The organism is Nannocystis sp. (assembly GCF_016714285.1).
Lineage (GTDB): Bacteria > Myxococcota_A > Polyangia > Nannocystales > Nannocystaceae > Nannocystis.
Map to the genome: position 1 here is coordinate 56850 of NZ_JADJNN010000003.1, position 57671 is coordinate 114520.

A 57671-nucleotide genomic window follows, 5' to 3' on the forward strand; every position below is an offset into this window, starting at 1 on the left:
GAATGCCGGGCATGACCGGCCTCGACGTCTGTCGGCAGATCCGCGCCCATCGACGCGGCCTGCACACGCCGGTGGTCTTCATCACCGCGGTCAACGACCGCGAGCTGCGGCGCCGTGGCATGGAGGCCGGCGCCGATGACTTCCTGAGCAAGCCCTTCGACGAGGTCGAGCTGCTGGCCCGCATTCGCAACTGCGTGCGGGTCAAGCGTTACTACGACAACCTCGCGCAGCAGAAGGAGCAGCTCGAGCTCGCGGTGAACGAGCGGACGGCGGCGCTCAACGACGCGATCGCCAGGCTGACGCAGAGTCAGCTCGACCTGCGCAACTCGCAGGAGGAGACGATCTATCGCCTCTCGCGCGCGGCCGAATTTCGCGACGACGAGACCGGCCAGCACCTGCAGCGAATGAGCCGCTACTGCCAGATCATCGCCCGCCACATCGGCCTCGACGAGGTCACCTGCGAGCTGCTGCGGATCGCCAGCCCGATGCACGACGTCGGCAAGCTCGGCATCCCCGACCGCATCCTGCTCAAGCCTGGCCGGCTCACCCCGGACGAGTTCACGATCATGAAGGGCCACGCCGAGATCGGCTATCGCATCCTCGTCGGCTCCGACGCCACGCCGCTCAAGATGGCCGCGACGATCGCCCACACCCACCACGAGAAGTGGGACGGCAACGGCTACCCGCGCGGCCTCAAGGGCGAAGAGATCCCGCTGTTTGGCCGCATCGCCGCGATCGCCGACGTGTTCGACGCCCTGACCAGCGCACGCCCGTACAAGCCGGCGTGGCTGCTGGACGACGCCCTGCAGCTGATGCGTACCAGCCGCGGCACGCACTTCGACCCGACGTTGATCGACGTCTTCTTCGCGGCCCTGCCCGAGGTGCTGGCGATCCGCGAGCGCTTCGTCGACGCGCCAGCGCCTCACCCCGTGGGCGAGCAGCATCCATAGCGGCGTCCGCGATCGTCGGCGTCGGGGCGGCCGGCGCCGACATCTTGCAGCGCTTCGTATCAGTAGCCGCGTCGGCGATCGTCGGCGTCGGGGCGGCCGCGGCCGCCCTCGCGCTCGGCCTCGGCCTGCGCCTCGACGGTGGCTCGCGCGGTCGGCTCGCTCTGCAGGCGCGCGAAGGGGATCGCCTCGTCGCTGAGCTCGCAGACCCCGTAGCTGCCGGCCTGCATCCGTTGCAGCGCCGCCTCGATCTCCGCCAGCCGGACCCGCTCGTGGTCTGCCAGAGTCCAGTGGGCCAGCTGCGCCGCCTCGCTCGCCGCGGCGTCCTGGCGGTCGCCCACGTCCGGGGTCTCCTCGGCCGCCGCCACCAGGTCGACCGTCTCTTGATGGCGCAGACGCAGCAGTGCCTCGCGTTCGTGCTCGAGCTGGTCGCGCAGGGTCGCAAGCTGTTCTGGGCTCAGATGTCGCATGTACATACTCCTAGCGCGCGCGACGATCGCGCGCACTTGTGGTAGATCACGGGACTGTGACCGACTTCGACTTCGACTACATCGTCGTGGGCTCTGGCTTCGGCGGCAGCGTCTCTGGCCTGCGGCTGACCGAGAAGGGCTACCGCGTGCTGATGCTCGAGAAGGGCATGGAGCTTGGCCCCGCGGACTTCCCGAAGTCCAACTGGAACCTCAAGCGCTGGCTATGGATGCCGAAGCTCGGGTGGCGCGGCCTGTTTCAGATGAGCTTCTTTCGCCACGTCACGGTGCTGTCGGGCGTGGGTGTGGGCGGTGGTTCGCTGGTCTACGCCAACACCCTGCCGATCCCCAAGCGCCCGTTCTTTCAGCAGGCCAGCTGGACCCACCTCGCCCGCTGGGAGGAGGAGCTCGGCCCGCACTATCTCACGGTGCGGCGCATGCTCGGCGCCGTCCCGAACCCCAGCTTCACCCCGGTCGACCGCATCATGAAGGCCGTCGCTGGCGACATGGGCAAGGAGTTCGAGAAGACCCACGTCGCCGTGTACTTCGGCGAGCCCGACAAGACCGTCCCCGACCCCTATTTCGCCGGTGAGGGCCCCGAGCGGACCGGCTGTAATTTCTGCGGCGGTTGTATGCTCGGCTGCCGCTTCGGCGCCAAGAACACCCTCGACAAGAACTATCTCCACTTCGCGCGCAAGCAGGGCATGCAGCTGCTCGCGGACACCGAGGTCACCGCCGTGCGCCCGCTGCCTGGCGGCGGCTATCGCGTCGAGGCGAAGGTCGGCCGCTCGCTGTTCGGGCGCAAGCAGCGGGTGTTCACCGCGCGCAACGTGGTGTTCTCCGGCGGCGTGCTCGGCACCGTCGAGCTGCTCCTGCGCATGCAAGCGGATCCAGAGGGCCTGCCGAAGCTCTCGCCGCGGCTGGGTGACACGGTGCGGACCAACAGCGAGTCGTTGATCGGCGTCATCGGCCAGAAGCGCGACGAGGACCTGTCCCGTGGCATCGCCATCGGCTCGATCATCCAGACCGACGAGCAGTCGCACGTCGAGCCGGTGCGCTACCCCGCCGGCTCCAACTTCTTCCGCTCGATGATGGCCCCGCACGTCAGCGGCGAGAGCAGCTTCGTGCGCGTCGCCCGGATGATCGGCTCGGCCCTGCGGCACCCGATCAAGCTGGCTCGCGCCCTGACCGTCTCGGACATGTCGAAGTACAGCATCATCTTGCTGTACATGCGCAGCGCCGAGGGCACCCTGCGCTTTCGCCTCGGCGTCGGCGACAGCCTGGGCAGCTCCGTCAGCACCGGCAAGGCGCCGAGCGCCACGATCCCCGAGGCCACCGATATCGCCGAGCGCGTGGCCGCCAAGATCGACGGCCTGCCGATGTCCATGGTCCAGGAGACCATATTCAACATCCCGACCACCGCGCATATCCTCGGTGGCTGCTGCATGGGCGACTCGCCCGCGACCGGCGTGATCGACCACCGCCACCGGGTGTTCGGCTACGAGGGTCTCTACGTGATCGACGGCTCCGCCGTCTCGGCCAACCCCGGCGTCAACCCCTCGCTGACGATCGCCGCGCTGGCCGAGCGCGCCATGACCTTCATCGCGCCGAACGTCAGCGTGGTCCCGTGACGGGGTCGTCGCCGGTGGCCCGCGTGGTGGCCCGTGGTGGCCCGTGGTGGCCCGTGGTGGCCCGTGGTGGCCCGTGGTGGCGGCGGCCCTGTGGCGGACCCCGATAGCGTGCCCCGTGGCGGACCGATGGCGCATGGCGGACCCTGTCGCGGACCCCGTGATGGCCGCGCTGGCGAGTTCTGCGGGCATCCGCTGAGATATCTTCCAGCCCCGCGATGCTTGCGGGGCTGGCACGGGCGTGCGATATGCTCCGCTCGGTCATGCCCCCCGCCCGACCCCGTCACCGCGATCGGAGATTCGCCTGATGTTGCGCCGGATCCCCCGGGAGCGGCCCTCCTGGCGCTCGGTGCTGGAGCTCGGCGAGCGCGAGGCGTGGTTCCCGCTGTTCTTCGACCGCGGCCTCCGCGAGGACCGCGAGGCGATGGACGAGCTGATGGCCAAGGGCGAGGTCGTGTTCGTCCACGACACCATCGACGCCCAGGTCGGTGACCTGATCAAGACCCGCCACCCGCGCCAGCCGGCCTTCACCGAGGCCGATCTGGCCGACAAGATCCACCAGAAGCTCGGGGGCACCGCGCTCCACGACTACGGCCGCTGGGCCTTCTTCCCGTGGTCGCGGCGTCTGGTCCACCTGCTGCCGCCGGCGGAGTTCTTCGAGCTGCGCTCCGATCGCAACCGCAACAAGATCACCCGCGCCGAGCAGGCGCGCCTGGCCAAGATTCGTATCGGTCTGGTCGGGCTCAGCGTCGGTAACGCGGTCGCCGTGACCCTCGCGCTCGAGGGCCTGTTCGGCGAGCTGCGCCTCGCGGACTTCGACCACCTCGACCTTTCGAACATGAATCGCATCCGTTGCGCGGTCCACGATATCGGCATCAATAAGGCCGTTATCTGCGCACGCCAGATCTTCGAGCAAAATCCGTATGCGAACGTCGCCGTCTACAGCGACGGCCTGACCCGCGAGAACGTCACCTCGTTCATCGACGAGGGCGGTCGCCTCGACATCCTGATCGACGAATGCGACAGCCTGTTCGCGAAGATCAAGATCCGCGAGGAGGCGCGCGCGCGCCGGATCCCCGTGTTGATGGAGACCAGCGACCGCGGCCTCCTCGACATCGAGCGCTTCGACCTCGAGCCCGACCGGCCGCTCCTCCACGGCCTGGTCGGCGACCTGACCTCCGAGCAGGCCGACACCCTGCCGCCCCCGGCCCGCATCGGCCTCATCCTCCGCGTGGTCGGCCAGGACACCATGTCGCCCCGCGCCGCCGCCTCGATGCTCGAGCTCGGCCGCACCGTCCGCGCCTTCTCTCAGCTCGGCTCCGACGTCACCCTCGGCGGCGCCACCACATCGATCGCCGTCCGCCGCCTCGCCCTCGGCCTGCCCCTCGCCTCGGGCCGCGTGTTCATCGACGTGAGCAAGGCCCTGGAGACCGTCCGCTCGCCCGAGCTCCCGCGGGCCCAGGGCAACCCGCGCGCCGAGAAGGAGGCCGCCTTCATTCGTGAGGTGGTTCAATATGCGACCATGGCCCCGTCGCCGCGAAACGCCCAGCCCTGGCGCTTCCATCACAGCGACGGCGCCCTCCACGTCGAGCTCGACAGCAGCCGCGTCGCTGACCTCGAGGTGGGCAAGCCGTGGGCCCTGGTGGCGATCGGTGCGGCGCTCGAGACCCTGCAGATCGCGGCGCTGGCGGCCGGGCGCAAGGCGCAGATCGACCTGTTCCCTGATCCGCAGGCGGAGCACCTGGTCGCCCGCCTGCGCTTCACGGAGCTCCCGGGCGACGCCGCCGCAGACCCGCTCTTCGAGCAGATCACGCGGCGTGCCACCAACTACCGGCCCGGGACCCGCGGCAACCTCAGCCCGGTCCACGCGCAGGTGCTCATCGAGGCGGCCAAGAATCACGGCGCTCGGCTGCAAATCTGCACCGACCGCGCCGCGATCGAGGAGCTGGCCCTGCTGATGGGAGAGGCCGAACGGCGCAGCTGCCTGTCGCCCAAGTTGCACGAATCGTACTTCCGCGAGATCCGCTGGACCGCCGCCGAGGCGCGCGAGACTCGCGACGGCCTCGACCTCGATTGCCTCGAGCTCTCGCCGATGGACCGCGCTGTCCTGCAGATCGTCCGCTCCCCGGACGTCGCCCAGGTGCTCCGCGCGGTCGATGGCGGCGAGGCGATCGCCATGCGCACCACCCAGGCCGTCAGCTCGTCCGCCGCGGTCGCGTACCTGACGATGGCTGGCCCAGCCCCCCACAGCTACGTGCGCGGCGGTCAGGCCCTGCAGCAGATATGGCTCACGGCCACGGCCTTGAACCTCGCCGTGCAGCCCTGTAACGGCCTCATCGAGCTGTTTACCCGGCTCGAGCGGTGCAACGGTGCCGGCCTCGACGCCGCGGATATCAGCGCCGTGATGGAGCAGCGCGAGCGCTTCTCCCGTTGCTTCAAGACCTCGCTCAACGACGCCGAGGTCATGGTGATCCGCCTCTTCCAGGCAGATCCCCCGACCCAGCGCAGCCTCCGACGCCCCGTCGAGCAAGTCCTCACGGTCGTGGCCCCGACTTGAGGTCCGCATTCGGGCGCATCTGCAAGAAGGCCCCAGGGCCGCTCCAGGCGAGTTTGTCCAGCCTCGTCATGATCGCGGTCTGTGAAATTTGTAATTTGCACTGCATTATTGGCAGTACAAATACCGTGTCGAACCCGCCTACCTCTGCGTGCGCGTAAGGAACCCACACAGGTGATCCGTTAGCGTGTCCGCCGTCGCAGTCATCGCTGACAGTAACAAGCTTCGTGCTTGACATTTCCGCGCATGGCTCGCATTGTTGGGTTCCGTGCGCCCGGAAAGCGAGCCGTCCCCGGGCTGCATGCACTATCCGTCCACCGTCCTGCCAGCGGCTGCATTCGCGGCGCCTTCACTACCATCAGCAGGGTTCGTGCCGATGTACGAGATTCGCCGCATCAATCCCCGAACGGAGCCGCGGCTGGTCGACGAGTTTCAGACCAAGCAACGACGCTGTTACGAGCGGTACGAGGTCCAGAACGCGGTGAACCAGGTCGCGATTCCTCGCAAGGCGATCCTGGACGGAACGGTTCATTTCATCGTCGCCGTCGCGCCCTCGGGTGAGCTCGTCGGCGGCACGCGCATCCATGTCCGGCGCCCTGACAGCCCGCTGCCAATGGAGCGGGCGCTGCTGCACGATGACCGCCTGCGCGCCGCGCTCGACCGCTTGCAGCCGCAGGGCGTGGCCGAGTACGCCGGCCTGTGGGCGCTGCCCAGCGTGCGTGGCGTCGGCCTGAGCGGGGTGCTCTCGTGCCTCGCGGTGGCCATCACGCCCTCGCTGGGCGTCAAGCACGGCTGCGGGTTCACGCACCACCATCTGCTGTTTTGGACCCCGCTCGGCTTTCGCCTCGACGAGAAGCTCGGCTTCTTCGCCTACCCGGACGAGCGCTATCAGTCCTATGTGCTCTGGGTCGACCCCAAGGATCTGCGCGGCGCAGACCCGGCCTACATCAAGGTCGTCCACGACATGCGCACAGCGCAGGGGCGCCGCATCCTGTGGTCGCCGCAGAACGAGAGCATCACGCAACAGATCCACATCGAGGATGCCGTGGCGCTCAGCGCGGTGGCCCTGCCTGGGCAGCCCTGATTCGGGCCCGCGACCGCCCTCGCGTCACGGGCCTCAGCTCGTGATGCCGAGCTGCGTCTTGAGGCGCTTGATCTCGATGTTGAAATAGTCGTGCTGTGTCTCGGGGATGTCGAGATATTTGAGCGCAGCCGGGATCTGAATGGTGCTAAAGGCTTTGATAGTAGGATTGAACCAGCTGATCGCTGTGACGATGCCGCGGACGATGCGATTGATCGTGACCACCGCGACTTTGCCCTGGAACTTTAGCGAATCCAGGAGGTCGTTCATCTGGCCGCGCTGCATGGTGTTCGGGCCGCCGCCATCGGAGATGATCAAGATCGAGTCGACCTTGCCGCAGGCGCTGCGGATGCCGCCCAGGTAGTCCGCCCACTCCTTCTCATCTGGGTTGTCCTTCGTGTGTACGACGAGGAACAACTTCTGCCGAACGACAGTGAAGGACATTGTGGCTGGCATGGTCGCGGTCCTGGCCTGATTGGGTCCCGGTGAAGGGCCCGAGTGTAACGCAAGACTGGTGGCGACGACACACCCCCTGTCCACGCCCTGGTGGGCCCGCCAGGCCCAGCCACAGGCCCGAGAAGGCGGTCAGGCCGGCGCTCGAGACCGCGCGTAAGCCCGGCACCTGGGCCAGGCACCCCCGACCCAGGTCGGTCCGGGGGTCAACTCGCTGGCGGCGACCATGCGGCGACCCATGGGCGACCCGATGCTGCGGCCCGATGCTGCGGGACCATGCTGCGACCCACCGATGCTGCGGCCCGATGCTGCGGCCTGATCCTGTGACCTGATGCGGCCCGATGCTGCGGCCCGATGCTGCGACCCGGTACGCCGGGTGGGCGCGATTAGTACTGGCAAAGCCGAAGCCCGAGAGTGCGTATTTTCGAGCCATCGTCAGCGTTGAAGTGGCGGGCCGGTTTGGTTATAAGGGCGTCGTAGCACCACGTCGGCGTGTATCGGTGGGCGTAGAGGGCGCATATGCGCGAGGGGCCGGCCCGTCCGGCGTGAGGACGCATGATGGCGGATATTCGAGACGACGCGTCACAGACCCCATCAGGCGACGATTTGGCCGCTCGCCCGGAGCGACAGATCCTCGACGAGCTGGCACATCTGTGCGTCGAGCGGCATCACGGGAGCGAAATGTGGCGCCCCCGGATGTTCCGGGCGGGGTCCGCGGAGGAGGCGGAGGGCCTGGTGGAGCTCCTGCGGAGCAGCGCAGAGATCGCCGTCTTCGACACCCTCGGGGCCCAGTTGAAGGAGCTGGCGGAGACCCGCAGCCCTGGGCGCGCGCTGACGCCGAAGGAGTTGGCGCGCGTGATCGAGCAGATGCTCGGAGGCGTGTCGCCGCTATGTTATGGAGTATGGGTATATTACCCGTGGTCACGGCGGTTGGTCCACATCCTCGACCGCGCCGAATTCATCGAGCTGCGGACAAATCGTAACCAGCACAAGATCACAGCTGAAGAGCAGCGTATCCTCGGCACCAAGAAGGTTGGCATCGTCGGGCAATCGGTCGGGCAGTCGGTGGCGCTGACGATGGCGATGGAGCGCAGCCTCGGGGAGATCCGGCTGGCGGACTTCGATACGCTGGGGCTGTCGAACCTCAACCGCCTGCGCGCCGGCCTGCACAACCTCGGGGTGCCCAAGGTCTACATCACGGCGCGGGAGATCGCGGAGATCGACCCGTATATCGTGGTCAAGTGTTACCCGGACGGCGTCGCCCAGGACACCATCGATGACTTCCTGCTCTCGGGCGGACCGCTCGATCTCTTGGTCGACGAATGTGACAGCCTCGACATCAAGGTGTGGTTGCGGTACCACGCTCGCTATCATCGTATCCCCGTGCTGATGGAGACCAGCGATCGCGGCCTCATCGACATTGAGCGCTTCGACGTCGAGCCGGAGCGCCCGCTGTTTCACGGCCTCGTCGGCGATCTGCACCCTGTGCAGCTGAGCGGGCTGTCTACCGGCGACAAGATCCCGTATATCCTGCAGATCATCGGTGAGCCGACGATGTCGGACCGGGCCCGGGCGTCGATGTTGGAGGTCGGCTACTCGATCAAGACCTGGCCGCAGCTCGCCTCCGCGGTCGCGCTCGGCGGCGGCGCGGCGGCGGACGTGGCGCGCCGCATGAACCTCGGGGCGATCCGTCATTCGGGTCGCTATTGGGCCGACATCGAGACGATCGTGCCCAGCACCTGCGAGCCGGTGGTGCCGCGCGCCGATCGGCCGCGGCCACCCTCGCTGGAGGCGGCCGATATGCTCGAGATGGCCAGCGCAGGGCCGGCGCCGACGGTCGCGCCCCTGAAGCTAGATCTCGCGCAGCGCGACCGCCTGCTCGCCGCGGCGATCGCCGCCCCCTCCGGCGGTAACTCCCAGCCCTGGCGGTGGTTGGCGAGCGCGGATCGGCTGCACCTGTTCCGCGATCCGGCGCGGGCGTCGTCGCTGGCTGACTTCCGCGGTCACGGGGCCCTGGTCGCGCTCGGCGGGGCGCTCGAGAACCTCGTGCTGGCGGCCCACGCCGAGGGGCTCGAGGCGGCGCTCCAGCTGTTTCCGCTCGGTGAGGCTCAGGAGCTGGTGGCCAGCGTCGCGTGCCATGACCGGGTCGTGGCGGGCGTCGAGCCGCACTGGCGTGACGATCTGGCGCCGATGATCGCGGTACGGCACACCAACCGCCGGTCGGCCCGCGAACGGCTGGCGCCGCCGGTGCTCGCCGAGCTGGTCGCGGCGATCCGCAGCATTGATGGTGCCGATGTGCACATTCTCGAGGGCGAGGCTGCGTTGACGGCGGTCGGCGAGCTGGTGGGCGCGGCCGATCGCCTGCGCTTCCTCGACGAGAGCTGCAACCGCGAGCTGCTCGGGGAGATCTGTTGGACGGCCGAGGAGGCCGAGCGCCGACGGGACGGGCTCGACATGAACGTGCTCGAGCTGAGCCGCGGTGACCAGGCCGCGTTGCAGATGCTCCGCTCGTGGCCGTCCCTGCGGCTGCTTCGTGCGTGGGGCGGCGGGCGTGGCTTCGTCAAGGCCGGGCTCACGGCGATCACCACCAGCGCCGCCGTCGGACTCATCACGATGCCGCGGGCCGACCCTGCGAGCTATGTCTGCGGCGGGCGGGCGATGGAGCGGATGTGGCTGAGCGCCCAGAGCCACGGGCTCGCCGTGCATCCGATGACCACGCTGCCGTACCTGTTCGCGCGGGTGCTGCGTGGTGGCGGCGAGGGCCTCGATCCCGCCACTGCCGAGGAGGCGCGCCGCCTGCGGGCGCCGTATCTCCGGCTGTTCCCGGTCGCGGACGATGCCGCGGAGGTGCTGCTGTTCCGCGTGTCGCAGGCCGAGCCGACGCCGGCGCGCTCGCTGCGGCGGCGGCTCGCGGACGTGCTTGTAGTCGCCTGACCGGGGGGACAGGTTGCGAACGTTATGACATGACCGAAGGGGCAGGTAGGTGCGTGCTGGTGGTCGCCTGACCGAGAGGACATGTGACCTGACCGAAGGGCCAGGTCACGGCCAGGTCACGGTGAGCAGAGGGTGCAGGCGTCGGCGGCGGCGCGGCAGTCGTCCCCGGCGCGCTGGCAGACCTCGGCGTAGCGCGGCTCGTCGACGTGGCGGGTAGCGAGGTCGCAGATCTTGGCCTCGAGGTCGCAGGTCGCGTGGGCGAGGTCGCAGAGGTCGGCGCAGCGGCCGCGGTCGCCGTCGGCCTCGTCGCGGGCGGGGGCCTTGGCGGCCTCGCCGGCGCTGCCCTGGGCGCGTCCGAGGCCGGCGCTGTCGGAGCGCGGCGGGCTCGGGCGTGGGGCTTCGCGCGACTTCTTGGCCAGGACTCGCTCGCTGGTCTTGTCCTTGGCCTGGCGCGTCGTGGCGCCGGCGCTCGGGGCGTCGCCGGGGCGCTGGGCCGGGGCGGGTGGCGGCGGGGCGAAGCGGTTGTCGTCGGCGTCGCGCTTCTCGGCGGCTGGCTCGGCCCGGGCGATGCGCACGCCCATCGCCTGCAGGCGGGCCTCGTTCTGGGCGAGCTGGGCCTCGTAGGCGGCGAGGCTCTGCTCGAGCTGCTCGAGCTCCTCCACGGGCGATCCAGCGGGCGAGGTGACGGGCGGCGGCGGGGCGTAGCGGTCGACCGGCGCGAGCTCCTGGGTGACGCTCGGGGTCGCCGGGCCGGCGAGCTCGGGCGGGTTGGCGGCGCACGCCGAGGCCAGCAGCAGCGCGAGGGCGAGGGGCTTATGTCGCGGAGCAGGCATGGCAGGCCTCGGTGGCGAGCTGGCAGTCGGCGTTCGAACGATCACAGGCGGCCTGGTAGCGGGCGTCGCCTGGGTGCCGCGGGAGCAGGCCGCAGATCTGATCCTCGAGCTCGCAGATCGCGGTGGTGATGTCACAGACCTGCACGCAACGATCGCCGCTCGCGTCGGGCTTCCGCTCGGTCGGTGTGCGGGTCGGGCTGACCGGGGCGCTGGCGGTCGCGGGCTCGGCTGCTTCGGCGGGGCCGGTCGCGTCGGCGCCCGCGCTCAGGTCGCCGGCCGTCTTCGCGGCGCTGCCTCGCGGCGGGGTGGCGACGCCGATCGCCTGCAGCTGATCCTCACGCTGCCCGAGCTGCTGCTCGAGCGCGGCGAGGTCGTCGCTCGCGTCGTTGTATTCGCCGGGGGCCATGCTGCTGTCGTGCGCGGCTCGCTTGGCGCAGGCGGACGCGAGCAGCAGCGACATGGCCCAAAGGACAGGTGCCGTGCGGGCGGTCATGGGGCGGCTCCGGCGAGGGCCTGCTGCAGCAGGCCGCGGTTCATGGTCAGGGCCTCCTCGTAGGCGCCGAGGGCGGCGTCGTCGTCGCCGCGCAGCTCGGAGATCTCGCCGCGGAGGGCGACCATGCGGGCGGTGAAGGCGTTGATGGCCAGCGACTTGTAGTCGTCGCCGAGGCCTTCCTTCGCGATCTCGGCGAGCTGGTCGGGCGTGCGTGGGTCGACCTTCGGGTGGTCGAGGCGCAGGCGCAGGAGGCGGCCGTAGACGTCGTGGCGCAGCTGTTCGGCCGACTCGCCGGCGGTCTCGCGGGTCGGCCACTCGAGCTTGCGCAGGGCCTCGAGGGCGGCGATCGCCCCGGCGATGTCCTTCTGCTTGAGCAGCAGGTCGACGTGCTGGTGCTCGACCTCGAGGGTCTGGGCGAGGGCGACCAGCACCTCGGGCCGCGAGGGCGCGAGGCGGCCGGCCTGGGCCAGGCCCACGAGCATGAGCACCGCGCCGAGCAGGGTGCCGGCGAGCATGGACAGCCCGGAGGTGGTGCGACGAGTCATCATGGTTTTTCTCCGGCGCTGGCGTGGGCCAGCAGCTGCGAGCGGAGGACGCCGCGGCCGCGGTCGACGTCGTCGCCGAGCTCGCGGCGGGCGTCGCCCTCGAGCTGGGCGAACTGCTGCTCGAGCGCGCGGGCGGGGGAGGGCGGCGGGGAGGCGGCGGCGAGGATCGTCTCGCCGGCGGCGGGGCGCGAGGCGACCAGGTTGGTGTCGTCTGGTTGTTCGCGGAGGACGACGATCAGGAGCGCCGCGGTCGCGGCCGCCGGGACCACGCCCCACAGCCATCGTCGCCGCCACCACGGCAGCGGCGAGATCGCGGGTGCCAGCTCGGCGCTCCACAGCTGCTCGAGCTTCAGCGGCGCGAGGGCCTCGGGCGCCCGCGCGTGGCGCAGGAGGTGGAGCACGGCCAGCTCGGCGTCGACCGAGCCGGCCTCGCCGTCCTCGGCCTGACCGGCCCGCAGCGCGTCCTCCCACGCTGGATCGAGGACAGAGCCAGATCCGGGGCGGGTGGTGACGGGTGTTTGCTCGGCGTTACGCGGCGACATGGGGACCCCCTGACGGGTGGGTTGCGGTCTGAACGCGGGTCACTCGGGTCTGCTTACAAGGTCGAAGCATGGGGCCTAAAGTTCGGTTGCGACCACGAGCCCCAGCTTGTCGCAGGCGGCCCGGAAGCTCTTGCAGGCGCGGAACAGGAGCACGTCGAGGGTGCCGACCTTGACCTCGAGGGCCGCGGCGCACTCCTCGCGGCTGCGGTCCTCGAGCAGGCGCAGGCGCAGCACCTGGGCGTAGCGGGGGTTTAGCTCGACGAGGATGGCCTCGATGCGGACGCGCAGGGCGCCGCGCTGGAGCTCCTCCTCGGCGGGGTTCTTGGGCTCGTTGCCGCCGGCGTTGCCGAGGTGCTCCTCGAAGGCGCCGCGCAGGCGCTGACGCCGACCCGAGGCGCGCAGGAGGTCGCGGGCCTTGTTCTTGGCCAGGGTCTTGAGCCAGGGGTAGAGGCCGCCGTCTTGCCAGGTGAAGGTGGGGAGGTGGCGGTAGGCGGCGAGGAAGGTCTCGCGGAGGCAGTCGTGGGCGTCGTCGCGGTCGCCGAGCATGGGCACGAGCACGTAGGAGAACAGGGTGGGGGCGTAGGCGCGGTAGATCTGCTCGAAGGCGCGGCGGTCGCCGGTCGCGGCGCGTGCCACGACGGCCTGCTCCTCGGGCATCGGTTCGCGGCGACCCACGGGCCCGGAGGGTATCGCGCTTTGGCCCGGGCGGGCGCGCAGTCTCGGGCCGCCGGGACGGTGCGTGAGACGGCGATCGGGGCGGGGCTCGCGGGTCGGCGATCGGGGTCGGGGCTCGCAGGTCGGGGGCGGGGTTTGTGGGTGGGTGGTCGGGGCCGACTCCGGAGGCGGGGCTCGTGGGCGGGGCTCGCAGGTCGGGGCGGGGGCTCGCGGGGCGGCGATCGGGGCGGTATAAGCCGGCCGCGTGCCCCGGCTCGATCTGCTCATCGCGCACAACCTCGGCCTGTCGCGGGGGGTGGTGACGCGGCTGTGTCGGGGTCGGCGGGTGTGCACGCCCGAGGGCGTGGCGTTGACGGATCCAGGGCTGCAGATCGCCCCGGCCGAGCTGCCGCGGACGGTGGTGGTCGACGAGCAGCTGGTCACGCTGCGGGTCAGCTTCCACCTCATGCAGCACAAGCCGCTCGGGGTCGTGACGGCGCTGCGCGACGACCGGCACCCGACCGCCTACGAGCTGCTGAAGGACGCGCCGCTGCACCGCGATCTGCGGGCGGTGGGGCGGCTCGACCGCGAGACCTCGGGGCTGTTGTTGTGGACCACGGAGGGGCCGCTGCTGCACCGCATGACGCACCCGCGCTACGCGGTGCCGCGGGTGTACCAGGCGGCGCTGGCGAGGGCGTGGCAGGCTCCGCCGCCGGGCTTCACCCTCGACGACGGGCACGTGCCGGAGATCGCCGAGCTGCGCGCGCTGGACGAGGCGGAGCGGCACCCGGGGCTCGAGGTGCCGGACGGTACGGAGCGGCTGGCGGCGATCACGATCGTCGGCGGCAAGTTCCACGAGGTGCGGCGGATCTTCGCGGCGCTCGGCAGTGAGGTGCTCGGGCTGTGTCGCGTCGCCTTTGGGCCGCTCGTGCTGCCGAACGATCTCGCGGCGGGTGAGTATGAGGCGCTCGACCTGCACGCGATGTTCTCCGGGATGCACCCGCGGCCGCTCGCGGTCGGCGAGGCGGACGTCGAGGGGGCGTGATGCTGGGCCTGCGGGTGGCGCACAGCGTGGCCTGCAGCGAGGTCGAGGGGCCGTTTCGCCGGCATGTATTGTGGGTGCAGGGCTGCACGCTGGCGTGTCCGGGGTGTTGCAACCCGGAGCTGTTCCCGGCGGCGGGCGGGCGGTGGCGGGCGGTGAGCGAGCTGCGGGCCGAGCTGGGCGAGGCGCGGGCGCTGCACGGGGTCGAGGGGCTCACCGTGCTCGGCGGCGAGCCGAGCGAGCAGCTGGCGGGGGCGACGGCGCTGTGCGAGGCGGCGCGGGAGCTCGGGCTCGGGGTGATCTTGTTCAGCGGGCGCACGCGCGGGGAGCTGGCGGCGCTGGCCGGCGGGGCGGCGCTGCTGGCCGCGGTCGACACGCTGATCGACGGGCGCTTCGAGGCGAGTCAGCGTGAGCCGGCGGGCGGGCGTCGCTTCATCGGCTCGCGCAACCAGGGGCTGCTCCACCTGAGCCCGCGCTACGCCGACCCGGCGCTGTGGCGCGGGTCCGCGGGCGTCGAGCTGCAGGTGGCGCCCGACGGGCGGGTCTCGCTGCACGGGGCGCCGGTGCTGGCGGGGCGGCTCGCGCGGGCGCTGGGCTGAGGGCTCACGGGCGGGGCGGTAGGCGCGGGGGCTGGGCTAAACAGGGCCTTCACTGTGGTCGTGGGGCGCTTCACCGCCGCGCGGGTTGGCCGATTTTCGATTGAAACGGGCGCCATCGTGCTTTAGTCTGAACGCAGATTCACTTTGCTGAACGGTGCTGCGGCGCCGCTGGAGCTCTCGGTCATGGTCCTCGAAGCGCGTTACGACAATCATTTCTCCCGGCCCGAGGACATCGACGAGTTCATCGGGGTGCTCGAGCGCTTCGAGAAGGGCGAGCTGTCGTCGGAGGAGTTTCGCCAGTTCAGGCTGACGCGCGGGGTGTACGGGCAGCGGCAGACGGACGTGAACATGCTGCGGACCAAGTTCCCCGGCGGGATCTTGAACGGGCCGCAGCTGCGGGCCTGCGCGGCGATCGCCCGCGAATTTACGCGGTTCGGCAAGGGGCACGTGACGACCCGGCAGAACGTGCAGTTCCACTTCGTCGAGCTCGGCAACATGCCGCACGCGCTCGCCAAGCTGGACGTCGCGGGGTCGACGGCGGTCGAGGCTTGCGGCAACACGGTGCGCAACATCACCGGCTGCCCCTACGCCGGGGTGAGCCCGACCGAGCCCTTCGACATCACGCCCTACACCCACGCGATCACCCGCATGTGCCTGCGGGCGGGCTGGGCCAACGACCTCCCGCGCAAGTTCAAGATGGCGCTCGAGGGCTGCACCCACGCGGACCACGCGCAGACGGCCATCAACGACGTGGGTCTGCGTGCACGCGTTCAGAACGGCGTTCGTGGGTTCGAGATGTTCGTCGCGGGCGGCCTCAGCACCAGCCCGCGGCCGGGGTACCGCCTGCATTCCTTCATTCCTGCGGACGAGGTTCTCGCTCGGGTGGAGGCGACGGTGCGGCTGTTCGGGCGGCTCGGCAACCGCAAGAATCGGGCGCGGGCGCGGCTCAAGTACGTGATGAAGACGCTGGGCGAGGAGGGCTTCGTCGCCGCGTACAACGAGGAGGTCGCGGCGATCACGGCCGAGGGTCGGCTGGTGCAGCCGCTCGATCTGCCGGCGGACGAGACGGCGCCGGCGAGCGACCCGCGGGCGCTGCAGGGGCCGCGTGCGGCCGAGGATGACGCGGAGTACCGGACCTGGCTGCGCACGGTCGACCCGCAGAAGCAGGCGGGCTACTCGGCGGTGACGATCAAGCTGTACCGCGGCGATCTGACGGCGCTGCAGTTCGAGCAGCTGGCCGAGCTGGTCGAGGTGTTCGGCGACGGCACGCTGCGGACGATGAACAACCAGAACATCCTGGTCCGCTGGGTGCGTAGCTCGGCGCTGCCGTACCTGTTCGCGCGGCTGCGGGAGATCGGCCTGGCCGACACCGGGTCGAACACGATCGCCGACGTGGTCAGCTGCCCGGGCGCGGAGAGCTGCAACCTCGCGGTCACCTCGAGCATGCAGCTCGCGGCTCACTTGACGCGCTACCTGAAGAACCCCGGCAAGTCGGCCGACAGCGTCGAGCTGGCGCGCGACGCCGACATCAAGATCTCCGGTTGCCCCAACTCGTGCGGGCAGCACCACGTGGCGGCGATCGGCTTCCACGGGACCGTGCGCCACGCGGGCGACGGGCGGCAGATCCCCGAGTACCAGCTGCACCTCGGCGGCGGGTTTAATGAGGAGGGCGTCGAGTTCGGGCGGCACATCGTCAAGATCCCCGCGCAGCGCAGCGGCGAGGCGCTGCTGGCCTTGCTCGACCTCTACCGCGACGAGCGCGAGCCGGGCGAGGCGGCGCGGGCGTTCTTCAAGCGGGTGACCAAGGAGCGCGTGGCCGCGGCGCTGGGCGAGCACGTCATCGGCATGAGCTTCGACAACCTGCGCGAGCAGGACCTGGTCGACCTCGGGCAGGAGAAGGTGTTCGACGTGGCGATCGGTCGGGGCGAGTGCGCGGCGTGAAGTGAGGGGCTCCGCGTCGCACGCGGTGGCTCGCTGAGCGGGCCTACTTGGCCTTGGCTGCCAGGTAGACCTTGCCCTTGGCGAGGGCGTAGGTGACCTTCATCGTGCGCAGCAGCGGGTAGTTGATGTAGCCGCCGAGCTCGAAGCTCGAGCCCTCGACGATCTGGCCGAGGCCGGCGTCGGGCGGGGTGTTGGCGAGGACGAGGCCGCCGAGGCCGCCGTTGACGGGGGTGTCGCCGACCTTGACCTTCTCGATGAAGACCATCTTGAGGCCGTTGGTGGGGTCGTCGAGCTGCTCGAGCTCGCGGGGGAGGTGGCCGCTCTTGAGGAACTCCTTGCGGGCGATGGCGAGGGCGGAGCCGTAGCTGCCGCCGAGCCAGGCGTAGAACTTGAACTCGGAGCCGTCGATCGACAGGGTGGTCACGGGGACCAGCAGGATGTGCATGTCGATGAGGAGCAGCGGGGCCTCGGAGGCGCCGGCGGGGGCGGCCGTGGGGGCGGCGGCGGTCAGCTCGAGGGAGGCGTTGGGGAAGTCGAAGGTGATGGCGCCGATCTTGTTCATGACCTGGCGGCCGAGGACGACGCCGGGGACCTCGCCGACGGTGTAGGGCGTGAGGTCGTCGACGATCGCCGGGACGTTGGTGAGCTTGAGGTCGCCGAACTTGATCTCGGGGATGAGGACGACGTTGGTCTCGGCGCCGCCGATCGGGGTGATCTTGCCGAGCGGCTTGAGCTTGAGCTGGTCGGCCAGGGCCTTGTGGATGCGGGCCTCCTCGCGCAGCTCGAAGAAGACGATGCGGGTGAACTCGCCGCCGACGGTGCCACCGGCGTGCTTGATGCCCTGGTTGGGGTCGACCTGGAGGTCCGAGCTGCCCTTGACGCCCTCGACCTTGATCAGCTCGCCCTTGCCCTCGAGCGGGCGCATGAAGGCGGCGTGGGCGAGCAGCAGCGGGCGCAGCGGGTTGTCGCCCTCGACCTGCTTGAACAAGGTGTCGAGCGTCTTGACCGCGTTGTCGGCGTCGGCCATGGCGTAGTAGCTCCACAGCTTGGTGACGAGCGGGTCGAACTGGTTGGGGTCCGCGGCGAGGATGGTGTCCTGCAGGGCGATGGCCGACTTGTGGTCGCCGGCGGCCTGGTAGTTGCGGCCGAGGCCGACGGCGGCGCCGAAGTTCTTGGCGTCGAGCTCGAGCGCCTCCTTGAAGGCCTTGGTCGAGCCGTCGTAGTCGCCGGCGCGCCAGTTGGCGGCGCCGAGCACGGCGAAGGCGTCGGCGTTGTTGGGCTCGGCCTCGAGGGCCCGCTTGGCGCGCTCGCGGGCGGACACCCAGCGGCCCTTGGACAGGTCCTCGTTGGCCAGGCCGACGAGGGTGCGGGCCTTGGCGTCCTGCTGGGCGGCGGCGCGCTTCTTGTCGGACTCCTCGACGGTGAGGCCCTTGCCGCCGCCGGGGGCGGTGCTGCCGGCCTTCTTGCAGGCGGGCACGGCGAGGGTGAGTACGACCAAAGCGAGGACGCGGGTACTGAGCGACATGAGTTCTCCGGACGGGGGCGGACAGGCGGTCCGCGGGCGGAGCATACCCGACCCTGGCGCCGGCCAGCAATCCACCGGACCCCTCAGGATTCGGAACTCTGGAGGCTGCTGGGGGGGCTGTTGGGGGGCGCGGCGCGGGCCAGCAGCCACGCGCCGGGGAGGGCGAGGAGGCCGGCGCCGACGAGGCCGAGGAGGAAGGAGACGGCGACGAAGCAAGAGCCTGGCCCGGCGAGATCGGCCGCGGGGATGAAGAGCCCGAGGGCGAGGACGCTGCCGACCTGGTAGCTGCCGACCTGGGCCGGTCCGCCGGGGAGCTGGATCGAGAGGCCGACGATGCCGACGATCGCGGCGGCCTCGGCGGGGCCGAGGGCGAGGCCGCAGGCGTGGAGGACGAGCCACAGCTGCAGGACGGTCAGCGACCAGTAGACGGCGGACCACGCGAGCAGCGGCAGGCCGGTGCGCGGGGCGGCGAGGCCGCGGAGGGTGGCGGCGAAGTGGAGGACGAAGCGCGCGAGCCGGGCCGGGAGCGCGGGGCTCCAGCGCTGCAGCAGGCGCGGCGGGAGGGCGGCGAGGGTGGCGAGGCCGGCGAGCAGGGCGAGGAACACGAGGCCCATGCCGCGGCCGATGTGGGTGATGTCGTCGGCGCTGGTGCTGGTGGCCTGGGCGACGCCGACGAGCAGGAGGCCGACGACGAAGAGGCCGTCGACGGCGCGCTCGCTGGCGACGGCGGCGATCGACTCCGCGAGGCCGACGCCGGGGACCGCGGCGCGGGTGAGCAGCAGCGGTCGCGACAATTCACCGAGGCGCAGCGGCAGCAGCAAGATCACCAGGGAGGACACGAGGCCGCTGCCGTACAGGAGGTCGCGCGGGAGGCGGGCCTGCGGGTCGCCGGTGGCTGCGCGCACGCGGGGGTCGAGGGCGTAGCGCAGGCGCAGGCTGCGGGTGAGGCTGTAGGGCAGGTGCAGCGCGACGGCGGCGGCGAGCAGCTCGGGGCGCGGGAGGTGGAAGCTCGTCGGCCACAGGGCGACGCGGCGCGAGGCCAGCCACAGCAGGAGGGCCGCGCCGAGCAGCGAGGTCGACCACAGCAGGAGCGTGCGTCGGCGGCTCGGCGGCGGGGCGGTCACGGCGGCGGCACCTTAGCTGGCGAGCGCCAGCGCGGGCAATGCTGAGGTCAGCGATCGTGTGCAGGCCGCCGTGCGGTCGCGGGGAGGTTGGTTCGAGCGGGGTCGGTGGACGAGCGAAGGCCGCCGTGCGGTCGCGGGGAGGTTGGTTCGAGCGGGGTCGGTGGACGAGCGAAGGCCGCCGCGCCGGGTGGGCGTGGCGGCCTGTGTTGGTGCGGGGCTCAGGCGGCGGCGGCGGGCTCGGGCGTGGCGGGGCGGAGGACCACCTGGGGCTCGCCGTCGGCGTCTGGTTGGACATCCGCGACGACCTTGCTGCCGGGGCGCAGCTTGCCGGAGAGGATGTCGGTGGCGAGCGGGTCGAGCAGGGTCTGCTGGACCAGGCGCTTGAGCGGGCGGGCGCCGAAGGCGGGGTCGTAGCCGCGTTCGGCGAGCAGGAGGCGGGCGGCGGGGGTGAGCTCGAGGTCCATGTCGCGGTTGGCGAGGCGCTTGGCGACCCGTCCGAGCTGGATCTCGAGGATCTGCAGCATGTCCTCCCGACGCAGCTGGTGGAAGTTCAGGATCCCGTCGAGGCGGTTCAGGAACTCGGGGCGGAAGTGGCGGCGCAGGACCTGGTCGCGGGCGGTCTCCAGCGCCTTGCCCGTGAGGTTCTGGGCCAGCAGCTCGCTGCCGATGTTGCTGGTCATCAGGATGATCGTGTTCTTGAAGTCGACGACGTGGCCCTGGCTGTCGGTGAGGCGGCCGTCGTCGAGGACCTGCAGCAGGAGGTTGAAGACCTCGGGGTGGGCCTTCTCGATCTCGTCGAGGAGGACCACGCTGTAGGGGCGGCGGCGGACGGCCTCGGTGAGCTGGCCGCCCTCTTCGTGGCCGACGTAGCCGGGGGGCGAGCCGATGAGGCGCGAGACGGAGAACTTCTCCATGTACTCGCTCATATCGACGCGGACCACGTGGCGCTCGTCGTCGAAGAGGTACTCGGCGAGGGCCTTGGCGAGCTCCGTCTTGCCGACGCCGGTGGGGCCGAGGAACAGGAAGCTGCCGATCGGGCGGTGGGGGTCGCCGAGCCCGGCGCGCGACTGCCGGACCGCGGCGCAGACGCGGGCGACGGCCTCGCTCTGGCCGACCACGCGGGCGCCGATCTTGGCCTCCATCTGCAGCAGGCGGGCCTGGTCGCTCTCCAGCATCTTGCTGACCGGGATGCCGGTCCAGCGGGCGACCACGCCGGCGATGTCCTCGTCGGTGACGGCCTCGCGGAGGAACGAATCCTGGCTCTGCTGGGCCTTCGTGAGCGCCTCGCGGGCCTGGCTGCGCTGCTGCTCGAGGGCGCGGAGGGTGCCGTAGGTGAGCTCGGCGGCGCGCTCGTAGTTGGCGGCCTGTTGGGCGCGGGTGGCCTCGGCCTTGATGTTCTCGATCTGCTCGCTGAGCTGCTTGATCTCGCTGATGCGGTCGCGCTCGGACTGCCAGCGCGAGCGCAGGGCGGTGACCTCCTCGCGCAGGGCGGCCAGCTCGGCGCCGACCTGCTCGAGGCGGGCCTTCGTGGCGGGTGTGCGGTCCTCGCGGAGCAGCGCCTGGCGTTCGATCTCGAGGCGGGTGACGAGGCGCTCGCGCTCGTCGATCGGGAGGGGCACGCTCTCGATCTCCATCTTCAGGCGGGCGGCGGCCTCGTCGACGAGGTCGATCGCCTTGTCGGGGAGGAAGCGGTTCTGGATGTAGCGGTGGCTGAGGCGGGCGGCGGCGACGATCGCGGCGTCCATGATGCGGATGCCGTGGTGGGCCTCGAACTTGTCGCGGATGCCGCGGAGGATCGCGATGGTGTCGTCGACGCTGGGCTCGTCGATGAGGACCGGCTGGAAGCGGCGCTCGAGCGCCTTGTCCTTCTCGATGTGCTTGCGGTACTCGTCGAGGGTGGTCGCGCCGATGCAGCGCAGCTCGCCGCGGGCGAGGGCCGGCTTGAGCATGTTGGCGGCGTCCTGGGCGCCCTCGGCCTTGCCGGCGCCGACCAGGGTGTGGAGCTCGTCGATGAACAGGATGATCTTGCCGTCGGCGGCGGCGATCTCCTTGAGCACGGCCTTGAGGCGCTCCTCGAACTCGCCGCGGTACTTGGCGCCGGCGACGAGGGCGGCGAGGTCGAGCTGCATGAGCTTGCGGTCCTTGAGGCTCTCGGGGACGTCGCCGGCGGCGATGCGGAGGGCGATGCCCTCGGCGATGGCGGTCTTGCCGACGCCGGGGTCGCCGATGAGCACGGGGTTGTTCTTGGTCCGGCGCGAGAGCACCTGGATGGCGCGGCGGATCTCGACGTCGCGGCCGATGACCGGGTCGAGCTTGCCCTGATGGGCGGCCTGGGTGAGGTCGCGACAGTACTTGCTGAGGACCTCGTACTTGTCCTCGGGGGAGTCGTCCTGGACGGTCTGGGTGCCGCGGATCTCGGAGAGGGCGGACAGCAGCAGCTCGCGGCTGCCGCCGAGCTTGGTGAGCACCTCGGCGGCGCGGATCTTCTGCTTGATCGCCTTCGGGTTGAAGCAGGCGAGGATCAGGTGTTCGCTGCTGACGAAGCGGTCGTGCAGGGTCTCGGCCTCGTCGGCGGCGAGGTCGAGCAGCTCATTGAGCTCGCGCGAGGGGCGGGGTTCGCTGCCTTGCGTGCGCGGCTGGCGGGCCAGCTCGGCCTTGACGGCGCGTTCGACCGCCGACGCGTGGACGCCCGTGCGCTCGAGCAGCGGGGTGACGAGGCCGCCTTCTTGCTGCAAGGCCGCCATGAGCAGGTGCAGGCTGGTGAGCTCGGGGTGGCCGAGCTCACGCGTCATCGCCTGGGCGTGGGCGATGGCGTGGCGGGTCTTGACGGTCGCGGTCTCGGGGTTGAAGACGGCCATGGGGTGTGGCTCCTTTGGTTCGCCCGGAAAGCTGGGCACGATCTTCGTCGTGGCAAGCGCTGGGCCAGGTATGAGTGGTGGGCGTGAGGCGGCAAACTTCGTGTGGCTTGCGGCGGCTCGCGGGAGCGGGCAGTGTCTCGGTGTGTATCGACTCACGCGTCGCCTCGCACCGCTCGCTCTGGTTTGTGCATGCGCCGGGCCGGCGCCGGCCCCTGCGGTGGACGCGGCGGTAGCTGTCCCGAAGGACAGCCCGGAGCAACCTGTCCCAACAGTCAGGCCGGGGGGCAGGCCGGGGGTGCAGGTCGACGGCGAGGTGGTGTCGGCGGTGGAGTGGTTCGCGGGCAGCCTCGACGAGGCTCTGGCGGCGGCGAAGCTCGGGGGCAAGCGGGTGTTCGTCGACGTGGGGGCGTACTGGTGCCCGCCGTGTCGCAAGCTGGACGAGGAGGTGTTCACGCGGCCGGAGGTGGGCGCTGCGCTGGCCGCTGGTTACGTGGCGCTGCACATTGACGCGGAGAAGGGCGAGGGTCCGGAGGTTGCGGCGCGCTACCGGGTGCAGGCGTATCCGACGCTGCTGGTGCTCGAAGGCGAGGGGTTGGAGCGGGGTCGGCTGGTCGATGGGATGGAGCCGGCGGAGCTGCTCAAGGGGTTGGAGGAGATCGCCCGGGGGGGGAGCGTGTTGGCCGGGCTCGAGGCGGCGGTGAAGGCGGCCCCGGACGATCTGGAGGCGCGCTATCGGCTGGGGAATGCGTATGCGCTGGCGGCCCGCAGGACCGACGCGGAGGCCGAGCTGGCGAAGGTGATCGCGGGCGACCCGGACAACACGCGCGGGCTGGCGGCGCAGGCCATGGCCGACCGCGCCGCGTTTCTGGTCGCCAAGCAGGACGGCGACCCGGAGCGGGCGATCGCTCTCTTTCGCGAGCTGCAGCAGAAGTACCCGAAGGCCAAGGAGAGCCTGCGGGCCTACCGGCAGATCGGTCGGGAGCTGCACAAGCTCGGGCGTGACGACGAGGCGATCGCCAGCCTCGAGGCGATGGTCGCGGCCGAGCCGGGGAACATCGACCTCAAGTCGGCGTACGGGTGGTTCTCTTTCCGCGAGCGCTGCCGGCCGGCGGACGGTCTGCGGGCGGTGGACGCGGGTGTGTTGCAGGACCCGAAGAGCGCCGATCTTCACTACCTTCGGGCCGAGCTGCGGCACCAGCTCGGCGACCTCGCGGGTGCGCTGGCCAGCATCCGCGAGGCGGCGGCGCTCGAGCCGGACTCGGCGTTTTATAAGCGGCAGGTCCGGCGCTTCGCGGGGCTCGCAGCCGCGGAGTCCGGCGGGCTCGCGGGGGGCGCGTGATCGCTGCGCTGGCGACTCACCTGTCCGTAGGGACAGCTGCGCTCGGGCTCGCGCTGGCGGGTCCGCCGCGGGCGATGGAGGAGTCCGAGGTGCCCGGGGGTTACCACGAGGCGATGGATCTGCGAGGCGACGACGAGCCGGTCGATGGCGACAAGAAGGTCACGCTGGGGTCGGTCCTGTTCGCCTTGGGGCTGATCCAGACCGGGGGCGGGGTCAGCAGCTACATCACGGCGACGCCACGCTTCTGCAGCGGCGTATACGGCAGCGGCGTGTCGGAGCAGACCTGCGCGGGGCTGCGGATCTACGGCATCGTCGGGATCGCGTTCGGTGGCTTGATGGCGGCGACGGGGGCGACCTTCCTTGGTTGGGGGTTGATCGAGCGGCAGCGGCACCGCAAGTGGATGCGGGAGCGCGGGTTCGCGGTCGGGCCGTTGCTGGGTCCGGGTCAGCGTGGTCTGTCGCTCGGGTTTCGCTTCTGACCGGTTGGCCTGACTGCGACCCGGTTGTGGTCTGGGCGTGACGGGCGCGCACGGGGTTGCGCGCGGTCCATCTCGTCTGCCTCATAGGACAGGTGAGCGTCGTCCTGCCGCGCGGGGAGGCCGGCGGAGCGGGTCAGAGCCGGTCAGCTGTCCGCAACGGGTCTCCGGGGGTGTGGCGGTCCGCGGCGCAGATCTGCCCGCAGGAAGCTGCTGACACCTTCGCGGGGTGGCGGCTATAGTGGGGTGCGCCTGGCTCACTGGGCCGGCATCCACAACTCATCCTCGAAGGAACTACCAGCTTATGAAGCGCAGCGCGCGTTTACTGTCCGTGATGTCCATCCTCGCTGCCGGCCTCGCTGTCGGCTTCACCGGGGCATGTGGCGACAACGGCAAGGGGAGTGGCGAGGAGTCGGAGTCGAACTCCAACTCGAACTCCAACTCGAACTCCAACACGATCACGATCACGGCGACGGCGACGGTGACGGCGACGGAGAGTGCGAGCGCGACGGAGGGCTCGGGCAGCGCGAGCGCGACGGAGGCGACGACGGCGGTGCTCCCGACTGGCGGCGAGACGGAGCCGACGGGGGGTAACACGACCTTCGACCCGAACGACTGCGGCGAGTCGGTGGTGAACATCCCGATCGTGACGCCGAGCGTCATGCTGGTGCTCGACAAGTCGGGCTCGATGGTGGCGACGCCGGGCGGGTTCTGGGACCACGACGCCGACGACGCCGACGACGACGGCATCCAGGACGCCGACATGGTGTCGCCGGCGACCCCGAAGATCACGCGCTGGGAGAGCTTGTGGTCGGTGGTCGACCTGATCGCCAACGGCTTCAACGGCTCGATGAACATGGGCGTGGTGCTGTTCCCGTCGAAGGCGGCGAAGGCCGACTACAGCGCGGTGGCCTGCGTCGTGAACGCGAAGCCGGAGGTGGCGGTGGGGGCGATGAACGCGGCGAACATCATCGCGGCGATCCCGGCGGCGAAGGCCGACAAGACGGTGATCCAGGGCGGCACGCCGGCGACGAAGGGCGTGAACACGGCGATCACGGAGCTGGAGGCGGCACCGGCGGACCAGCCCAAGTTCATGATCCTCGTGACCGACGGCGCGGCGAACTGCCCCGACGGCGCGCCCGACAACGCGGCGCTGTTCGAGGTGTACGACGACAAGCTGGCGACCACGCTGGCCGACGCGGCGGCCAAGGGGATCAAGACCTACGTGGTCGGGATCGACATCTCGCAGGAGGTGAGCGGGACGACCAAGGACGGCAACCCGGACAGCACCAACACCTACGACAAGCTGAACGAGGTGGCGATCGCCGGCGGTGTGCCGCGCGCGGGCGCCGAGAAGTTCTTCAACACGACCAACCAGGACGAGCTGCAGGCCGCGCTGGACATGATCTCGATGCAGATCCTCAGCTGCACCCTCGATCTCGATCCGTCGCCGGTGTACCTCGACTACGTCGAGGTCACGGTGAAGGAGAAGTACGGCAAGATGCAGGTCATGGACTGCGCGACCGAGGATGGCTGGCACTACCTCGAGAAGGTGAACCCGGACGATCCGGTGCGCATCGAGCTGTGCGGTCAGGCCTGCGCTGACTTCCAGATGACCGGCATGATCGACATTCAGTACCGCTGCCCGAACTCGGGTTAGTCGCGGGGCCCTGCGCGACGCGGGGCCGAGATTTTACGACTGCGCGGGGTCGCCGGAACGGCGGCCTCGCGAATTTTTTGGGCCCGCGGCGGTGGCGGTGGCCAGCGGTGGGGCGCGTCGGTTATGGTCGGCGCTGTGAGTGGCTCTGAAAGTGGCTCCGACAGTGGCCTGGACGATGGGCTCGACGCGGGGCTCGGGGAGCTCATTGGGCGCCTGCCGAAGGTCGAGTTGCACCTGCACCTCGAGGGCAGCATCCCGCCGGAGCTGGCGCTGCGGCTAGCGCGGCGCCACGGGCGGGGGCTGCCGGGGATGGCCGACGGGGCTGCGGGGCTGCGGGAGCACTACCGCTTCGCGAGCTTCACGGAGTTCGTGCGCATGTACCTGGCGATCTCGGCGTGCCTCGTGGATGCGGAGGACTTCTGTGAGATCGCCGTGGCGCTGGGGCGCGAGCTCGCGGCGCAGCGGGTGGTCTATGCCGAGGTGACCTTCACGCCGATGACGCATGTCGCTCGCGGGGTCGATGCGGCGGTGATGTTGGCCGGGCTGGCGGAGGGTCGGGCGCGGGCGCGGGAGCAGTACGGTGTGGAGCTCGCGTGGGTCTTCGACATCGTGCGCAGCCTCGGTGACCAGGCCGCGCCGACGCTCGAGCTGGCGCTGCGAGGGCGCGAGCAGGGGGTGATCGGGCTCGGCTTCTCGGGGCCCGAGGCGGCGGGTTGGCCGATCGCGCCGTTCGGGCCGGTGTTCGCCCGGGGGCGCGCGGAGGGGCTGCGCTCGCTGCCTCACGCGGGCGAGATGGCGGGGCCGCGGAGCATCTGGGACGCGCTGACGGTGCTCGGGGCGGACCGCATCGGTCACGGGGTGCGGGCGGTCGATGAGCCGGCGTTGCTCGAGCATCTCGCGCTGCATCAGGTGCCGCTCGAGGTGTGCCCGACCAGCAACCTGGGGATCGGTCTGTACCCGGACCTCGCGGCGCATCCGCTGCCGCGGTTGCTCGCGGCCGGGCTGGCGGTGTCGCTGGCGAGCGATGACCCGCCGATGTTCGCGACCTCGCTGGTGCAGGAGTACCGCCGCTGCGCCGCGGCGTACGGGTGGGACGCGGCGCAGCTGCGCGCGCTGGCGGCCGCGGGGGTGCGCCACAGCTTCATGAGCGAGCCGCGAAAGGTGGAGTTGCTGGCCGAGCAGGACCGGGTGGCGGCGGAGCTGGGCTGGGTTTGACAGGGGTTATTGCGTGCACGCGCACGCGGGTGGTCGCGCGGAGGGATTGCTCGCGTGCACGAGCACGCGGGTCGCGGCGACGCAACCACGACAACGCGGGGACGGTGGGCTGTGGGGCGGGCTGATAAGCTCTCGCGCGTGACTCACACTGCTCGTCGTCGTCGCTGGTCGCTCCCCTTCGCTCTCACTGCCGGGCTGTGGGCTTGCAACCCGCAGACGAGCACGGGCCCGACGAGCGCGGGGGGTGGAGCGCCGGACGAGGTTGCGAAGCTGCCGCCGGCGGAGCCGCTGCCGGCGCTGCGCACGGGGACGCGGGCGGTGGTCGCGGGCAAGCAGCTGGCGGGCAAGGTGGCGGCGACGGGTGTCGACGCGACGCACGAGTATCTCGAGCTGGTGTTGCCGCTGTCGAGTGAGGAGTCGAGCCTCGACTTCGACCGCACGCACGTGGAGCTGACGGGCGGCGTGGCGGGGGACATCGCGGTGGTGGCGACGGGGATGGGCGGAGTGGAGTCGCGGGTGCTGGTGCGGCGCAAGCTCGGTGGCGGGGACGAGGTCGCGGGGGCGCTGTTCGGCGAGCGCTGGAGCGACGGCAAGCGGGAGTGGGTGCGGGTGCCGTTCACGGCGGGGGAGCGCAAGGCGGCGCCGGCGGACAAGGAGCTGCAGCGGCGCTGGGTCGACGCATTTTCGGAGCAGTTTGGCGATCGCTGGCGGACGCAGCACCCGTGGTATCAGTTCGCGGCGGGGCGGGTGCGGGCGCTGCTGCCGGGTGGTTTGAAGGGCGGCATGGCGGGCCTGGACGGCGGCCTCGTGCGGCCGGAGCGGCGCACGGATCTGTCGCTGCTGATGGACACGACGACCGGCGTGATGTCGATGCAGGAGGCGCTGCAGCACGACCGCGGGCTGCGCCTCGATCGCGGCGACGAGCAGCGGACGATCGCGGTGAGTGAGCTGGTGTTGCCGGCGCTCGACGCCCACCCGTTCGCGGCGATGCAGGCCAAGCTGCCGGACCCGGGCGCGGGCGCGCCGGAGCCGCTGGCGGCGGCGGTGCCGGCCGAGTTCTGGTACGCGCGGGTGGATGACATCCGCCTGCTGCTGCGCCTGCTCGACGAGGCGGACACGTGGATCACGCCGATCGTTCAGGTGCTGCAGCAGAACCCGGAGGACCGCCACCTCGCGGACCGCTACCAGGCCCAGCTGGGGCTGCGGCGCACCGAGCTGGCCAAGCTGTTCGGGCACACGGTGGTCGGCCAGGTCGCGATCGTGGGCAGCGACCCGTACCTGCGCGAGGGCAGCGACATCACGATCCTGTTCAGCGTGAAGCAGCAGGCGATCTTCGACCAGGAGATGGCGGGTCACCTCGCGGCGTACGGGCGCGACTTGCCGGGCTTGACGACGACCACGCGCGACTACCAGGGCGTGCAGATCCAGGAGAGCCGCGATCCGAGCGGGAAGGTGCGGCAGCAGCGGGCGCAGGTGAAGGAGCTGGCGATCGTGTCGAACTCGCCGCGGGCGACGGAGCGGGTGCTCGACGCGCTCGGCGGGCGGACACCGCGGCTCGCGGACGAGGCGGACCTGCGCTACATGCTGGCGCGCGACCCGGGGGCGCATCAGGCCTTTGCGTTCCTCAGCGACAAGTTCATCGCGGGGGTGATCGGGCCGCAGCAGAAGGTCCAGGCGGCGCGCCGGCAGCAGGCGCTGGCGGAGCTGCTGACGCCGGGCTACGCGGCGCTGCTGCACGGCTGGCTGTTCGGACAGGCGCCGGCGAGCACCGAGGCGCTGGTGAAGAGTGGGTTGTTGGCCAGCGAGGAGCTCAAGCACGCGGACGGTGCCGCGATCGAGTTCACGCCGGGCGGGCCGGCGCGCTCGAGCTGGGGTCAGGTCTCGGCCCTGACGCCGCTGATTGATTTGCCGGCGGTGACGCAGGTGAGCGAGGCGGAGAAGCTTGCGTATGAGAACTTCGTGCGGGGTTATCAGCAATACTGGAAGCAGTTCATTGACCCCGTGGCGATCCGGCTGGATGTGAAGGACGAGGCGGGGGGTTCGGCGGCGGAGGTCGACGTGCGCATCTTGCCGCTGATCTCGGCGACGGATTACAGCGACATCGAGGCGATCGTTGGCGGGACGCGGGTGCAGGTTGGGCCGCACGACCGCGGCTTGCTGGCGGTGTGGGCGGTCGGCAAGGACGCGCGGCTGCGCGGCGACCTCGACGGGATCATGCGCGCGGCGACCGGGAAGTCGGACATCGGCATCGGCTGGCTCGGCGATTGGGTGCTGGTCGGGCTCGAGGACCGGGCGGCGCTGGTGGAGATGCTGGCGAAGTTCGACGACAAGGTGCAGCTGGCGCCGGAGAAGTTCGCGGGCGGCGAGTTCAACGACGTCGACCTGTGGCGCAAGGTCGGGAAGTTCCCGGTGTACGCGGCGGCGGAGGTGAAGAACCCGGCGATGCTGGTGGCGACGTTGACGGCGATCCGGGCGATGCTCGGGGAGGTCGCGCCGGGGATGATCGAGTGGGGCGAGGTGAGCAAGCACCGCGACCTGTCGATCGTGCGGGTGGGGATGAGCAAGACGGCGCCGCTGCTGCCGAACCGCGAGATCGCGGACGCGGTCGCGCTGCATTATGTGCAGACCGGGACGGCGGTGGTGCTGGCGCTCGACGTGGCGACGCTGCAGAGCGCGGTCGATCGCCTGCTCGACGGCAAGCTGCCGACGAGCGGGCCGGAGGGGAGCTCGCAGTTCGTGCTGCAGGGCAGCTCGCAGCCGGGCGCGCCGCTGTGGACGGCGCTGCTGTGGACGATCCAGGGTCAGGCCAACGGGGCCCAGGCGGGGGCGCGGCGCTCGGCGGAGGTGCTGCTGCGCGGCGACCCGGCGCTGGTGGTCGCGGGGCAGGCCGACGCGGGGCGGGCCGACGCGCAGCAGTTGGCGGCGCGCGGGCTCGACTACTTCGGCTTCGCGCCGGTGACCACGCAGGGGGGCTCGGGCTTCACGCTGGACGCGAGCGGTGCGGGAGATCCGGTGCTCGGCACGACGATCGCGCCGGTGTTCGTGCCGCTGCCGATCGCCGACTCGCCGGTCGAGCGGTTGATGCTGCGGTTGACCGGGCTGCGCGGTGAGGTGGCGTTCGACAAGGAGCCCGACCCGGCGGGGCCGAACGCTCGCAGCTTGCACACGCGCTTCACGCTGCGGCTCGGGGCTGCGCCGTAGGGCAGGTCGCGGCTGCTCGCGGGCTGTCCCTCAGGGCAGGTCGCGGCGGCTCGCGGGCTGTCCCTCAGGGCAGGTCGCCGCGGAGGTAGAGCAGCTCGATGCGGAGCGTGGCGCCGAGGGCGATGAGTTGGTTGTGCAGGGGCTCGTCGGCCTCGGCGACCAGCTGCATGTAGGCGGGGTCGGGCAGGGCGTGCGGGCGCAGGGCGGCGAGCAGGGGTCTGGCGTGGGCGAGGTGGGCGACGCGGAACGGGTAGGCGCCGGGGAAGTCGGGGTTGAAGCAGGCGAAGCCGAGGCCGGGGTCGCCGGGGTCGGCGGGGTCGCGCAGGCGCAGCATGACGCGCCGCTGGGCCCGCTGGGTGGCGAGCTGGCCGGGTGGGAGGTCGAAGGCGGCCTCGATCGCGGCGTCCTCGGCCGGGTCGATCGGACATGTCGTGAGGGACAGGTCGGCGCCGGGTAGGGCGTCGACCAGGTCCCACGCGAAGCGGAGGGCGGCGGCGCGGTGGACGGTGCGCAGGCCGACGCCGTGGTACAGGCGCACGGCGGCGGTGTTGTCCGGCTCGACGTTGAGGCACCAGCGGGTGCAGCCGCGGGCGCGAAGGTGCTTGGCGAGGATCTGCATGACCTCGGTGCCGACGCCGCGGCCGCGGTGTTCGGGGGCGACGACGAGGTTACGCAGGTAGCCGAGGTCGCGCATGACCTCGAAGTAGGTGTATGCGACGAGCTCGCCGTCCTGCTCGTAGAACAGGGTGGAGGGGCGCTGGTCGACCTGCCAGGTGGCCTCGGGCGGGACCGGGTCGCCGGTGCCGAGCTCGGTGAAGAGGCGGGCGAAGTTCGGGAAGTCCGCGGGGGTCGCGGGGCGGGCGTGGAGGGTCATGCGGCCGTGGGGTTCGGGGTCGGGGACGAGGGTGAAGGGGGGGTCGGGTTCGTCGTTGGGGTCGCCATCGTCGAGGTCGAGGTCAGGGTCGTCGTCGGGGGCCTCGAGGGCGGGGACCCAGGTGTTGCGCTCGCTCCACCGGAAGGGGGTGGCGAAGGGGGTGACGAGGCGCTCGTCGGCGTCGTTCCAGGCCGAGCCGCGGTCGTCGAAGACGGTGATGAACTGGACCGGGGTGCGGCGCAGCTTGCGGAGGTGGCTGAGGTCGGTGCAGGCGGCGACGACGTGCTCGGCGAGCTTGCGGGCGTGGTCGCGGCGCTCGCTGGCCAGGAGGAAGATCAGGAGGTGGCGTTCGGGGGTACGGACGCGGAAGTCGACGCTCCAGGTGGTCGCGGAGATCCCGGCGATGCGGTCGCCGCGGACGATCGCCAGGGGGCGTGCGGTCAGCGTGGCGCGCAGGTGGGCCTCGACCTCGTCGGCGAAGGGCGGGGGCTTGCGCGGGCGGAGGCTCGCGCGCAGGTCGGCGACGCGGAGGCAGGCCTGGGCCAGGCGGGTGAGCGCGCGGGTCAGCGGCTCGTGCGGGCGGCAGTGGGTGCGCAGTTCGGCGGAGCGCAGCTCGACGCCGAGGTCGGCGCAGACCTCGGCGACGCGCTGCTGCTGGCGCTCGGGTGGGTCGTGGAACAGGTGGGAACGCAGCCAGCGCAGGGTCTCGCCGAGGTCGCCGAGCAGCGGGGGGTCGCTGTGGCGGAGGACGAAGAGGGTGAGCAGGTCGCCGTCGGGGAGGGTGAAGGGGGTGGTGACGCGGAGGTGGGGGCCGTGCTCGCGGGCGCTGAAGATCGGGGCGGCGAGGGCGGTGCGGAGGTCGGGGGGTTGGCTGGCCTCGGGGGCAGGTTGGCTGTCCGATGGGACAGGTTGAATGTCCGTGGGGACAGCTTGTTGTGAGATGTCCTCGGGGACATGTTGTCTGTCCGAAGGGACATGTGGGCTGGCCTCGGGGACAGGTTCGGTCACAGGAGGGTCTCCTGTGCCGGAGGTGGGTCGCTGAGCTGGCCGTCGTGGGTGAGGCGGGCGAGGCGACAGAACAGCTGCCAGGCGGCGTGGAGGTCGGCGGGGTGGTGTGGTGTTGGGGTCTCGGCGAGGCGGTCGCGGTGGCCGGGTTGCCAGCGGTGGAGGTGGAGCTCGCCGGTGCTGCGGCCGTCCGGGCCGAGGTGGGTGTGGCCGAGGTCGAGGGCGAGGATGCGGCCGACGCCGCGGAGTACGAGGGCGAAGCGGAGGGAGCCGGCGGCGGGGCAGCGCTGGCCGCGGACGACGAGCTCGCCGGTGCTGGAGCGGACGGGGGCGACGAAGTCGTGGCCGCCGGCGTCGTCGGTTCGCCAGTGGAGGTCGCCGACGACGTGCTTGTGGTGGTCGGCGAGGAGCTGTGCGACCTCGAGGTCGGCGGTGAGCGGGCCGGGCATGGTCAGGCCTCGTGTTCGCGGCCGCGCCAGCGGCGGAGGACGAGCTCGCCGAGCAGGGAGACGGCGGCGAAGAGGAGCAGGCCGAGGAGGGTGCAGGCGAAGATCGCGGCGAACAGGTCGGCGGTCTTGAGGCGGCCGGAGTTCTGGACGATGAGGTAGCCGAGGCCGTAGCCGGCGGCGCCGTAGCCGGCGAAGAACTCGCCGACGATGGCGCCGATGACGGCGAGGCCGCTCGAGATCTTGGCGCCGGTGACGAGGTAGGGGACGGCGCCGGGGAGGCGCAGCTTGAGCAGGACCTGGAGGCGCGAGGCGTCGCGCATGGCGAAGAGCTCGAGGTATTGCGGGTCGACGCGGGTGAGGCCGGTGGTGCCGTTGGTGATCACGGGGAACAGGCTGATCATGACGGCGACGAGGACGACGCTGGTGAGGCCGGTGCCGAACCAGATGACGATCAGCGGGGCCACGGCGACGATCGGGACGGTCTGCAGGAAGATCGCGTAGGGGTAGAGGCTGCGGGCGAGGGCGCGTGACTGTGAGAAGGCGACGGCGATCGCGGTGCCGAGGACGAGGCTGATGACGAGGCCGAGGAGGGCGGCGAGGGCGGTGAGGGCGGTGCCGGTGGCGAGGGCGCTGGCTTCGGCGATCGCGGCGGCGGCGATCCGCGTCGGGGCCGGGATGAGGTAGGCCGGCGGCGTGAGCAGCACGCACAGCAGCTGCCACGCGAGGAGGAAGCCGGCGAACAGCAGCAGCGGCGGCCACAGGCGGGTCCACAGGGGCTCGCGGGTCATGCGGACTCCCAGGACTGGCGGGGGACGCGGGCGCGGGTCATGCGGGGTCCTGGACGCGGGCGCGGGTCATACGGGCCGCGGAGGGGTTCGCGGGTCATGCGGACTCCTGGACGCGGGCGCGGAGGGTGGCGAGCTGGGCGGCGAACTCGGGGGTGTGCTGGAGGCCCGGGGGGCGCGGGCGTGGGAGCTCGATCGCTTGCTGGTGGATGACGCGGCCGGGGCGGGGCGACAGGACCAGGACGCGGTCGGCGAGGAGGACGGCCTCGGCGAGGTTGTGGGTGACGGCGAGGGCGGCGAAGCGGTCGCGCTGCCACAGGCGGAGGAGCTCGTCGTCGAGGCGTTCGCGGGTGAGCTCGTCGAGGGCGCCGAAGGGTTCGTCGAGGAGGAGGAGCTCGGGGCGGGTGACGAGGGCGCGGGCCAGGGAGGCGCGCATGCGCATGCCGCCGGAGAGCTGGTCGGGGTGGACCTCGGCGAAGTCGGCGAGGCCGACGAGGGTGAGGGCGCGGTCGACCTCGGCGCGGTGATCGAGGGTGGTGCTGCGCGAGCGGCCGAGCTCGAGCGGGAGGGCGACGTTGTCGCGGACGCTGCGCCAGGGGAGCAGGGTGGGGTCCTGGAACACGAAGGCGGCGCGGGCCCAGCGGGTGCGGGCGTGTGCGGGGGTGAGGCCGGCGACGCGGAGCTCGCCGCGCGAGGTGGGCGTGAGGCCGGCGATGGCGCGGAGGAGGGAGGACTTGCCGGAGCCGGAGGGTCCGACGATCGCCACGAACTCGCCGGCGTGGAGCTCGAGCGCCACGCCGGCGAGGGCGAGCAGGCCGCCCGGGTAGCGCAGGTCGAGGTCGCGGGCGCGGACCAGCGGGGTGGGCTGCGGGTCTTGTGGTGGCCCGTGTGGCGGCTGCGGGTCTCGTTGCGGGTCTTGTCGCGGGTCTTGTCGCCCGTTGGCCGCGTCGGTGGTGGTCGCTGCGGACACCGCGGCGGGAAGCTATCACGCTTCGCGGCAGGGCGGCGCGTCAGCGACAGAGCTGGACGGGCGAGGAGACGTGGTTGTTGGGGTTGGTGACGGTGATGATGCGGCAGCTGTTGTTGGGGAAGCCGCCGCTGACGTTGGCCCGGATCTGGGTGCCGGAGACGTCGTAGGAGAGGGCGTAGGGGCCGTAGCTCTGGACGCTGTTGGGCACCTGCAGGCGGACCGTCGCGCCGGGCAGGACGATGAAGGAGCTCGCGGCCTGCATGTACAGGATCGGGTTGCTCTGGGCGTTGACCTGGACGTAGGGCCCGAGGACCACGGGGGTGTAGGTGGAGGGGTCGTTCGCCGGCGGCGGCGGGCAGAAGAAGCAGCCGCCCGGGGTCGCGGCGTCGTCGCTGAGATCGCCGACGGCCTCGGGGCGCGCGTCATCGTCGGCGAGCTCGGCCTCGATCTGGGCCCGGATCTCCGGGTCGAGATCGTCGTCGGCGAGGGCCGCGATATCATGGGCCCGGGCCTCGGGATCGGCGTCACAGCCGATCGTGAGGGTCAACGCGATCACACTCGTCGCAATGTGCTTCGACATCATCATGCATCTCGCTTGGCTGTCACTGTCAGGGTCCGGAGCGCCGCACATCCGCGTGCCCGGTCGGCGGCTGTACGGGGCGACCCCCGGCGTGGATCGGTGGCGATGCATCGATCAGCGATCAGCGATCGTCGGGGCGGGCGCGATCGCGCGAGTAGAGGCGGTATCCTTGCGGAATGGTGCGTCCGGCTCGTGGTGTCGTGTTTGTGTCGCTGCTCCTCGCTGGTTGCGGTGAGGTGGCCTCGCCGGGGACCCCGGTCGCGGCGCCCGCGAAGACGGCGGCGGTGAAGGCGGAGCCGGTGAAGGCGGAGCCGGGCGAGGCGACGAAGGGGGAGGCGACGAAGGCGGTGGCGACGAAGGGGGAGGCGCCACCGATGGAGCTGAGGGAGGCGGAGCCAGAGCGGGAGGCGGAGCCGGCCGAGGCGGTGGAGGCGGTGGCCAGCGAGTTTCATCTGGCGGCGTATCGCGACGGGCGGCTCGGGCTGTATCCGATGAGCAACGGGGTGCTGCTGGTGGTCGGGGCGCAGGCGATCGCGGAGTCGGCGGGCGGAGAGCCGCTGTCGCGGCGGCCGGGCATGACCTGGGGCTTCCTCGATCCAGGCGAGCTGTACCTGACGGACTGGCACACGGGCACGGTCGGCGGGCGCTGGCCGGAGAGCACGTGGATCAGCGCGTACTTCTCGGGGCAGCGCTGGGACAGTCAATTTTACGTGTACTACCGCAAGGGCGAGCGCTGGCAACGCAAGGCCAACGTGGAGGGGATCCTTCAGTGGTACTACAGCGGCTTCGCGGCGTGGACGGACGGGCAGACGCTGGCGCTGCGGGTGCAGTCGCTGGACCCGCGGGTGCTGGCGAAGTACGGCAGCGGCGAGGAGGTGCCGGCGGCGGCGCAGAAGCGGCACGACGCGGCGCTGGCCGCTGCGAGGCCCCGCTTCGATGTGCTCGACGCCAGGCCGGGTAGCGCGGCGCCGCCGAGCTTTCCGGCGGGGTCGACAGCGCGGGCCTTCACGGCGCGGGTGAGCGGGGAGATCGACGCGGTGGTGAAGGATGAGCAGGGCACGCTGACGCTGCTGCGCTGGGCGAAGGGGGCGAGCGAGCCGCAGCGCTCGCCGCTGCCGATGGCGGAGCACAGCCTGCCCGGCGAGTACGCGACGCTGCAGCTGGTCGCGCATCCGGACGGCGGGCTGTGGATCGCGGCGCCGCTGGCGGAGGGGTCGTACCTGGCGCGCTTCGACGGCGAGGCGTGGAGCCTGCGCTCGCTGCCGACGAAGGAGCCGCTGCGCTCGCTGGCGGCCGGCGACGACGGGGTGCTGTGGGCGGTGACGAGTCCAGAGCGCTACCGCTACGAGGGCGAGGCCGCGGACCAGGGGCATCTGTGGCGCAGCAGCGACGGCGAGAAGTGGCGCAAGGTGGCGTTGCCGACGGTGCAGTTCGCGGATATGGCGGAGAAGCACTGGGAGTACTTCACGGCGGAGTCGGACTACAGCGAGGTGTACGGCGACGCGGAGGCGGCGGCGCAGCGGCACCGGGTCGCGCCGAATCAGGTGTGGTCGGGCGACGGGGAGGTGTGGGTGGCGGGCGTGACCGGGGCGGGGCGGCGGCTGGGGGCCACGGAGTACTCGCGCGAGGTGGTGCTGCGGACGCGGGCGGTGGCGACGCCGCTGGGGTTGCCGTCGGACGACATGTTGCGGCTGGAGCTGCTGGATGAGCGGGCGGCGAAGGACTTCGGCTTCGGCGAGGAGGAGATGTGCGGGCCGGGGCTGGTGACCACGTTCATGAGCTTGCCCGCGGACGCGCCGAAGGACGGGCCGATACCGGTGGTGGAGAAGCTGCTGCGCGAGCATCCGGAGCTGGCGCTCGAGTTCTCGGAGATCTGGGAGGCGCGGCACCGGGGGCGGCGGGTGGTGGCGTTTGTCGCGGGGAACCTCGAGAAGGCGCGGGTGGCGACGGTGCTGGGGCTGCTGAACGCGGAGGTGCCGGAGAAGCGGAGCTTCGTGTGTACCCAGCCGATCGTGGTGCGGCCGCTGTACCGCTTCGCGGAGCTGGCGGAGATGGGGCGGGCGTACCGGGCGGCTCACCCGGCGCCGTGACGCGGGGCTGCGCGAGCGCACGACGGGGGCGCTTCGCGGCGGCCTTGGGCGGCATGACGCCGTGGCGGCGTCGCTGTGGCCGGGCGGTGATGTTCAGTGGTGTGGTGAAATGGATTGACAGATATTCGGGGGCGCGCGAGGAGGAGCTTGCGATGGCGAACCAGGACCACATCCAGAGCAACGCGGCGGCGCTGCGCGCCATGGCGATGAGCTACCCCGGGGCGTACGAGGAGTTTCCGTGGGGCGAGGTGGCGGTGAAGGTGAACGGCAAGGCCTTCATGTTCATGCACGCGGGGGGCGGACAGCTGTCGATGTCGTGCAAGCTGCCGCGCTCGCACGAGGTGGCGCAGATGCTGCCTTTCGCGTCGCCGACGGGGTACGGGCTCGGCAAGAGCGGGTGGGTGACTTCGCGTTTCGGGCCGCGCGACGAGGCGCCGCTCGAGCTGCTGCGGGAGTGGGTGGACGAGAGCTACCGGGCGATCGCGCCGAAGAAGCTCGTGGCGGAGCTCGGCGCGAGCGGGCAGGGGGCGGGGGGGGGGCGGCGAAGGTGGCGAAGGTGGCGAAGGTGGCGAAGGTGAAGGTGAAGAAGAAGGTGGTGAAGGTGGCGGTGAAGAAGAAGGTGGCGAAGGTGGCGGTGAAGAAGAAGGTGGCGGTGAAGAAGAAGGTGGCGAAGGTGGCGGTGAAGAAGAAGGCGGCGGTGAAGAAGAAGGTGGCGAAGGCGGTGAGGCGGGGTTGATGGCAGTTTGTGTGGGGTGCGTTACGCGGGCTGTTGCGCGTGCATGAATGTGGGTTGTGGCGGGGCGTTGAGGGATTGTGCTGAGGGCTGGATAGGGCGTTGGTGGCTGCTATGCTGGCCGTCGCGTCATGATTGAGATCAAGCTGGAATGCCCGGGGCAGGCGCCGCGGGTGCATCGATTTGCTGCCACCACGATCACGGTGGGCCGCGGGACGGACTGCGAGCTGTGTCTGGAAGATCCGTCGCTCTCGCGGCGCCATTGCCGGATCTCCTGCGGGCTGCAGGGGTCCTATGTGGTGGAAGATCTGGGGTCGGTCAACGGGACCGTGGTCGCGGGGCGGCGGATCGTCGGGAGCTGCTCGGTGGAGCCGGGGCAGGCGATCGCGTTGGGTGAGCTGCGGCTCGAGATCGTGGCGCGTCGTGGGGCGCGGCCGGTGGCGGCGGCGGGGACGGTGGTCCCGGTGGTGGCGGCGGTGGTGGCGGCGGTGGTCCGGGCGTCGACGGCGGTGGTTCGGACAGAGGTGCGGGTGGACAAACGAGGTGGCGCTGGGGACATGTCGCATGGGACAGGTCGTGGGAGGGCGATCGCTCGGGTCGGGGTGGCGGTGGTGGGCGTGATGCTGGCGGTGCTCGGCGGGTGGGCGACGGCGTGGGCGTGGGATCGGCCGATCGTGATGCCGGCGGTGGTGGCGGTGAGCTGCCGGGCGGATGACCCGGCGCTGCTCGAGGCGGACGCGGTCGCGGATGCGGCGGCGCTCGAGCCTGATGTCGAGTCGGCGCTGCGTGAGGGGCTGCGGGCGCTTGAGCGGGTGCGTGGGACCGCGTGCGCGGGGCAGTCACGGGCTGCGGCGGGTCTGCGTTCGGCGCTGGCGCGCAGCGAGAGTCAGCGGCTCGGGCAGCACCCGGCGGGGCTGCGCTCGCTGTTGGCGGGGGCCGACGGGCAGGTGGTGGGGCTCGACGAGGACGGCGCTTTGTTTGTGTGGGAGCGCGAGCGGCCGGGGCGGCGGATCGAGGTGGATGGGGTGCAGGCGGTGGCGCTTGATGGCGAGGGGCGGGTGGCGGTGGCCGGGGCGGACGGGGGTGTTCGCGTGGGTGGGCTCGATGGTCCGCTGCGGGAGGTCATGCGCGGGGAGTCGGTGCTGGCGTTGAGCTTCGCTGGTGACGATCGGCTGGTGGTCGCGGAGGCCGGGGGGCGGATCTCGGTGTGGCGTGTCGGGGCGGATGGGGTGTGGGCGATCGCCGAGGAGTGGCGCGCGTGGGCTGGCGTGACGTCGCTGGAGGTCGCGGGGGATCGCGTGCTGGGGTTCGGGGCGGGGCGGGCGGCGGTGTGGCAGATCGGTCGCGGGCCCGGGCTCGTGTTGCGCACCGGGGCGGTGATCACGGCGGCGGCTCTGGATGCGAGCGGCTCGCAGGTGGTCGTCGGCGACGCCGCGGGGCTGGTCACGCGCTGGTCGCTTGGACGGCGCGCGCGCGGCCAGGGCCAGGGCCAGCGAGCTGAGACGCTGACCGCCCACGCGGGGGCGGTGCAGGCGGTGGCGTGGGTCGGTGATGCGGTGGCGTCGGTCGGCGAGGACGATGCGTTGCGGGTGTCCGAGCTGGCGCGGAGGGTCCGACGTGGTGGGCCGCCGCTGGTGCTGGTCGCGGAGACACCTGTCCCGGTGGACAGGCTCGCGGTGGGTGGGGGCGGGCGGTGGTTGATCGGGGTCGGCCGCGACGGGGCGCTGGTCCGCTGGGACCTCGAGCAGCGCAGTCGTCGGCTGCCGGCCACGCTGCGGGCGGGGCACGCGGGGGCGATCACGGCGCTGGCGACGGTGGATGGCTGGGTCGTGAGCGGCGGGGCGGACGGGGTGGTGCGCGCCTGGGAGCTGTCCGATGGGACAGGTGAGACCGAGGCCACCGATGAGACCGAGGCGGGGCTTCGGCGGCGGGCCTGTCGGGCGCTGGGGTGGTCGCAGCCCGGGTGCGTGTGAGGGTGGCAGCGTGCGAGGTATAGGAGCCGGGTTGCTGTCAGGGCGATGCCACGCAGCTGGGGTCGTCGGGTGGGCAGCGGAAGCGGACGTGGAGGTGGTGGGTGTGGCCGGCGGCGTGCTTGACGAGGGCGGCGCGACCGCGGACGGGGTGCTGGATCGCCTGGGCGAGCTCGGGCTCGGGGACGCCGAGAGAGCGGGCGGCGCGGCGGAGCTGCGGGTGGAGCTCCCAGGCGAGGAAGATGTCCTGCGCGCGGCCGCTGGTGGCGAGGGCGTGCACGAGCTGCCAGGTGGCGCGCCAGTCGACCTCGTGCGGCGCGGGGCGGCACAGGTCGGTGCCGCAGCGGACGCAGCCGCGGCGGTAGCGGCCGCCGACGATGGGGAGCCAGAGGTCGACGTCGCGGCCGGACTGGTGCGAGCGGTGCGGGCCGTAGCGGCCGCCAGCGGGCAGGCTGAGGTCGCCGACGACGAGCTCGCCGCGGTAGCCGCTGTGGTTGCGGAAGCTCGCGAGGGCCTGCATGAGCTCGCTGGCGGTGGTCGAGCTGGCGTAGGCATGGGCGGGGCAGCGGATCGTGTAGTCGGGCGAGGGCGGGAGCTGGAGCGCGTGCTCGAGGGTGCCAGCGTCGGGGCGGCCGCGGGTGCGGGCGTCGGGGGGTAGCTCGAGGGCAGGTGGTTCGGTGACGAACTCGGGGTGGGTCGCGGTGTGGGCGATCGAGGTGTGGTCGCGGGGAGAGGTGTCGCGGGTGGTCGGCGAGGTGTGGTCGCGGGGTGGGGCGTCGCGGTTGGTCGGCGAGATGTGGTCGAGGGGTGTGTCTCGGGTGTTCGGCGAGGTGTGATCCGACATGTCCGAAGGGACAGGGGTTGTGAGGTTGGCGGCGACGGGGAGGGTCGCGGCGCAGGCGGCGAGGGCGGTCAGGCAGGCGGTGCGCAGCAGGCCTGGGCGGCGGGCGACGAAGGGCGCGGCGCGCGGTGGCGGTGGCGGGTTGTCGAGGGTGAGCTCGAGGGGGTCCGGGCTGGCGAGCGTGAGCGGGCGGATGGGGGCGCAGCGGAACTCGAGCAGGCGGAGGCCGACGGAGATGCGGTCGCCATCGCGGAGCTCGGTGGGTTCGCGGCAGCGCTGGTTGTTGAGGTAGGTGCCCGCGGGTGCGCCGCGATCGAGGAGCCACCATTGCGCGCCGCGGAGGCGGAGGCAGCAGTGTTGTGGCGCGAGCTCCGGGTCGGCGAACACGAGGCTGCAGCGCTCGTGGGCGCGGCCGATGTGGAGGACGGGGCGATCGAGGACGAGCAGGCGCTCGTCGTCGCCGATCTGGCGCAGGGTGGCGCGGGGCGGGCCGCCGGGGTTATTGGCTCGCATGGGGCTCCGGGGCGGCGGTTGCGGCCGGGGGCTGGAGGGCGCGGGCGGCGAGGGCGAGCAGGCCGATGACGATCGCGAGGCCGAGGCAGAGGTTCAGGACGAAGAAGGCGTGCGGGTCGGGTGGAGCGCGGCGAGGTCGCGGGCGCGTGGGGGTGGGGGTGACGGCGGGGATCTGGAGGACGGTGATGTCGGGGGAGGCGAGCTCGTCGAAGGGCGCGGGTGTGGTGTGGTGCGTGGGCGCGGCGGCGGTGGCGAGCGGGCCGGCGACCGTCGCCGCCTCGGGGCCGCCGGGTTTGAGCGCGTCGGGGAGGAGCAGGGTGCCGCTGCCGCGCGGCTCGGCGAGCAGGGCGGGGCGCGGGAGGGTGGCGGGGGGGTTGCGATGGTGGGAGGGCAGGGGGAGGATGCCGAGCGCCGGGATCGCGGAGGTGTCCTGGGACATGTTCTCGAGGACATGTCGGTAGGGGCAGATCGGGCAGCGGGAGGCGGGGGCTTGGCGCTGGTAGAGGACGGTCTCGCCGTCCTCGTCGTCGTGCGGGGTGCGGTGGAGGGCGGGCATGGTGGGGCTCACTGTTTGTCGAGCTTGCCGACGAGGGAGAGGGTGAAGGAGACGCCCTCGAACTGGATGAAGGGCTCGATCTGCAGGCTGCAGCGGTACCAGCCGACTTGATCTTCGACGTCCTCGACGGCGATGCGGGCGCGGCGGAGTGGTTTGCGCGAGCGGGTCTCGGGCGAGGGGTCTGGCATGTCGGCGACGTACTGGCGGATCCACCGGGTCAGCTCGCGTTCGAGGTCTGCGCGGCCCTTCCAGGTGCCGATCTGCTCGCGCTGCAGGACCTTGAGGTAGTGGGCGAGGCGGGTGATGACGAACATGTAGGGGAGGCGGGCGCCGAGCTGGGCGCTCTGCTGGGCGGCGAAGCCCTCGGGCGTGCGGGTGAAGCTGCGCGGGCGCTGGGCCGAGCTGGCGGAGAAGAAGGCCGCGTTGTCGCTGTCCTGGCGGAGCACGAGGCCGATGAAGCCGAGGTTGGCGAGCTGCAGCTCCTGGCGGTCGGTGATCGCGGTCTCGCAGGGGAGGCGGGTCTTCTGCTCGCCGCCTTGCTCGTACTGGTGGAGCGGCAGGCCGTGGACCGAGCCGCCGCCCTGGGGGCCGATGATGTTGGGGCACCAGCGGTAGCGGGCGAAGGACTCGGCGACGCGGGCGGTGAGGGCGATCGACGCGGGGCCCCAGAGGTAGCGGTCGTGGTGGTCGATGACGGCCTCGCTGAAGTCGAAGGCCTTGACGGCGAGCTCGCTGTCGCGGCGGCCGTAGGGGGCGCGCAGGAGGAAGCGGGGGGCGCAGAGGCCGACGTAGCGCGAATCTTCGTGGTCGCGAAAGCTGCTCCAGCGGGCGTACTGTGGGCCCTCGAAGGCGGCCTCGAGGTCCTTGATGCGGCTGAGCTCGGCGAAGCTGGCGAGGCCGAACATGCGCGGGCTGGCGTTGGCGAGGAGGGGGACGTGGGCCATCGCGCTGACGGCGGCGCAGTGCTGGAGGAGGGCGAGGTCCTCGCTGTTGGTGCTGATGTCGAAGGTGGCGCAGACGACCCCGTAGGGCTTGCCGCCGAGGACGCCGAAGGCGCGGGCGTAGAGGTGTTTGTAGAGGCCGGACTGGGTGATGTCGGGGGCGTCCTCGGCGTCCTGGGCGAGGTCGTGTTTGCTGGCGTTGACGAGCTCGAGGCGGATGTTCTCGCGGAAGTCGACGTGGTCGACGAGGTGTTTGAGGCCGCGCCAGGCGGACTCGAGCTGCTGGACGGCGGGGTGGTGGAGGAGGAGGTTGACCTGTGCGGAGAGGCGGCGGTCGAGGTCGGCGATGAGGGCGTGGACGCGGTCGCGGTCGACGCGGGGTGTGGGTTCGCTGGCGCGGAGGAGGTCGTCGAGGAGGGTGCGAGCGCCGCGGCGGACGAGCGCGTAGGCGTCGCCGTCGTCGGGTGAGAGGCGGGTCTCGGCGAGGAGTGTGGAGAGGAGGGGCGAGGTGGCGGTGGCGGTGGACATGGCGGTTGGCTCCTCAGGTGTGTTGGTCCTCGAGCTCGAGCTCGCGGAGCAGGCGTTCGCGCTGCGCGGGCTCTTTCAGGAGCTCGCGGATCTTGCGGACGAAGCCGGGCACGTTGGCGATCGGGCCCTTGAGGGCGACCAGGGCGGCGCGCAGCTCGAGCAGGCGGCGCAGCTCGGGGACCTGCTGGGCCAGGCCCTCGGGGCGGAAGTCGGCGAGCGAGGCGAAGCGCAGGGACACCGCCAATTCGCCGGCGTCGGGGCCGGGTTCTGCGCTGGCATCTGGGCCGTCGTGGAGGGCGTTGGGGACCGAGATCTCCACGCCGAGCTGCTGGGCCGCCATGACCTTGTCAAAGTTGTCCTTGTCGACGGAGATCGGCGGGCGCTCCTCGATCGGGCGGTCGTCGTCGCGGCCGGTGAAGTCCCCGAGGACGAGGATCTTGAAGGGGAGCTCGACATCCTCCTGGGCGCCCTCGCTGGCCGGGCGATAGGTGATATTGACGCGCTCGCGGGGGGCGACCGAACCGACGTGGTTTTTCATGGGTGCAGGGTATGGATCGGTGATTGATGGGTGTCCAGGGCTCGGTGCAAATAAATATGTGCGGAGGATCGGCGGGCTGTCGATGTGTACAGAATATGTCTTGGGGATTACGGAAGCTGCGGCCGTGAGTCGGCGCCGGGGCTGCGCGCGGGCGTTCGCCTGGGCGCTTGCTAGCTTGCCGGCATGGCTGAAACCATCCATCTGACATTGAAGGCGAACGGAAACCAGATCGCGGGCGAGAGCTCGCAGCACGACCTCGGGCGCGACAAGACGATCGAGTGCCTCGAGTTCAAGGACAAGGTGCGCACGGCCCGGGAGCTCGGGACGCGGGCCCCGGTGGGGCGGCGGGTGCACGAGCCGCTGGAGCTGGTGAAGCGCATCGACGCGAGCTCGCCGATGCTGGCGAAGGCGCTGTGCAAGAACGAGAAGATCGAGGGCTGCTTCCGCTTCTATCGCCCGAGCCCGAGCGGGGACGGGACGACGGAGCAGTTCTTCACGATCGAGATCAGCGACGGGCGGGTCGACTCGATCGAGCGCCATTCGGCCAGCGCGATCGACCCGGCGGCCGCGACCACGCCGCCGCTCGAGACGGTGCGGCTCGTGTATCACACGATCAAGTGGATCTACGAGCCGAGCGGGGCGGAGTACGTGGATAGCTGGAGCAGCTCCGACGCGGCATGATCTGGCTCATCGGGCTGTGATGATTCGACCCGCCGGGCGCCTTGGGCCTGGCGGGTTTTTTGTGCTGTGATGATTCGACCCGCTGGGCCGATGGACCCGGCGGGCTCCCCTGCTCACTCGCAGGGGGCGCGTGGGGGTGTGGCGTAGATGGTTGCGATGCCGGTTTGGCGGTCGCCAGGGGCGGTGGGGTGGCGGGCGAGCTCGGCGAGGTGCGGCGGGAGGTCGGTGAGCGGGAAGTCGGCGACCAGCTCGGCGGCGACGCGGGCGTGGACGCCGTGGGGGAGCTCGGGGCTGAGGCCGAGGCGGTCGGTCTGGGTGTGCGGGTCGGCGACGTGGGCGTGGAGGTCGAGGCCGCCGAGCAGGCCGAGCGGGTCGGGGGAGAGGTAGCGGCCGGTGGCGGGGTCGAGGTCGCGGAGGCGGTTGTAGGCGAGGCCGGTGTCGGGGTCGGCGAGCTGGCCGGGGTGACGGAAGGGGCAGAGGTGGGGGTCGCCGCGGACGGGGCGGGGGAGGCCGCGCTCGTCGAGCTCGGCGGACCAGGCGAGCTGGCCGTGGGCGTCGACGAGGGCGAGGGGGCTGCCGAGGTGGTCGGTGACGACGGCGTGGCGGGTGGTGGCGGTGAGGCGGGCGAGCGGGGCGCCGTGGGCTGGTTCGCAGGCCCAGGTGATGAGGTCGCGGTGGTGGGTCCACTGGTGGAGCAGGACGTCGCCGTGCCACAGCCAGCGGGTCTCGTGGCCGTCACGGACGCGGGCGATGCGGCGGCCGAGAGCGTCGTGGCGGTAGGAGATCGCGGGGCCGGGAGTGGCGGTGGCGGTGTGCAGCTCGCCGGCGGCGTTCCAGGTGTAGTGCCAGATCGTGTCGGTGGGGACGGGGAGGGCGACGGGGCTGCGGCGGCGGGCGGCCTCGTCGATGTGCAGGTGGGGGCCGCTCCGGTGATAGCGGCGGTGGCGGTAGATCTGCGGCGGGCGGCTGGCGACCAGGCCGTGCTCGAGCGGGCGGCCGTGCTCGTCGCGGTGCCACCAGGCGAGCAGCTCGCCGGGGAGGTGGCGGGCCTGTTCGCGGCCGTCGCGGTCGCGCTCGAAGCTGATCGCCCAGGGCTCGCGGGTCGCGGGGTGGTCCGGGTTTTCGGCGCGGGGGAGCTCGAGGCGGGCGAGGCCGCGGTCGTCGTGGCTGAAGCGGAGGTCGGCGCCGAGGGAGGAGGTCAGGCGGAGGAGGCGGTCGTTGACGTCGTACGCGAGGGTGATGCTGTGCTCGTCCTGGTGCTCGCGGACGATGCGGCCGGCGGGGTCGAGCTCGCGGCGGACGGTGGTGACGCGGCCGCCCTGGTGCTGGCGGGTGGCGGCCTGGAGGGCGCCGTCGCTGCGGTAGGTGAAGTGGTCGCGGGTGCCATCGCCGTGGTCGAGGGTGCTGATGCGGCCGGCGGGGTCGCGGGTGAAGCGGGTGTGCTGGCCGTCGGGGCGGCGGATCGCCGTCACGCGGCCGAGCAGGTCGCGGGTGTATCGATGTGCGCGGCCGAGGGCGTCGACGGTGCTGCGGACGCGGCCGGCGGGGTCGCGTTCGATGCGGAGCAGGGTGCCGTGGGGGCCGGCGACGCGGGAGAGGCGGCCCTCGAGGTCGCGCTCGAGGGTGATCGGTGCGGTGGTGGCGTCGCTACAGGTGTGCAGCCAGCCGAGGCCGGTGTAGCTGCAGCGCAGCTCGCCGTGGTGGTCGCTGGCGCGGAGCTGGCGGCCGCGGGGGTCGTGGGTCGCGAGGCGCAGCTCGCCGTCCGGGAGCTGGTGACGCGTGAGGCGGCCGAGGAGGTCGTGGTCGCGGGTCTCGCTGCGGCCGCGCTCGTCGACGCTGCGGCGCAGCTGGCCGCGGCGGTCGAAGTGGTGGGTGAGGCTGCTGCCGTCGGAGCGCTGGACGTGGATCAGGCGGCCGGCGCGGTCGTGGCGGTGGAGCTCGCTGCGGCCGTCGGGGTGGACGATGGTCTCGGCTGTCCCTGGGGACAGGTCGCGGTGGTGGACGGTGCTGCGGCCGTCGGGGTGGACGATGGTGTCGGATGTCCCTGGGGACAGGTCGTGGTGGTGGACGGTGCTGCGGCCGAGGGGGTCGGTGTGGTGCAGGAGGCGGCCGAGGGGGTCGTAGGTCCAGCGGGTGACGCCGCCAGCGGGGTCGATGCGCTCGACGGGGAGGTCCAGGGTGGGGTGGAAGCGGGTGAGGGTGATGGCGCCGCCTTGGGCCTCGTGGCGGGTGCAGTTGCCGCGGGGGTCGTGGGTCATGCGGGTGACGTGGCCGAGGGGGTCGACGGTCTCGGTGGGGCGGAGGAGGGCGTCGTATTGGTGGCGGGTGGTCGCGCCGCGGGGGTCGCAGATCTCGACGACGAGGCCGCGCTCGTCGGCGCGGTAGGTGGTCGTCTCGCTGCAAGAATTGATGACGAGGGTGGTGCGGCGGGGGCGGTCGAAGATGAGGCGGTGGTCGAGGATGCCGCCGTCGCCCCAGGTGCGTGTGCAGGCGGCGTCGCTGCCGGGGCCGTCGAAGGTGAAGTGGAAGCGGAGGCCGCCGGGGAGGGTCTCCTCGATGATGCGGTGGTTGTCGTGGCGGTAGCGGGTGGGGTGGCCGAGGGCGTCGTGGACCTCGACGAGGTCGTCGTGATCGTGGTGGTAGCGGACGTGGGGGACGAAGCCGTCGCTGTCGGGGTCGGGGAGGTCGATCTGGGTGAGGGCTTCGGGGTGCGTAGATTGGTAGTGGAGGTGGATCTCGCGGCCGTCGTCGGCGTGGACGCGGATCAGGCGGGCGTGGTCGTCGTGGTGGAAGTGGAGGGCGCGGCCGAGGTGGTCGCGGCGGGTGATGAGGCGGGCGCGGGTGGGGTCGCCGGGGAGCGGGGCGAAGTGGCGGGTGAGGCCGTCGTGGTCGGAGATCTGCCAGTGGTGGTCGGGGAGGCGGCGGATCGTGAGGCGATGGAGGGGGACGTAGAGGGGGTCGTCGTTGTCGGGGATCGGGAGCTCGAGCTCGCGGCCGTCGTCGGCGCGGTAGACGAGCTGGTTGGGCTCGAGCCAGACGGCCTCGTCGAGGCTGTGCGACCAGCCGCGGCCGAGCGGGGAGGGGCGGTCGCTCCACGTCGAGCTGTAGCGGCGCTCGAGGCGGAGGGCGGGGGACCCGGGGAGGTCGAGGTCGCAGGCGGTGAAGACGAGGGCGCCGGTGACGACGTCGACGGGGTGGCCGGTGTACGTGCAGAGGTTTTGGGGGAGGGCGTTGGTGATGCGGCCGTGGGTGGGGAGGCCGCGGAGCATGTGCGTGAAGCGGGCGAGGAGGCGGTTGTTGCGGGTGACGAGGGAGAGGGGCTTGGTGATGCCGAGCTTGATGAGCTCGAGCGAGGCCGGTACGGGGAAGCCGCCGATGAGCACGTCGGCGTGGCCGGTGGTGAGGGCGCCGATGCACTGGGGGAGGCCGGGGTCCTTGCCGACGAGCAGGCGGGCGAACATGGCGACGGTGTTGGCGGTGGCCTGGCTGCCGTGGAGGGATGCAGCGAGGGCGTGGCCGCGGCTGTCGGCGGCGAGGGTGGCGGCACGGGCGGTGTCGGGTTCGGCGGCGGCGTCCTCGGCGGCGTATTCGGAGCGTTCGTGTGAGGCGCGAGCGGCGAGCTGTTCGGAGCGGATGCCGACCGTGTCCATGGCGGTGCTGGTGACGACCTCGATGGCGAGCTTGGCGAGCGAGGGGACCGCGGCCTTGAGGTCGATGGTGCCGCAGTGACGGGTGAGGTCGAAGACGCGGGCTGCACGGGCGCCGGAGATGAAGACCTTGCTCGATCCGGTGGTGATCTCGTAGGGCGGGGTGAAGGTGCCGCAGGAGAGGGCGGTGCCGAGATCGCCGACGCGTGCGGCGGGGAGGCCGTGGATCAGCACGGAGAGGCAGGTGCCGAGGGAGACGGGTCCGATACTTGGGAGCGCCGGGGTCGGAACGCCGCCACGCAGGTGGGAGTGGGTGAGGCCGAGGTGCACGGTGCCGTCGGTGGCGGCGGGCCACTCGATGGCGGCGCTGATCGACTTCATCTCGAAGGCGATCATGGTGTCGAGGAGGTCGCCGGGGGTGCTGACGATGCCGAGGAGCCCGCCGCCGACGCGGGCGGCAGAACCGAGGAGGCCGCCGCGTTCCCGCTCGCGGGACTCCTCGGGGGTGGTCGGGGCCGCGAAGGGGGCGTGGTGGCGATCGTGGAGGCGGAGGAGGGCCTCGCCGAGCGAGACCTCGGCGGGTTCGGGACGCGGCTCTGCGAAGGGGTCGGGCACTAGCATGAGGGCTCCTCGAGCGCGACGCGGGCGGCGCGGGCGTGGTCGGCGATGCGGTGGTTGTGCGCGGCGGCTCGCTCGGCGGCGTGAAAGCACGCGATGGCTTCGCGGCGGTGGCCGAGCGAGCGGGTCAGGTCACCGAGGGCGAGGGCCGCGTGGACGACGACCGGGAAGGCGTCAACGGCGGCGGCACGTTGGAGGGCGACGCGGCCGAGGGTGAGGGCGGCCTCGAAGTCGCCGCTGTGGCGGAGGGCGTCGGCCTTGAGGGCGAGGGCGAGGGACTGCAGCGTGGGGGTCACAGCGAGGGTCGCGGCGAGGTCGCAGCGGGCGATGGCGTCGGCGTGGCGGCGATGGTGGAGGTCGTGGCCGGCGAGTTGGAGGAGGGCCTGGGCGCGCTGGTCGGGCGGGCGCTGAGAGTCGCTGGCGGTGGCGTGCAGGTCGGCGATGAAGCGGGCGGGGGGGAGTGAGAAGCGATATGCGAGGACCTGCTCGGAGGGACAGGTGGCAGCGGCATCGAATGTGTGTGGTTTGAGCGCGTCGTCGCGTAAGAGCAGTCGGAGGCGGGGGTCGTGCGGGGTGGTGAGGAGGGCGGTGGTGAGGGCCGCGAAGGTGGTGGGGTCGGCGATCTCGACGGGGGTGAGGGCGCAGACGAGGCGGTGATCGCCGGCAGGGAGGTCGGCGAGGAGCTTCGTCCACAGGGCGGTGAGGTGGCGCGCGGCGAGCTGGGGGGTGATGACAGTGGCGGGTGCGAGGTTTGCGGGAGAGAGATGGGCGGGGAGGGACTCGCTAATGTTGGTTAGATATGTGGGCAGGTCGGTGAAGGCTGCGGCGACGGTGTGGAAGCGGTCGGCGGGGCTGTCGCGGTCGAGGGTGGCGAGGGTGTGGAGGAGATAGAGGACCTCGCAGTCGGCGCAGGCGATGACGAGGACGCCAGGCTCGGGGCGGGCGACGAAGCCGGCGAGGAGGGTGTGCAGGGCGTCGAGGCGGGCGCGGGGCATGGCGGGTATCGGTGGTGGCGCGGCAAAACGTCGAGGCGGGCGTGGGGCATGGTGGTGATTCGTGGCGGCGCGCGGGTGCGTGGGCCTTAGTTGAGGCGGATGAGGGCGCCGGAGATGGTGTGTTCGCCGGTGGCGGTGCTGGTGATCACGGGGGACTTGATCTCGATGGATCCGGGCTTGAGGACGATCGAGGTGCCGCCGACGCGGAGCTCGAGGGTGTCGTTGGCGACGATCGAGATCTTGTCGGCGGTGAGCTGGGCGTTGCTCTCGGCGTGGAGGGCGAGGTTGTTGTTGGCGCTGGCGAGCAGGTCGCCGGTGGTGGCGGCGAGGTGGAGGTCGGTGTGGGCGTGGACGGTGATGTCCTGCGCGGCGGTCTTGAGCTTGAGGCGGGTCGCGGCGTCGAGGACGATCGCGGCGCTGCGCGAGCGGGCGCGGAGCTCCTTCTGGGCGTCGAGGATGAGCTCGTCGGCCTGGGACTCGGCGTAGATGGGGCCGTGGGCCTGGAGGTGGATGTTGGCGGCGTGGGAGACGAGCTCGAGCATCTGCTGGGCGTGGGTGTGGTGGCCGCCGCACTCGACGTCGACGTGATGGTTGCCGGCGCGGACGACGGTGTGTTGGTCGCCGTGGATGTCGAGGGTGTGGGTGCCGGCGAGGACGGTGGTGCGCAGGTCGCCGTCGCTGACGGTGAGGTCGGCGTTGGCGGTGACGGCGGTGATCTGGTTGGCGCCGACGAAGGTGGTGTGGTTCTGGCCGATCTGGGCGGTGAGGTCGTGGGCGACGCGGACGCTGTGGTCGTGGCCGGCGATCGTGTGGAGGTCGCGGCGGGTGCGGAGGGTGAGGGACTCGCGGCCGCGGCCGTCCTCGAGGTGGATCTGGTTGGCGAGGCCGCCGCCGGGGCTGGATTCGGAGGCGAGGACGCTGCAGGTCTTGTCGTCGGGGAGGGCGACGGGGGGGGTGTTGAGGGAGTTGTAGACGCAGCCGACGACGAGCGGGCGGTCGGGGTCGCCGTCGATGAAGTGGACCAGGACCTCCATGCCGACGCGGGGGAGGAAGAGGGCGCCCCAGCCGGCGCCGGCCCAGGTCTGGGCGACGCGGACCCAGCACGAGGCGCGGTCATCGGGGGGGCTGTCGCGGTCCCAGTGGAAGCGGAGCTGGATCCGTCCGTGCTCGTCGGTGTGGATCTCCTCGCCTTCGGGGCCGATGACGATCGCGGTGTGCGGGCCGTGGACCCGCGGGCGCTGCAGGTGTGGGTCCGGCGGGGGGCGGAACGGGACCTCCTCGGGGACGCAGGTGAAGCGGTTGTGGTAGCGGGGGGCGGTGGGGTCGGAGCCGAGGCGCTCGGCGTCGACGACCTCGCCGTGGTGTTCGACGCGGAGGAGCAGGTAGCTGCGGTCGCGGGCGGGCTCCGGGTGGCCGTGGAGGGCGAAGCGGAGGCCGGGGCTGAAGTCGACGAGGTCGCCGCTGCCGGTGCAGTGGTCGCGGGTGAGGGTGTGTTGTTCGAGGCTGCGGCGGGCGCGGGTGCCGGCGTCGTCGGCGTCGCTGCGGTGGTCGTCGTGGGTGTAGAGGATTCGCTCGCGGTTGCGGTCGTCGCGGGCGCAGCGGGTGTGGGTGAAGGGGGCCCAGGCGGCGGCGAGCGGGACCCAGTCGCGCTGGGTGACGCCGGTGACGGTGAGGTGGCGGGAGCGTCCGAGCTGGTCGACGGACTCGTCGGCGGCGACGGTGGTGTCGCGGGGGAGGAAGCGGACGGGTTCGCGGGCGGGGCAGCGGGCGTTGTCGTCGAAGAGGACGAGGGTCTCGGTCTCGCCCAGGTGGGCGAAGCGGAAGCCGATGCCCTCGTCGTGGAGGAGGCGGCGGACGAAGTCGAGGTGGCTCTCGCGGTACTGGACGCAGTACTCGCGGGCGGGGTAGGCGGCGGGGTCGAGGTCCTGGCGGAGGCTGCGGCCGAGGGCGGCGAGGCTGTCCTCGAGGACAGCCTCGACGATCTGCGGGACGTTCTGGTGCTGGAAGGCGCGGGTGTCGACCTGGTGGCCGAGGAGGGCCAGGGCCGGGCCGACGGTGAGGCGGAGGCGCTGGCGATCGCCGCGGCGGGACAGCTGTTCGACGCGGAGGATGAGGCCGAGGAGGTCGCGGGCGGGGTGGTCGTCGCGGGCGAGGGTGAGGCAGGCGTCGGCGCCGAGCAGGGCCTCGGGGTCGAGCTCGGGGTCGTCGCTGACGAGCTCGATGCGCAGCTCGTAGAGCTCGGAGAGGGCCTCGCGCAGGGCGACGCGGCGGACTCGCCAGGCGACGTTGTGGTCGCGGGCGGTGAAGGTGTAGCGGACCTCGGGCAGGAGGCCGCGGGGCGTGGCGGCGTGGTCGGGCATGCGGGCTCCATGTGGGCTGTCCGGAGGGACAGGTGTTGTGGCTGTCCGGAGGGACAGGTGGGGTGCGGGTGGTGACTGTCTGGAGGGACAGGTGTGGCGCGGTGGGCTGTCCGGAGGGATAGGTGTGGCTGTCCGGAGGGACAGGTGGTCTCAGCGGTGGCCGAGGTCGAGGCGGGAGCTCAGCTCGAGGGTGAGGGGGCGGCCGAGGTGGGTGAGGTGGGGGACGACGCGGAGGTGGCAGCGGTGCCAGCCGGGTTGGTCGGCGAGCGGTGTGAGGGTGATGGAGGCGCTGCGGAGGGGTTTGCGGGCGCGGACCTCGAGCGGGGGATCGTCGATGTCGGCGACCAGCTGGCGCAGCCACAGCTCGAGCTCGCGGAGGAGGGCGGCGTGGTCGTCCCAGCGGCCGACGCGTTCGCGCTGGACGCGTTGGAGGTAGTGGGCGAGGCGGCCGACGAGCAGGAGGTAGGGGAGCTGGGCGGCGAGATCGTCGCTGCGGTGGAGGGTGGGCGCCTCGCGGACGATCGCGCGGTCGGTCGCGCGGTCGACGGTGAGGGCGATGAGGCCGGCGTCGGCGAGGGCGCGCTCGCAGCGGGGTGGCAGGAGGAGCTCGAGGGTGTGGGCGGTGGCGGGGTGGGCGAGCTGGAGGAGGGCGGGGCCGTGGCGGGTGCCGACGAGGCCGAGGCACCAGCGCTGCTCGGCGAAGGCCGCGGCGGCGCGCATGGCCACGAGGATGCAGGCGGGGCCCCACAGGCGGTGTTCGGGGTGGTCGACGATCTCGCGGTGGCGGAGGGTGGCGGGCTGGCGGTCGCTGTCGTGCGGGGGGCGGAGGAGGAAGCGGGGGAGGCAGAGGGCGAGGTGGCGGGCGTCGGGGCTGGCGCGGAGGGCGTGCCAGGCGGCGAAGCGGGGGCCGGATTGGGCGGCCGCGAGGTCGTGGATCTGCGGGAGCAGGGTGAGGTCGTGGAGGCCGAGCAGGGCGGGGGCGGCGTCGGCGAGGAAGGGCGCGTGGGCGAGGGCGGCGAGGGCTGCGGCGCGGTGGAGCAGGGCGAGGTCGTCAGCGTCGGGGCCGAACTCGAAGGCGGCGCAGACGAGGCCGTAGGGGCGGCCGCCGTGGCTGGCGTAGGCGATGTCGTGGACGTGGTGGTGGAGGCCGGCGTGGGCGAGCTCGCGGGCGCAGAGGTCGTGCTGGAGCTCGTGTCGGCGGAGGGGGAGGATGTCGACGCGGATGTTGTCGTGCGGGTGCAACGGGACGACGAGGCGATGTAGGGCGCGCCACAGGGCCTCGAGGCGCTGCAGGGCCGGGTGGTGGAGCAGGGCGTCGAGGACGCGCGCGAGGCGGCGGTCGAGCTCGGCGATGGCGGCGTCGACGGCGGGGCGGGATGGCGTTTGGGACAGGGCGGAAGGCACAGGTCGTGAGGGACAGGGTGGAAGGGACAGGTCGTGAGGGACAGGTGGCGATGGCGTTGCCTGAGCAGAGGTCGGTGCGGTGCGGGCGGGTGTTGCGGCGAGGTCAGGGGGTCAGGTCGTTGCAGGCGGGGAGGCCGGTGAAGAGGGACGTGGGAGGGGTGGTGATGGCGGGGTCGCGGAGGGGGGCGAGCAGCGGTGGGTCGGGGTCGTGGGTGGGGTCGCCGAACAGGAGGGTGGCGTTGCGGGTGCGCGGTGCGGTGACGGCGAGGTCGAGGGCGCCGAGGCGGCTGGCGTGGAGGTCGAAGCGGAACACCAGGCGGGGGCTGGTATGGTCGCGCGGGGGGAGGACCAGGCCGTCCTTCTCGAGCAGGCGCCACAGGCCCCAGGGGCCGTTGCCGGGGATGGTCTCGCGGCGGCCGTCGCGACCGAGGAGCTCGAGGGTGGCGCCGGGGGTCCTGGTGGGGCCGGGCCAGCGCATGCGGGTGTGGTGGTCGGGGCCGCAGCTGTAGCTGTGGGTGGCGCCGTCGATCGAGAGGGTGACGCGGCCGATGTCGGCGTTGCAGTGGAGGTCGAGGTCGAGGTCGAGGCCGAGCTCGCCGGTGGGGAAGGCGAGGGCGCCGAGGCGGGCGGCGCGGGCCAGGAGGGTGAGCACCGCGGGGGAGATCGGGTGGTCGTCGTTGTGGGGCGTGGGCCGGGCGGAGAACTCGTCGCCGTGGATCTCGAGCAGGGGCGCGAGCTGGGCGTCGCGGAAGCGGCGGAGGGTGCCGGTGTCGGGGTGGAAGAAGGCGGTGAACTCGGCGAGGCCCAGCTCGTCGCGGGCGCTGCGGGTGAAGGGGTAGCGGGCGACGAGGTGGCGCAGTGGGGCGTCGATCTCGGCGCAGTAGGCCGCGCTGAGGGCGAGCTTGCCGCGGTCGCGGAGGGCGGCCTGGAGGGCGTCGAGCGGGGGGAGCAGGAGGGTTTGCAGGAGCGGACGGAAGCGGCGCAGGTCGGCGTGCTGGAGGAGGGCGTGGGTGTCGGCGAGGGCGATGGCGAGTTGGGTCTGGAGGGCGGGGAGCTCGGCGGGGTCGCGGCGGGCGGCGTCGAGGGCGAGCTGTAGTTCGGCGAGGCGGGCGTGGTAGCGGTCGAGGCCGGACTGGCGGCCCTGGGTGCCGATCGCGAAGGAGAGCAGTGGGGCGAAGGCGCGGACGATCGCCGCGCTGAGGGCGGGGTGGTCGCTGCCCTGCAGGAGGTGGGTGAGCACGGCGCGATCGAGTTGTGGTTGGGCGAGGCCGCGGGTGTGGTGCTCGAGGGCGGTGAAGATGCGGGTGAGCGGGCGCTCGTCGCTGGTGAGCTCGGCGAGCAGGCGGGCGGCGTCGTCCTGGTCGGCGGGGCGACGGACGCGGAGGCCGGCGAGGAAGTCGGTCCAGGCGGCGATGTAGAGGGCCTCGTAGCGGCCGCGCAGGCGAGTGAGGCGCTCGTGGTCGGTGTGCGCCGCTTGCTTGGGGGAGGCGGGGCGGGCGAGCACCCAGGCGTCGCGGTGTTCGGCGGCGCGGAGCAGCTGCGCGTGGACGCGGGGCCAGGCGTCGCGGGTGAAGCTGCAGGGGAGCGCGCGGGCGCTGACGAGGCGGCGGGCGTGGGTGAGGGCGGGGAGGGTGAGGGGCTCGCAGGTGGCGTCGACGGCGGTGAGGGCGGCCTGGACCAGGGTGTCGTCGTCGTCGTCGGCGCGCAGGCGGGCGCGGGCGCGTTCGACGGCGGCGTGGTCGCGGGGGAAGCGGAGGTCGTCGGGGGTGGCGTGGGTGAAGAAGGTGGTGAGGAGGAGGGCGAGGTCGGGGGCGTGGGTGGCGAAGGTGTTGGCGGGGTCGGGCGCGGCCGAGGTTGTCGTGGGGTCTGGGGTGGAGGCGAGGCGGGGGAGCTCGGCGAGGAGCCAGTCTTTTTGGACAGGGTCGAAGGGACCGGGCGCGAGGGACATGTCTCCGGGGACAGGTTCGGCGGTGGTGAGGAGGAGGTAGGCGCGGAGCTGGTCGTGGCTGGCGTGGGTGGGCAGGGCGAGCTCGAGGTCGCGGACGATCGGGGCGAGCAGGCGGGCGTGGACGAGGCGGCGGAAGGCGTCGCGGAGGGCGGGGTGGAGGGCGGGCGTGAAGGGGTCGCGGGCGGTCGCGGTGGCGGGCCAGAGCTCGAGCTCGCGGCGGAGGGTGAGCAGCGGGGCGATCGGGTCGGGCGTGGCGAGGGTGGCGGTGAGGTCGGCGACGGACTGCAGGCGATCGTGGGTGCTGCGGGCGGCGTCGCGGGCGGCGAGGGCGAGGGTGGCGGTGACGAGGGTGAGGCCGGCGGCGAGGAGGTGCCGGCGGCGGGCTGCGGCGCGGACGATCGGCGGGGTGCGGGTGGCCTCGCGGGCGAGGCGGCGGACGGCGGTGAAGATCGGCGCGGGGTCGGTGAGCGTGGCGGTGGCGTGCGGGGTGGGTTGTGGGCGGAGCCGGAGGTGGAGGGCGGCGGCGAGGTCGGTGAGGAGGGCGTCGGCGGGCGGGTGCGCGGTGGGCGGGTGCGTGGTGAGGAGGGCGTCCGTCGGTGGGTGCGTGGTGGGCTTCAGGGCGGTGAAGTGGACGGCGCGCAGGTGGACGCTGGGGGTTGTGGGGAGGAGGAGCTCGCAGAGGGCGAGCAGGCGATCGCAGGCGCGGGAGAATTCGGCGCCGAGGGTGTGGAGGCGGGCGCGGCTGGAGGGGTCGGGATTGTTGGCGATGCGAGTGAGGCGCTCGGCGCTGACCCAGGTCGACCAGGCGCGCAGGTGGTCGGCGAGCTCGTTCGCGTGGCGGAGCTCGAAGCCCCAGGGGCTGCGGTCGTCGGCGACGAGCTCGCGGTGGCCGGCGAGGCGGTCGAGGTGGGTGCACACGACGATCAGCGGGACCTCGACGGCGAGCGGGGCGAGGGTGGCGAGCTGGGAGCGCAGGGTGGTTGCGAGGGCGGTGAGGTTGGCGGTGAGGAGGTCGGGGAGGCGGAGGACGAGGAGGACGGCGTCGAGTGGTTGGCGCGGGCGGGCGAGCTGGAGCGGGAGCTCGCAGGCGCCGCCGGGGTGCTCGACGAGGAGCTCGCGGGTGGTGTCGAGGAGGTGGAGCTGCGGGAGATCGGCGAGGCGCTGGTGCGGGCCGGCGGCGGCGAGGAGGGTGGTCTTGCCGTGGCCCGGGAGGCCGAGGCACAGCCAGATCTGGGTCGGGCGGGCGCTGCGAGCCGTGCGGAGGGCTCGGGCGAGGAGGTGGCGGTGGTCGGGTGGTGGGGTCGGGCGCGGGAGGCGAGGGCGGCGGCGCCAGCGGAGGGAGAGGGCGACGATCAGAGCGAGGGCGAGGAGGGCGAGCAGCCAGGGGGCGAGGGCGAGGAGGCTGTCCCGAGAGACATGTGGCGCGAGCGCCCAGGCGAGGGCGAGGAGGGCGAGCAGCCAGGGGGCGAGGGCGCGGAGGCGGTGCATGGGTGCTCGTGCGGGGACAGGGTGGGCGTGGCTGTCCCTGGGGACAGGTGTGTCGGCGTAGCGTGGCTGTCCCTGGGGACAGGTGCGTCAGCGCGGATGGGCTGTCCCTGGGGACAGGTGTGTCATCGCAGATGGGCTGTCCCTTGGGACAGGTCATGGGAGGGCGGCGAGGTGGTCGCGGAGGGTCTCGGCGTGGTGCTCGAGGTTGGTGCGCAGGCCGGCGAGGAGGGCGAGGGTGAAGATCACGAGGAGGGCGGCGGCGCGGAGGGTGCTGCGGGGGAGCGGGGCGGGGAGTCGCGGTGGGGCGGGGACGGATGGAGGCGGAGGGCGGGGTGTGAGGAGGGGGCGCAGCTTGAGTTGGAGGCGGCGGAGCTGGTGCTCGAGCTCGGCCTCGGGGGCGTCGATGCGGGCGCCGTAGCGGCCGCGGAGGCCGAGGAACAGGCAGAGGGCGTGGATCTGGAGGACGGCGAGGTCGGCCGGGTCGGGCGTGGGGAGGGACAGGCGGCGCTCGAGCTCGACGAAGAATTCGTGGCCGACGTTGGCGCTGCGGGGGAGGCCGACGCGGGAGAAGAGGTGGTCGCGCCAGGGCTCGCTGCCGGGGGTCTGGGCGGCGGACTCGTCGAGGAGGGCGGCGAGGGCGGAGCGGACGGCGGCGATGTGTTCGCTGCGGAGGCCGAGGGTGCGGGCGTCGTCGTCGAGTCGGAGCTCGGCGAGGGCGGCGAGGACGGACGTGAGGATCGGGTCGGCGGCGGGGTCGCTGCAGGGGCGGGCCTCGCTGCGCTGGAGCAGCAGGGCGTGGTGGAAGCAGGGGGCAGAGCGGCGGTCGAGCCAGGCCGCGGCGGCGCGGAGGTCTTGCATGGCCGGTCAGGGCTCCGGGGTGGGGATCGCCAGGAGGGAGATGCGGGCGTGGTCGGGGTCGTAGGGGCGCGGGAGGTAGACGGCGACGTTGCGCTCGCGCAGGACCTCGAGCCACGACGGGTCGTCGGCGGTGATGGTGAAGTAGCTGTGTTGCGGGAGGACGGGGAGCAGGGCGGGCGGGTGCGTGG

General features: G+C 72.1%; 44 protein-coding genes (2 of these 44 cut by a window edge). 18 read left to right on the plus strand and 26 right to left on the minus strand.

Features of this window, described 5'->3' with window-relative positions; genetic code table 11:
* Window positions 1-950: the 3' portion of a response regulator gene (locus tag IPJ59_RS07920; protein ID WP_293270624.1), read on the plus strand. 184 nt of this gene lie to the left of the window's left edge; the window shows 950 of its 1134 coding nt (coding positions 185-1134); its start codon lies off the left edge, out of view; its stop codon occupies window positions 948-950.
* A gap of 59 nt (window positions 951-1009) precedes the next feature.
* Here IPJ59_RS07920 and IPJ59_RS07925 read toward each other — a convergent pair whose 3' ends face one another.
* Window positions 1010-1417: a TraR/DksA family transcriptional regulator gene (locus IPJ59_RS07925; protein ID WP_293250135.1), complete on the minus strand. Its 408-nt coding sequence runs from the start codon at window positions 1415-1417 to the stop codon at window positions 1010-1012.
* 56 nt (window positions 1418-1473) lie between these two features.
* On the opposite strand from IPJ59_RS07925, the gene IPJ59_RS07930 reads away from it, so the two are divergent.
* The 3 genes from IPJ59_RS07930 (at window position 1474) to IPJ59_RS07940 (ending at window position 6680) form a co-directional block, all read left to right on the plus strand.
* The gene (locus tag IPJ59_RS07930; protein WP_293270626.1) at window positions 1474-3045 is read left to right on the plus strand and encodes an FAD-dependent oxidoreductase; all 1572 of its coding nucleotides are present in this window, start codon (window positions 1474-1476) and stop codon (window positions 3043-3045) included.
* Window positions 3046-3349: 304 nt separating this feature from the next.
* Window positions 3350-5599 (plus strand): Rv1355c family protein, encoded by a 2250-nt coding sequence (locus IPJ59_RS07935; protein ID WP_293250139.1) that lies wholly within the window; start codon window positions 3350-3352, stop codon window positions 5597-5599.
* Between the two features lie 367 nt (window positions 5600-5966).
* Complete coding sequence (locus IPJ59_RS07940; RefSeq protein WP_293250141.1) at window positions 5967-6680, plus strand: hypothetical protein; 714 nt, start codon at window positions 5967-5969, stop codon at window positions 6678-6680.
* 33 nt (window positions 6681-6713) lie between these two features.
* Here IPJ59_RS07940 and IPJ59_RS07945 read toward each other — a convergent pair whose 3' ends face one another.
* Window positions 6714-7121 (minus strand): hypothetical protein, encoded by a 408-nt coding sequence (locus tag IPJ59_RS07945; RefSeq protein WP_293250143.1) that lies wholly within the window; start codon window positions 7119-7121, stop codon window positions 6714-6716.
* Window positions 7122-7781: 660 nt separating this feature from the next.
* Between IPJ59_RS07945 and IPJ59_RS07950 the strand changes: the two genes are divergently transcribed.
* The gene (locus tag IPJ59_RS07950; protein ID WP_463673353.1) at window positions 7782-10064 is read left to right on the plus strand and encodes an Rv1355c family protein; all 2283 of its coding nucleotides are present in this window, start codon (window positions 7782-7784) and stop codon (window positions 10062-10064) included.
* A 116-nt stretch (window positions 10065-10180) separates the two neighbouring features.
* On the opposite strand, the gene IPJ59_RS07955 is transcribed toward IPJ59_RS07950, so the two are convergent.
* From IPJ59_RS07955 to IPJ59_RS07975, 5 genes are all read right to left on the minus strand, one after another.
* A complete protein-coding gene (locus tag IPJ59_RS07955) occupies window positions 10181-10897 on the minus strand; it encodes a hypothetical protein (RefSeq protein WP_293250148.1) in 717 nt (238 codons plus the stop codon).
* Complete coding sequence (locus tag IPJ59_RS07960; RefSeq protein ID WP_293270629.1) at window positions 10878-11390, minus strand: hypothetical protein; 513 nt, start codon at window positions 11388-11390, stop codon at window positions 10878-10880. The genes IPJ59_RS07955 and IPJ59_RS07960 overlap by 20 nt, the downstream gene beginning before the upstream one ends.
* Window positions 11387-11935: a hypothetical protein gene (locus IPJ59_RS07965; protein WP_293250152.1), complete on the minus strand. Its 549-nt coding sequence runs from the start codon at window positions 11933-11935 to the stop codon at window positions 11387-11389. The genes IPJ59_RS07960 and IPJ59_RS07965 overlap by 4 nt, the downstream gene beginning before the upstream one ends.
* Entirely contained in the window at window positions 11935-12477 is a 543-nt protein-coding gene (locus tag IPJ59_RS07970; RefSeq protein WP_293250154.1) for a hypothetical protein, read from the minus strand. The genes IPJ59_RS07965 and IPJ59_RS07970 overlap by 1 nt, the downstream gene beginning before the upstream one ends.
* 75 nt (window positions 12478-12552) lie before the next feature.
* Window positions 12553-13152, minus strand: a complete 600-nt coding sequence (locus IPJ59_RS07975) for an RNA polymerase sigma factor (RefSeq protein ID WP_293250156.1) — start codon at window positions 13150-13152, stop codon at window positions 12553-12555.
* A gap of 244 nt (window positions 13153-13396) precedes the next feature.
* Here IPJ59_RS07975 and IPJ59_RS07980 point away from each other — a divergent pair, with 244 nt between their 5' ends.
* The 3 genes from IPJ59_RS07980 to IPJ59_RS07990 all read left to right on the plus strand — a co-directional run bounded on the left by IPJ59_RS07980 (window position 13397) and on the right by IPJ59_RS07990 (window position 16713).
* Complete coding sequence (locus IPJ59_RS07980; RefSeq protein ID WP_293250158.1) at window positions 13397-14176, plus strand: pseudouridine synthase; 780 nt, start codon at window positions 13397-13399, stop codon at window positions 14174-14176.
* Window positions 14176-14772, plus strand: coding sequence for a 4Fe-4S single cluster domain-containing protein (locus IPJ59_RS07985; protein WP_293271335.1), 597 nt, complete (start codon window positions 14176-14178; stop codon window positions 14770-14772). Before IPJ59_RS07980 ends, IPJ59_RS07985 begins: the two co-directional genes overlap by 1 nt.
* A gap of 183 nt (window positions 14773-14955) precedes the next feature.
* A complete protein-coding gene (locus IPJ59_RS07990) occupies window positions 14956-16713 on the plus strand; it encodes a nitrite/sulfite reductase (RefSeq protein WP_293270630.1) in 1758 nt (585 codons plus the stop codon).
* Between the two features lie 43 nt (window positions 16714-16756).
* Here the strand turns inward: IPJ59_RS07990 and IPJ59_RS07995 are convergent, their stop codons facing one another.
* The 3 genes from IPJ59_RS07995 to clpB all read right to left on the minus strand — a co-directional run bounded on the left by IPJ59_RS07995 (window position 16757) and on the right by clpB (window position 22220).
* Window positions 16757-18238, minus strand: coding sequence for a tetratricopeptide repeat protein (locus tag IPJ59_RS07995; protein ID WP_293270631.1), 1482 nt, complete (start codon window positions 18236-18238; stop codon window positions 16757-16759).
* 83 nt (window positions 18239-18321) lie between these two features.
* The gene (locus tag IPJ59_RS08000; RefSeq protein ID WP_293250165.1) at window positions 18322-19362 is read right to left on the minus strand and encodes a lysylphosphatidylglycerol synthase transmembrane domain-containing protein; all 1041 of its coding nucleotides are present in this window, start codon (window positions 19360-19362) and stop codon (window positions 18322-18324) included.
* A gap of 218 nt (window positions 19363-19580) precedes the next feature.
* Window positions 19581-22220 (minus strand): ATP-dependent chaperone ClpB, encoded by a 2640-nt coding sequence (gene clpB, locus IPJ59_RS08005; RefSeq protein ID WP_293270632.1) that lies wholly within the window; start codon window positions 22218-22220, stop codon window positions 19581-19583.
* 217 nt (window positions 22221-22437) lie between these two features.
* On the opposite strand from clpB, the gene IPJ59_RS08010 reads away from it, so the two are divergent.
* The 5 genes from IPJ59_RS08010 to IPJ59_RS08030 all read left to right on the plus strand — a co-directional run bounded on the left by IPJ59_RS08010 (window position 22438) and on the right by IPJ59_RS08030 (window position 30111).
* Window positions 22438-23559, plus strand: a complete 1122-nt coding sequence (locus IPJ59_RS08010) for a tetratricopeptide repeat protein (RefSeq protein ID WP_293270633.1) — start codon at window positions 22438-22440, stop codon at window positions 23557-23559.
* Window positions 23556-24038 carry a hypothetical protein gene (locus IPJ59_RS08015; protein WP_293250171.1) on the plus strand — a complete coding sequence of 161 codons (483 nt, stop codon included), beginning with the start codon at window positions 23556-23558 and terminating at the stop codon, window positions 24036-24038. Before IPJ59_RS08010 ends, IPJ59_RS08015 begins: the two co-directional genes overlap by 4 nt.
* 331 nt (window positions 24039-24369) lie before the next feature.
* On the plus strand, window positions 24370-25695 hold the full coding sequence (locus IPJ59_RS08020) for a VWA domain-containing protein (protein WP_293270634.1): 1326 nt from the start codon (window positions 24370-24372) through the stop codon (window positions 25693-25695).
* A 135-nt stretch (window positions 25696-25830) separates the two neighbouring features.
* Window positions 25831-26910 (plus strand): adenosine deaminase, encoded by a 1080-nt coding sequence (gene add, locus IPJ59_RS08025; RefSeq protein ID WP_293270636.1) that lies wholly within the window; start codon window positions 25831-25833, stop codon window positions 26908-26910.
* A 138-nt stretch (window positions 26911-27048) separates the two neighbouring features.
* On the plus strand, window positions 27049-30111 hold the full coding sequence (locus IPJ59_RS08030) for a hypothetical protein (RefSeq protein WP_293270638.1): 3063 nt from the start codon (window positions 27049-27051) through the stop codon (window positions 30109-30111).
* 64 nt (window positions 30112-30175) lie between these two features.
* On the opposite strand, the gene IPJ59_RS08035 is transcribed toward IPJ59_RS08030, so the two are convergent.
* The 5 genes from IPJ59_RS08035 to IPJ59_RS08055 all read right to left on the minus strand — a co-directional run bounded on the left by IPJ59_RS08035 (window position 30176) and on the right by IPJ59_RS08055 (window position 34774).
* Window positions 30176-31993 carry a GNAT family N-acetyltransferase gene (locus IPJ59_RS08035; RefSeq protein WP_293270639.1) on the minus strand — a complete coding sequence of 606 codons (1818 nt, stop codon included), beginning with the start codon at window positions 31991-31993 and terminating at the stop codon, window positions 30176-30178.
* Window positions 31990-32439 (minus strand): hypothetical protein, encoded by a 450-nt coding sequence (locus tag IPJ59_RS08040; RefSeq protein WP_293270641.1) that lies wholly within the window; start codon window positions 32437-32439, stop codon window positions 31990-31992. The genes IPJ59_RS08035 and IPJ59_RS08040 overlap by 4 nt, the downstream gene beginning before the upstream one ends.
* A gap of 2 nt (window positions 32440-32441) precedes the next feature.
* On the minus strand, window positions 32442-33227 hold the full coding sequence (locus IPJ59_RS08045; RefSeq protein ID WP_293250184.1) for an ABC transporter permease: 786 nt from the start codon (window positions 33225-33227) through the stop codon (window positions 32442-32444).
* Between the two features lie 94 nt (window positions 33228-33321).
* Window positions 33322-34194: an ABC transporter ATP-binding protein gene (locus IPJ59_RS08050; RefSeq protein WP_293270643.1), complete on the minus strand. Its 873-nt coding sequence runs from the start codon at window positions 34192-34194 to the stop codon at window positions 33322-33324.
* 40 nt (window positions 34195-34234) lie between these two features.
* Window positions 34235-34774 (minus strand): hypothetical protein, encoded by a 540-nt coding sequence (locus IPJ59_RS08055; protein ID WP_293270645.1) that lies wholly within the window; start codon window positions 34772-34774, stop codon window positions 34235-34237.
* A gap of 176 nt (window positions 34775-34950) precedes the next feature.
* Between IPJ59_RS08055 and IPJ59_RS08060 the strand changes: the two genes are divergently transcribed.
* The 4 genes from IPJ59_RS08060 (at window position 34951) to IPJ59_RS08075 (ending at window position 39570) form a co-directional block, all read left to right on the plus strand.
* The gene (locus IPJ59_RS08060) at window positions 34951-36864 is read left to right on the plus strand and encodes a hypothetical protein (RefSeq protein WP_293270646.1); all 1914 of its coding nucleotides are present in this window, start codon (window positions 34951-34953) and stop codon (window positions 36862-36864) included.
* A gap of 152 nt (window positions 36865-37016) precedes the next feature.
* Window positions 37017-37442 (plus strand): MmcQ/YjbR family DNA-binding protein, encoded by a 426-nt coding sequence (locus IPJ59_RS08065; RefSeq protein ID WP_293270648.1) that lies wholly within the window; start codon window positions 37017-37019, stop codon window positions 37440-37442.
* Window positions 37421-37600 (plus strand): hypothetical protein, encoded by a 180-nt coding sequence (locus IPJ59_RS08070; protein ID WP_293270649.1) that lies wholly within the window; start codon window positions 37421-37423, stop codon window positions 37598-37600. The genes IPJ59_RS08065 and IPJ59_RS08070 overlap by 22 nt, the downstream gene beginning before the upstream one ends.
* A 128-nt stretch (window positions 37601-37728) precedes the next feature.
* The gene (locus IPJ59_RS08075; protein WP_293270651.1) at window positions 37729-39570 is read left to right on the plus strand and encodes an FHA domain-containing protein; all 1842 of its coding nucleotides are present in this window, start codon (window positions 37729-37731) and stop codon (window positions 39568-39570) included.
* A 37-nt stretch (window positions 39571-39607) separates the two neighbouring features.
* On the opposite strand, the gene IPJ59_RS08080 is transcribed toward IPJ59_RS08075, so the two are convergent.
* From IPJ59_RS08080 to tssB, 4 genes are read right to left on the minus strand one after another with little or no spacing between them, the layout of a single operon-like run.
* Window positions 39608-40921 carry a penicillin-insensitive murein endopeptidase gene (locus IPJ59_RS08080; protein WP_293270652.1) on the minus strand — a complete coding sequence of 438 codons (1314 nt, stop codon included), beginning with the start codon at window positions 40919-40921 and terminating at the stop codon, window positions 39608-39610.
* Window positions 40908-41477, minus strand: a complete 570-nt coding sequence (locus IPJ59_RS08085; RefSeq protein WP_293270654.1) for a hypothetical protein — start codon at window positions 41475-41477, stop codon at window positions 40908-40910. Before IPJ59_RS08085 ends, IPJ59_RS08080 begins: the two co-directional genes overlap by 14 nt.
* An 8-nt stretch (window positions 41478-41485) precedes the next feature.
* Window positions 41486-42946: a type VI secretion system contractile sheath large subunit gene (gene tssC / locus IPJ59_RS08090; protein ID WP_293270656.1), complete on the minus strand. Its 1461-nt coding sequence runs from the start codon at window positions 42944-42946 to the stop codon at window positions 41486-41488.
* Between the two features lie 13 nt (window positions 42947-42959).
* Window positions 42960-43484 (minus strand): type VI secretion system contractile sheath small subunit, encoded by a 525-nt coding sequence (gene tssB, locus IPJ59_RS08095; protein WP_293270658.1) that lies wholly within the window; start codon window positions 43482-43484, stop codon window positions 42960-42962.
* 183 nt (window positions 43485-43667) lie between these two features.
* Here tssB and tssD point away from each other — a divergent pair, with 183 nt between their 5' ends.
* Window positions 43668-44165 carry a type VI secretion system tube protein TssD gene (gene tssD, locus IPJ59_RS08100; RefSeq protein WP_293250205.1) on the plus strand — a complete coding sequence of 166 codons (498 nt, stop codon included), beginning with the start codon at window positions 43668-43670 and terminating at the stop codon, window positions 44163-44165.
* A gap of 113 nt (window positions 44166-44278) precedes the next feature.
* Here tssD and IPJ59_RS08105 read toward each other — a convergent pair whose 3' ends face one another.
* The 7 genes from IPJ59_RS08105 to tssK all read right to left on the minus strand — a co-directional run.
* The gene (locus IPJ59_RS08105; RefSeq protein WP_293270659.1) at window positions 44279-48433 is read right to left on the minus strand and encodes a DUF6531 domain-containing protein; all 4155 of its coding nucleotides are present in this window, start codon (window positions 48431-48433) and stop codon (window positions 44279-44281) included.
* On the minus strand, window positions 48427-49425 hold the full coding sequence (locus tag IPJ59_RS08110) for a hypothetical protein (RefSeq protein ID WP_293270660.1): 999 nt from the start codon (window positions 49423-49425) through the stop codon (window positions 48427-48429). Before IPJ59_RS08110 ends, IPJ59_RS08105 begins: the two co-directional genes overlap by 7 nt.
* Window positions 49426-49511: 86 nt before the next feature.
* A complete protein-coding gene (locus IPJ59_RS08115) occupies window positions 49512-51785 on the minus strand; it encodes a type VI secretion system Vgr family protein (RefSeq protein ID WP_293270661.1) in 2274 nt (757 codons plus the stop codon).
* Between the two features lie 150 nt (window positions 51786-51935).
* Window positions 51936-53189 carry a type VI secretion system contractile sheath large subunit gene (tssC, locus tag IPJ59_RS08120; RefSeq protein ID WP_293270663.1) on the minus strand — a complete coding sequence of 418 codons (1254 nt, stop codon included), beginning with the start codon at window positions 53187-53189 and terminating at the stop codon, window positions 51936-51938.
* A gap of 103 nt (window positions 53190-53292) precedes the next feature.
* Window positions 53293-56625 (minus strand): ImcF-related family protein, encoded by a 3333-nt coding sequence (locus tag IPJ59_RS08125; RefSeq protein ID WP_293270665.1) that lies wholly within the window; start codon window positions 56623-56625, stop codon window positions 53293-53295.
* A gap of 153 nt (window positions 56626-56778) precedes the next feature.
* Window positions 56779-57483 (minus strand): DotU family type IV/VI secretion system protein, encoded by a 705-nt coding sequence (locus tag IPJ59_RS08130; protein WP_293270666.1) that lies wholly within the window; start codon window positions 57481-57483, stop codon window positions 56779-56781.
* Window positions 57484-57489: 6 nt separating this feature from the next.
* Window positions 57490-57671 carry the 3' end of a type VI secretion system baseplate subunit TssK gene (tssK, locus tag IPJ59_RS08135; protein WP_293270668.1) on the minus strand. 1138 nt of this gene lie beyond the right edge of the window, so only the last 182 of its 1320 coding nucleotides appear in the window; its start codon lies off the right edge, out of view; its stop codon occupies window positions 57490-57492.

Bases quoted from the DNA above. Each gene is read 5' to 3' on its own strand.
- tssD (WP_293250205.1), top strand. From the start codon at position 43,668: ATGGCTGAAACCATCCATCTGACATTGAAGGCGAACGGAAACCAGATC.
- IPJ59_RS08130 (WP_293270666.1), bottom strand. From the start codon at position 57,483: ATGCAAGACCTCCGCGCCGCCGCGGCCTGGCTCGACCGCCGCTCTGCC.
- IPJ59_RS08065 (WP_293270648.1), top strand. From the start codon at position 37,017: ATGGCGAACCAGGACCACATCCAGAGCAACGCGGCGGCGCTGCGCGCC.
- IPJ59_RS08020 (WP_293270634.1), top strand. From the start codon at position 24,370: ATGTCCATCCTCGCTGCCGGCCTCGCTGTCGGCTTCACCGGGGCATGT.
- IPJ59_RS08055 (WP_293270645.1), bottom strand. From the start codon at position 34,774: ATGTCGAAGCACATTGCGACGAGTGTGATCGCGTTGACCCTCACGATC.
- IPJ59_RS07970 (WP_293250154.1), bottom strand. From the start codon at position 12,477: ATGTCGCCGCGTAACGCCGAGCAAACACCCGTCACCACCCGCCCCGGA.
- tssB (WP_293270658.1), bottom strand. From the start codon at position 43,484: ATGAAAAACCACGTCGGTTCGGTCGCCCCCCGCGAGCGCGTCAATATC.
- IPJ59_RS08110 (WP_293270660.1), bottom strand. From the start codon at position 49,425: ATGCCCCGCGCCCGCCTCGACGCCCTGCACACCCTCCTCGCCGGCTTC.
- IPJ59_RS08080 (WP_293270652.1), bottom strand. From the start codon at position 40,921: ATGCGAGCCAATAACCCCGGCGGCCCGCCCCGCGCCACCCTGCGCCAG.
- IPJ59_RS07985 (WP_293271335.1), top strand. From the start codon at position 14,176: ATGCTGGGCCTGCGGGTGGCGCACAGCGTGGCCTGCAGCGAGGTCGAG.
- IPJ59_RS07995 (WP_293270631.1), bottom strand. From the start codon at position 18,238: ATGTCGCTCAGTACCCGCGTCCTCGCTTTGGTCGTACTCACCCTCGCC.
- IPJ59_RS07960 (WP_293270629.1), bottom strand. From the start codon at position 11,390: ATGACCGCCCGCACGGCACCTGTCCTTTGGGCCATGTCGCTGCTGCTC.
- IPJ59_RS07965 (WP_293250152.1), bottom strand. From the start codon at position 11,935: ATGACTCGTCGCACCACCTCCGGGCTGTCCATGCTCGCCGGCACCCTG.
- IPJ59_RS08060 (WP_293270646.1), top strand. From the start codon at position 34,951: ATGGTGCGTCCGGCTCGTGGTGTCGTGTTTGTGTCGCTGCTCCTCGCT.
- IPJ59_RS07955 (WP_293250148.1), bottom strand. From the start codon at position 10,897: ATGCCTGCTCCGCGACATAAGCCCCTCGCCCTCGCGCTGCTGCTGGCC.
- IPJ59_RS08040 (WP_293270641.1), bottom strand. From the start codon at position 32,439: ATGCCCGGCCCGCTCACCGCCGACCTCGAGGTCGCACAGCTCCTCGCC.
- IPJ59_RS08045 (WP_293250184.1), bottom strand. From the start codon at position 33,227: ATGACCCGCGAGCCCCTGTGGACCCGCCTGTGGCCGCCGCTGCTGCTG.
- tssC (WP_293270656.1), bottom strand. From the start codon at position 42,946: ATGTCCACCGCCACCGCCACCTCGCCCCTCCTCTCCACACTCCTCGCC.
- IPJ59_RS08125 (WP_293270665.1), bottom strand. From the start codon at position 56,625: ATGCACCGCCTCCGCGCCCTCGCCCCCTGGCTGCTCGCCCTCCTCGCC.
- IPJ59_RS08085 (WP_293270654.1), bottom strand. From the start codon at position 41,477: ATGCCCGCCCTCCACCGCACCCCGCACGACGACGAGGACGGCGAGACC.
- IPJ59_RS08115 (WP_293270661.1), bottom strand. From the start codon at position 51,785: ATGCCCGACCACGCCGCCACGCCCCGCGGCCTCCTGCCCGAGGTCCGC.
- IPJ59_RS08105 (WP_293270659.1), bottom strand. From the start codon at position 48,433: ATGCTAGTGCCCGACCCCTTCGCAGAGCCGCGTCCCGAACCCGCCGAG.
- IPJ59_RS07935 (WP_293250139.1), top strand. From the start codon at position 3,350: ATGTTGCGCCGGATCCCCCGGGAGCGGCCCTCCTGGCGCTCGGTGCTG.
- clpB (WP_293270632.1), bottom strand. From the start codon at position 22,220: ATGGCCGTCTTCAACCCCGAGACCGCGACCGTCAAGACCCGCCACGCC.
- IPJ59_RS07990 (WP_293270630.1), top strand. From the start codon at position 14,956: ATGGTCCTCGAAGCGCGTTACGACAATCATTTCTCCCGGCCCGAGGAC.
- IPJ59_RS08075 (WP_293270651.1), top strand. From the start codon at position 37,729: ATGATTGAGATCAAGCTGGAATGCCCGGGGCAGGCGCCGCGGGTGCAT.
- IPJ59_RS07925 (WP_293250135.1), bottom strand. From the start codon at position 1,417: ATGCGACATCTGAGCCCAGAACAGCTTGCGACCCTGCGCGACCAGCTC.
- IPJ59_RS07945 (WP_293250143.1), bottom strand. From the start codon at position 7,121: ATGTCCTTCACTGTCGTTCGGCAGAAGTTGTTCCTCGTCGTACACACG.